Source organism: Leisingera sp. ANG49 (genome assembly GCF_059694505.1).
This window is the reverse complement of the sequence record NZ_JCATZN010000002.1, coordinates 110,267-167,937: the sequence shown is the minus strand read 5'-3', so window position 1 is coordinate 167,937 and position 57,671 is coordinate 110,267. Positions and strand designations below refer to the sequence as shown.

Annotated in this window: 45 protein-coding genes and 1 tRNA gene (2 of these 46 running past the window's edge); 25 read left to right on the top strand and 21 right to left on the bottom strand. The window is 63.9% G+C overall.

Going from position 1 to position 57,671, the window contains the following annotated elements; genetic code table 11:
* Nucleotides 1-549: the 3' portion of a LysE family translocator gene (locus AC58NV_RS07180; protein WP_497226517.1), read on the top strand. 48 nt of this gene lie to the left of the window's left edge; only the last 549 of its 597 coding nucleotides appear in the window; its start codon lies off the left edge, out of view; it ends in the stop codon at nucleotides 547-549.
* A 30-nt stretch (nucleotides 550-579) separates the two neighbouring features.
* On the opposite strand, the gene AC58NV_RS07175 is transcribed toward AC58NV_RS07180, so the two are convergent.
* Nucleotides 580-1,413 carry an AraC family transcriptional regulator gene (locus AC58NV_RS07175; protein ID WP_497226516.1) on the bottom strand — a complete coding sequence of 278 codons (834 nt, stop codon included), beginning with the start codon at nucleotides 1,411-1,413 and terminating at the stop codon, nucleotides 580-582.
* Between the two features lie 126 nt (nucleotides 1,414-1,539).
* Here AC58NV_RS07175 and AC58NV_RS07170 point away from each other — a divergent pair, with 126 nt between their 5' ends.
* Entirely contained in the window at nucleotides 1,540-2,502 is a 963-nt protein-coding gene (locus AC58NV_RS07170) for an acetyl-CoA carboxylase carboxyltransferase subunit alpha (protein WP_497226515.1), read from the top strand.
* Nucleotides 2,503-2,611: 109 nt separating this feature from the next.
* Here the strand turns inward: AC58NV_RS07170 and AC58NV_RS07165 are convergent, their stop codons facing one another.
* Together AC58NV_RS07165 and AC58NV_RS07160 are read right to left on the bottom strand one after the other, a co-directional pair.
* On the bottom strand, nucleotides 2,612-3,817 hold the full coding sequence (locus tag AC58NV_RS07165) for an MFS transporter (RefSeq protein WP_497226514.1): 1,206 nt from the start codon (nucleotides 3,815-3,817) through the stop codon (nucleotides 2,612-2,614).
* A 94-nt stretch (nucleotides 3,818-3,911) separates the two neighbouring features.
* A complete protein-coding gene (locus AC58NV_RS07160; protein ID WP_497226513.1) occupies nucleotides 3,912-4,325 on the bottom strand; it encodes a winged helix-turn-helix transcriptional regulator in 414 nt (137 codons plus the stop codon).
* 89 nt (nucleotides 4,326-4,414) lie between these two features.
* On the opposite strand from AC58NV_RS07160, the gene AC58NV_RS07155 reads away from it, so the two are divergent.
* Complete coding sequence (locus tag AC58NV_RS07155; protein WP_497226512.1) at nucleotides 4,415-5,176, top strand: YdhR family protein; 762 nt, start codon at nucleotides 4,415-4,417, stop codon at nucleotides 5,174-5,176.
* Between the two features lie 71 nt (nucleotides 5,177-5,247).
* Here AC58NV_RS07155 and AC58NV_RS07150 read toward each other — a convergent pair whose 3' ends face one another.
* The 4 genes from AC58NV_RS07150 to AC58NV_RS07135 form a co-directional block, all read right to left on the bottom strand.
* Complete coding sequence (locus tag AC58NV_RS07150; protein WP_497226511.1) at nucleotides 5,248-7,485, bottom strand: HEAT repeat domain-containing protein; 2,238 nt, start codon at nucleotides 7,483-7,485, stop codon at nucleotides 5,248-5,250.
* 54 nt (nucleotides 7,486-7,539) lie between these two features.
* Nucleotides 7,540-8,196 (bottom strand): GntR family transcriptional regulator, encoded by a 657-nt coding sequence (locus AC58NV_RS07145; RefSeq protein WP_366661216.1) that lies wholly within the window; start codon nucleotides 8,194-8,196, stop codon nucleotides 7,540-7,542.
* 54 nt (nucleotides 8,197-8,250) lie between these two features.
* Nucleotides 8,251-10,110: an adenylate/guanylate cyclase domain-containing protein gene (locus AC58NV_RS07140; protein ID WP_497226510.1), complete on the bottom strand. Its 1,860-nt coding sequence runs from the start codon at nucleotides 10,108-10,110 to the stop codon at nucleotides 8,251-8,253.
* Nucleotides 10,111-10,192: 82 nt separating this feature from the next.
* Complete coding sequence (locus AC58NV_RS07135; RefSeq protein ID WP_497226509.1) at nucleotides 10,193-10,879, bottom strand: M48 family metallopeptidase; 687 nt, start codon at nucleotides 10,877-10,879, stop codon at nucleotides 10,193-10,195.
* A 101-nt stretch (nucleotides 10,880-10,980) separates the two neighbouring features.
* Between AC58NV_RS07135 and AC58NV_RS07130 the strand changes: the two genes are divergently transcribed.
* Nucleotides 10,981-11,307 carry a TIGR02300 family protein gene (locus AC58NV_RS07130; protein WP_174145900.1) on the top strand — a complete coding sequence of 109 codons (327 nt, stop codon included), beginning with the start codon at nucleotides 10,981-10,983 and terminating at the stop codon, nucleotides 11,305-11,307.
* A gap of 185 nt (nucleotides 11,308-11,492) precedes the next feature.
* Nucleotides 11,493-11,568 (top strand) — tRNA-Ala (locus AC58NV_RS07125).
* 139 nt (nucleotides 11,569-11,707) lie between these two features.
* On the opposite strand, the gene AC58NV_RS07120 is transcribed toward AC58NV_RS07125, so the two are convergent.
* The 3 genes from AC58NV_RS07120 to pcaQ form a co-directional block, all read right to left on the bottom strand.
* Entirely contained in the window at nucleotides 11,708-14,362 is a 2,655-nt protein-coding gene (locus AC58NV_RS07120) for a methyl-accepting chemotaxis protein (protein ID WP_497226508.1), read from the bottom strand.
* 298 nt (nucleotides 14,363-14,660) lie between these two features.
* A complete protein-coding gene (locus tag AC58NV_RS07115; protein WP_497226507.1) occupies nucleotides 14,661-16,319 on the bottom strand; it encodes a transcriptional regulator in 1,659 nt (552 codons plus the stop codon).
* 365 nt (nucleotides 16,320-16,684) lie between these two features.
* Entirely contained in the window at nucleotides 16,685-17,611 is a 927-nt protein-coding gene (gene pcaQ, locus AC58NV_RS07110; RefSeq protein ID WP_497226506.1) for a pca operon transcription factor PcaQ, read from the bottom strand.
* Between the two features lie 87 nt (nucleotides 17,612-17,698).
* On the opposite strand from pcaQ, the gene pcaC reads away from it, so the two are divergent.
* From pcaC to AC58NV_RS07090, 4 genes are read left to right on the top strand one after another with little or no spacing between them, the layout of a single operon-like run.
* Nucleotides 17,699-18,094, top strand: a complete 396-nt coding sequence (gene pcaC / locus AC58NV_RS07105; protein ID WP_497226505.1) for a 4-carboxymuconolactone decarboxylase — start codon at nucleotides 17,699-17,701, stop codon at nucleotides 18,092-18,094.
* The gene (pcaH, locus tag AC58NV_RS07100; protein ID WP_497226504.1) at nucleotides 18,091-18,828 is read left to right on the top strand and encodes a protocatechuate 3,4-dioxygenase subunit beta; all 738 of its coding nucleotides are present in this window, start codon (nucleotides 18,091-18,093) and stop codon (nucleotides 18,826-18,828) included. The genes pcaC and pcaH overlap by 4 nt, the downstream gene beginning before the upstream one ends.
* Nucleotides 18,828-19,448, top strand: coding sequence for a protocatechuate 3,4-dioxygenase subunit alpha (pcaG, locus tag AC58NV_RS07095; protein WP_497226503.1), 621 nt, complete (start codon nucleotides 18,828-18,830; stop codon nucleotides 19,446-19,448). The genes pcaH and pcaG overlap by 1 nt, the downstream gene beginning before the upstream one ends.
* A gap of 11 nt (nucleotides 19,449-19,459) precedes the next feature.
* Nucleotides 19,460-20,290 carry a 3-oxoadipate:acetyl-CoA acetyltransferase gene (locus AC58NV_RS07090; RefSeq protein WP_497226502.1) on the top strand — a complete coding sequence of 277 codons (831 nt, stop codon included), beginning with the start codon at nucleotides 19,460-19,462 and terminating at the stop codon, nucleotides 20,288-20,290.
* Between the two features lie 105 nt (nucleotides 20,291-20,395).
* Here the strand turns inward: AC58NV_RS07090 and cueR are convergent, their stop codons facing one another.
* On the bottom strand, nucleotides 20,396-20,785 hold the full coding sequence (cueR, locus tag AC58NV_RS07085; protein WP_222480011.1) for a Cu(I)-responsive transcriptional regulator: 390 nt from the start codon (nucleotides 20,783-20,785) through the stop codon (nucleotides 20,396-20,398).
* Nucleotides 20,782-23,289: a heavy metal translocating P-type ATPase gene (locus AC58NV_RS07080; protein ID WP_497226501.1), complete on the bottom strand. Its 2,508-nt coding sequence runs from the start codon at nucleotides 23,287-23,289 to the stop codon at nucleotides 20,782-20,784. The genes cueR and AC58NV_RS07080 overlap by 4 nt, the downstream gene beginning before the upstream one ends.
* A gap of 350 nt (nucleotides 23,290-23,639) precedes the next feature.
* Between AC58NV_RS07080 and AC58NV_RS07075 the strand changes: the two genes are divergently transcribed.
* Entirely contained in the window at nucleotides 23,640-24,755 is a 1,116-nt protein-coding gene (locus AC58NV_RS07075; protein ID WP_497226500.1) for an S-(hydroxymethyl)glutathione dehydrogenase/class III alcohol dehydrogenase, read from the top strand.
* A gap of 84 nt (nucleotides 24,756-24,839) precedes the next feature.
* Here AC58NV_RS07075 and AC58NV_RS07070 read toward each other — a convergent pair whose 3' ends face one another.
* The 4 genes from AC58NV_RS07070 to AC58NV_RS07055 are packed head-to-tail and all read right to left on the bottom strand — an operon-like array spanning nucleotide 24,840 to nucleotide 29,999.
* Nucleotides 24,840-26,354 (bottom strand): SpoVR family protein, encoded by a 1,515-nt coding sequence (locus AC58NV_RS07070; RefSeq protein ID WP_497226499.1) that lies wholly within the window; start codon nucleotides 26,352-26,354, stop codon nucleotides 24,840-24,842.
* Nucleotides 26,341-27,678, bottom strand: coding sequence for a YeaH/YhbH family protein (locus tag AC58NV_RS07065; RefSeq protein WP_497226498.1), 1,338 nt, complete (start codon nucleotides 27,676-27,678; stop codon nucleotides 26,341-26,343). The genes AC58NV_RS07070 and AC58NV_RS07065 overlap by 14 nt, the downstream gene beginning before the upstream one ends.
* Before the next feature lie 18 nt (nucleotides 27,679-27,696).
* Nucleotides 27,697-29,631: a PrkA family serine protein kinase gene (locus tag AC58NV_RS07060; protein WP_366660705.1), complete on the bottom strand. Its 1,935-nt coding sequence runs from the start codon at nucleotides 29,629-29,631 to the stop codon at nucleotides 27,697-27,699.
* Nucleotides 29,628-29,999: a hypothetical protein gene (locus AC58NV_RS07055; RefSeq protein ID WP_497226497.1), complete on the bottom strand. Its 372-nt coding sequence runs from the start codon at nucleotides 29,997-29,999 to the stop codon at nucleotides 29,628-29,630. Before AC58NV_RS07055 ends, AC58NV_RS07060 begins: the two co-directional genes overlap by 4 nt.
* Nucleotides 30,000-30,361: 362 nt before the next feature.
* On the opposite strand from AC58NV_RS07055, the gene AC58NV_RS07050 reads away from it, so the two are divergent.
* The 4 genes from AC58NV_RS07050 to AC58NV_RS07035 all read left to right on the top strand — a co-directional run bounded on the left by AC58NV_RS07050 (nucleotide 30,362) and on the right by AC58NV_RS07035 (nucleotide 37,766).
* The gene (locus AC58NV_RS07050; RefSeq protein ID WP_497226496.1) at nucleotides 30,362-32,911 is read left to right on the top strand and encodes an Ig-like domain-containing protein; all 2,550 of its coding nucleotides are present in this window, start codon (nucleotides 30,362-30,364) and stop codon (nucleotides 32,909-32,911) included.
* A gap of 72 nt (nucleotides 32,912-32,983) precedes the next feature.
* The gene (locus tag AC58NV_RS07045; protein ID WP_497226495.1) at nucleotides 32,984-34,264 is read left to right on the top strand and encodes a TolC family protein; all 1,281 of its coding nucleotides are present in this window, start codon (nucleotides 32,984-32,986) and stop codon (nucleotides 34,262-34,264) included.
* 29 nt (nucleotides 34,265-34,293) lie between these two features.
* Nucleotides 34,294-36,591: an ATP-binding cassette domain-containing protein gene (locus AC58NV_RS07040; RefSeq protein WP_497227035.1), complete on the top strand. Its 2,298-nt coding sequence runs from the start codon at nucleotides 34,294-34,296 to the stop codon at nucleotides 36,589-36,591.
* A complete protein-coding gene (locus AC58NV_RS07035; protein WP_497226494.1) occupies nucleotides 36,588-37,766 on the top strand; it encodes an HlyD family type I secretion periplasmic adaptor subunit in 1,179 nt (392 codons plus the stop codon). The genes AC58NV_RS07040 and AC58NV_RS07035 overlap by 4 nt, the downstream gene beginning before the upstream one ends.
* Before the next feature lie 62 nt (nucleotides 37,767-37,828).
* Here the strand turns inward: AC58NV_RS07035 and AC58NV_RS07030 are convergent, their stop codons facing one another.
* Nucleotides 37,829-38,542, bottom strand: a complete 714-nt coding sequence (locus tag AC58NV_RS07030; RefSeq protein ID WP_497226493.1) for a trypsin-like serine peptidase — start codon at nucleotides 38,540-38,542, stop codon at nucleotides 37,829-37,831.
* 616 nt (nucleotides 38,543-39,158) lie between these two features.
* Between AC58NV_RS07030 and AC58NV_RS07025 the strand changes: the two genes are divergently transcribed.
* The 4 genes from AC58NV_RS07025 (at nucleotide 39,159) to AC58NV_RS07010 (ending at nucleotide 44,322) form a co-directional block, all read left to right on the top strand.
* On the top strand, nucleotides 39,159-41,474 hold the full coding sequence (locus AC58NV_RS07025; RefSeq protein WP_497226492.1) for a methyl-accepting chemotaxis protein: 2,316 nt from the start codon (nucleotides 39,159-39,161) through the stop codon (nucleotides 41,472-41,474).
* Nucleotides 41,475-41,937: 463 nt separating this feature from the next.
* Nucleotides 41,938-42,669 (top strand): response regulator, encoded by a 732-nt coding sequence (locus AC58NV_RS07020; RefSeq protein WP_497226491.1) that lies wholly within the window; start codon nucleotides 41,938-41,940, stop codon nucleotides 42,667-42,669.
* A gap of 98 nt (nucleotides 42,670-42,767) precedes the next feature.
* The gene (locus AC58NV_RS07015; RefSeq protein ID WP_497226490.1) at nucleotides 42,768-43,259 is read left to right on the top strand and encodes a response regulator; all 492 of its coding nucleotides are present in this window, start codon (nucleotides 42,768-42,770) and stop codon (nucleotides 43,257-43,259) included.
* Nucleotides 43,231-44,322 (top strand): sensor histidine kinase, encoded by a 1,092-nt coding sequence (locus AC58NV_RS07010; RefSeq protein WP_497226489.1) that lies wholly within the window; start codon nucleotides 43,231-43,233, stop codon nucleotides 44,320-44,322. The genes AC58NV_RS07015 and AC58NV_RS07010 overlap by 29 nt, the downstream gene beginning before the upstream one ends.
* 225 nt (nucleotides 44,323-44,547) lie before the next feature.
* Here AC58NV_RS07010 and AC58NV_RS07005 read toward each other — a convergent pair whose 3' ends face one another.
* Entirely contained in the window at nucleotides 44,548-45,162 is a 615-nt protein-coding gene (locus tag AC58NV_RS07005) for a helix-turn-helix domain-containing protein (RefSeq protein ID WP_497226488.1), read from the bottom strand.
* 173 nt (nucleotides 45,163-45,335) lie between these two features.
* On the opposite strand from AC58NV_RS07005, the gene lpdA reads away from it, so the two are divergent.
* The 7 genes from lpdA (at nucleotide 45,336) to AC58NV_RS06970 (ending at nucleotide 54,655) form a co-directional block, all read left to right on the top strand.
* Complete coding sequence (lpdA, locus tag AC58NV_RS07000; protein ID WP_497226487.1) at nucleotides 45,336-46,718, top strand: dihydrolipoyl dehydrogenase; 1,383 nt, start codon at nucleotides 45,336-45,338, stop codon at nucleotides 46,716-46,718.
* Nucleotides 46,719-46,734: 16 nt separating this feature from the next.
* On the top strand, nucleotides 46,735-47,679 hold the full coding sequence (gene lipA / locus AC58NV_RS06995; protein ID WP_497226486.1) for a lipoyl synthase: 945 nt from the start codon (nucleotides 46,735-46,737) through the stop codon (nucleotides 47,677-47,679).
* Nucleotides 47,680-47,704: 25 nt separating this feature from the next.
* Nucleotides 47,705-49,075: an alanine/glycine:cation symporter family protein gene (locus AC58NV_RS06990; protein ID WP_497226485.1), complete on the top strand. Its 1,371-nt coding sequence runs from the start codon at nucleotides 47,705-47,707 to the stop codon at nucleotides 49,073-49,075.
* A gap of 69 nt (nucleotides 49,076-49,144) precedes the next feature.
* Nucleotides 49,145-50,242 carry a glycine cleavage system aminomethyltransferase GcvT gene (gene gcvT / locus AC58NV_RS06985; RefSeq protein ID WP_497226484.1) on the top strand — a complete coding sequence of 366 codons (1,098 nt, stop codon included), beginning with the start codon at nucleotides 49,145-49,147 and terminating at the stop codon, nucleotides 50,240-50,242.
* Nucleotides 50,243-50,263: 21 nt separating this feature from the next.
* Nucleotides 50,264-50,629: a glycine cleavage system protein GcvH gene (gcvH, locus tag AC58NV_RS06980; protein WP_497226483.1), complete on the top strand. Its 366-nt coding sequence runs from the start codon at nucleotides 50,264-50,266 to the stop codon at nucleotides 50,627-50,629.
* A 61-nt stretch (nucleotides 50,630-50,690) separates the two neighbouring features.
* Nucleotides 50,691-53,543, top strand: a complete 2,853-nt coding sequence (gene gcvP, locus AC58NV_RS06975) for an aminomethyl-transferring glycine dehydrogenase (RefSeq protein ID WP_497226482.1) — start codon at nucleotides 50,691-50,693, stop codon at nucleotides 53,541-53,543.
* 107 nt (nucleotides 53,544-53,650) lie between these two features.
* Entirely contained in the window at nucleotides 53,651-54,655 is a 1,005-nt protein-coding gene (locus tag AC58NV_RS06970; RefSeq protein WP_497226481.1) for a helix-turn-helix domain-containing protein, read from the top strand.
* Nucleotides 54,656-54,725: 70 nt separating this feature from the next.
* Here AC58NV_RS06970 and AC58NV_RS06965 read toward each other — a convergent pair whose 3' ends face one another.
* The 3 genes in view from AC58NV_RS06965 to AC58NV_RS06955 are tightly spaced (at most 13 nt apart) and all read right to left on the bottom strand, a layout consistent with a single transcriptional unit that may run on beyond the window.
* Nucleotides 54,726-56,021 carry an ABC transporter permease gene (locus tag AC58NV_RS06965; RefSeq protein ID WP_497226480.1) on the bottom strand — a complete coding sequence of 432 codons (1,296 nt, stop codon included), beginning with the start codon at nucleotides 56,019-56,021 and terminating at the stop codon, nucleotides 54,726-54,728.
* The gene (locus tag AC58NV_RS06960; RefSeq protein ID WP_497226479.1) at nucleotides 56,018-56,938 is read right to left on the bottom strand and encodes an ABC transporter permease; all 921 of its coding nucleotides are present in this window, start codon (nucleotides 56,936-56,938) and stop codon (nucleotides 56,018-56,020) included. The genes AC58NV_RS06965 and AC58NV_RS06960 overlap by 4 nt, the downstream gene beginning before the upstream one ends.
* A gap of 13 nt (nucleotides 56,939-56,951) precedes the next feature.
* Nucleotides 56,952-57,671: the 3' portion of an ABC transporter ATP-binding protein gene (locus AC58NV_RS06955; protein ID WP_497226478.1), read on the bottom strand. 393 nt of this gene lie beyond the right edge of the window; 720 of the gene's 1,113 nt are visible here — the last part of the coding sequence; its start codon lies off the right edge, out of view — the gene reads right to left on this strand; its stop codon occupies nucleotides 56,952-56,954.

Here is a 57,671-nt window from a genome sequence, read left to right as displayed (position 1 = left end):
TCGATCACCCCGGGGCCGAACAACCTGATGCTGATGGCCTCAGGCGCCAATTTCGGCTTCCGCCGCACCATTCCGCATATGCTGGGGGTGGCGCTGGGGTTCGTGTTCATGGTGCTGCTGGTCGGCGCCGGTCTGGTGCAGGTGTTTGATGCCTTCCCGGTCAGCTACACGGTGCTGAAGGCGGTGTCGGTTCTCTACCTGCTGTGGCTGGCGTGGAAGATCGCCAATGCGGCGCCGGTGCAGGCCAAAGGCGCGGAAGGCCGCCCGATGACATTTTTGCAGGCGGCGGCGTTTCAATGGGTGAACCCCAAGGCCTGGGCGATGGCCCTCACGGCGATCAGCGCCTACACGCCGGATCAGACCCTGACGGCAATCCTGCTGGTGGGGGTGATTTTCGGCGCCATCAACCTGCCCTCGGTCGGCTCCTGGACGGTGCTGGGCCAGCAGATGGCGCGGCTGCTGACCAGCCCGCGCCGCCTGGTGCTGTTCAACTGGACCATGGCGGTGCTGCTGGTGGCCTCGCTCTATCCGGTGATCTGGCCGCAGTGATGCTGGGCATTCCCGTGGTCCGGAGGGGTGCTATTTCAGCGGCAAGCAGATCTCTGTCAGCAGGTCCTCCGGTGCCGTTTCGCGCGGGTTGTTGAGGTAAATCTCGTAGCAAGGCTGGTCGGCGGGCTCTTCGCCCGATTGCGGCAGCCAGTTGCCGAACAGGCTGTGGTAGGCGGCGTGGATGCCGGAATACGGCCCCTTGTAAGTGAGCACCGCGGCGCGGCCGCCGGGCAGGCTCACCCCCTCCATGCCCTCCGGCAGCGCTTCGCCCGCGAACTCCGCCCCGGCAAAGCTGCGCAGTTCGGCCTCGGCCACCTCGTCAGGGCTGTCGAAATAGACCCCCAGCACCGCGCCCAGATGCGGCCACAGCTGGCGGGTTTCGCAGAGGGCGCCGAAGGCCTCAAAGCTTTTGCCGATTTCATGGTAGGCGCCCTTGTGCGGCAGGCCGGCCAGGCGGCGGGCAGGGTCGGTGCGGGTGATCACGTCATACATGGGATAGCTTCCTGTTCTGAGGGCGGGGTTCGGCAGCCGCACCTGGCCGTCGCGGCGGAAGGCCGCCGGGCTGCTGCCGTAAGCATCCGAGAACGCGCGGGAGAAGCTGTTCTGGTTCGGGTAGCCTGCGCGGGCGGCCACCTGGGCGATGGGCATCTCCTCCATCACCAGCCAGACCGCCGCCCGGTGCAGCCGGATGCGGCGCACCGCCTGGGCACAGGTCTCGCCGGTCAGCGCCCGGAACACCCGGTGCCAGTGGAACCGCGACATCGCCGCCACATCCGCGAGCCGGTCCAGCGACAGGTCGCCGCCGGGGTTGTCGTGGATATAGGCCAGCACCCGCAGGATCCGGTCTTCGTAGCTGGCGGCCATTTGCGGCGTCTCCTTCGTGTCTCTCTGCCCTCAGGTGATCGCATGAGCATAGATCACAAATCTTGCTGAGTTGCATCTTGGCGCCGCTAAGGCCATATAGCTGCAAACCTGCAGAGCAGAGGCAACATGACCCAGTATCTGGAATTCGAAAAACCGCTGGCCGAAATCGAAGGCAAGGCGGAAGAGCTGCGGGCGCTGGCGCGCGCGAATGAGGAAATGGATGTGGCGGATGAGGCCAAGGCGCTGGACGCCAAGGCGGCCCAGCTGCTGCAGGACCTCTACAAGAATCTGACGCCCTGGCGCAAATGCCAGGTGGCGCGCCATCCGGAGCGCCCGCATTGCAAGGATTACATCGAGGCGCTGTTCACCGAATACACGCCGCTGGCCGGCGACCGGAACTTTGCCGATGACCTGGCGGTGATGGGCGGCCTCGCGCGCTTCAACGACCAGCCGGTGGTGGTGATCGGCCATGAGAAGGGCAGCGACACCAAATCCCGGATCGAGCGCAATTTCGGCATGGCGCGCCCCGAGGGCTACCGCAAGGCGATCCGGCTGATGGAGATGGCCAGCCGCTTCAATCTGCCGGTCATCACCCTGGTGGACACCGCAGGCGCCTACCCCGGCAAGGGTGCCGAGGAGCGCGGCCAGTCCGAGGCGATTGCGCGCTCGACCGAGATGTGCCTGAAGATCGGCGTGCCGCTGATCTCTGTCATCATCGGCGAAGGCGGATCCGGCGGCGCGGTGGCCTTTGCCACGGCGAACCGCGTGGCGATGCTGGAGCATTCGATCTATTCGGTGATTTCGCCTGAGGGCTGCGCCTCGATCCTGTGGAAGGATGCCGAGAAGATGCGCGAGGCGGCGGAAGCGCTGCGGCTGACCGCGCAGGATCTGAACAAGCTGGGCGTCAACGACCGGATCATCCCGGAACCGCTGGGCGGCGCCCACCGCGACCCGAAGGCGGCGATCAAATCTGTCAGCGGCGCCATCCAGGAGATGCTGGACGAGCTGAAGGGCATGGACGGCGCCGAACTGATCAAGGACCGGCGCCAGAAGTTCCTGGCCATTGGCTCCAAGGGTCTGGCGGCGTAAGCATCCGCCTCGGCAAACAACAGGAAAACCCGGCTGCGAGGCCGGGTTTTTTCTTTTGCCTGGGGCGTCTGTGTGCTGGCTGAAGCAAACAGTTCCGGCACGGGGCCGGTCAGACGGAAGCATGCCCCTTCAAGCGCACCGCCATAGGCATCATCGCAACCACCAGGACGGCCGCAAACAGGAAGGGCGCGCCCGGCAGGTAGACACCGTCAGCGTCGACCGCGGCCTGAAACAGGGCGGTCATGGCCAGGGGCGACAGGATGGCCGCCATGGATGACAGCGACGCGATCACCCCCTGCACCACGCCTTGCCGGTCTTCATCCGCCTGGTTAGACGCCATGGCCGTCATCAGGGCCGGCACGAGATCAGACAATGCCGCCAGAACCAGGAAGACCGCCAAACCCGCGAGCGACCCTGTGAAGCCGAATCCGATCATGCCGATCAGCGCCGAAACCATCCCCAGCATCAGCGTCCGGAAATCCCCGAACCATCTGATAAGGCTTGGCATCAACCCGCCCTGGACCAATGCAAGCAGCACGCCGTATGCCGCCAGTGAAAGGCCGATGTAGAGGGTCGGCCAGCCGAACACTTCGCGGGTCCAGAAGGCCCAGATCGTCGGATAAACCATATTGGCAAATTCGAAGATGAAGATGCAGAGCAGCGGCACCGCAAGGCCCGGCAGGCGGAAGGCATCGAAGATCGACTTGAAGGGATTGAGGTCGCGCTTGCCGAAGGGGCGGCGCTTGTTCGGTGCCAGGCTTTCGGGCAGCACGAAAATCCCGAACAGGGCGTTGGCCGCCGACAGGCCCGCCGCGATCCAGAACGGCGCCGCGATGCTGATTTCCGTGGCGATCCCGCCGATTGCCGGGCCCAGCACAAAGCCGATGCCGAAGGCCGCACCGATAAGGCCGAAATTCGCCGCCTTTTCCTGCGGCGTGGAAATGTCCGCTATATAGGCGGTCGCGGTGATATAGGTCGCCCCGGCAAGCCCCGCGAGCGTGCGCCCGATGAGCAGCAGCCAGAAGCTGCCGGCAAGGGCCATGATCACATAATCCAGGGCCAGCATGACGAGCGCCGCGATCAGCACCGGCCGGCGACCGGCCGCGTCGGAAATGCTGCCCACGACGGGGCCGCACAGAAACAGCGCGCCGGAATATGCGGCCATCAGCAACCCGCCCCAAAAGGCGCCCTGCCCGGTACCGCCCGCCCCGACCCGGTCCATCAGGTCCGGCATAATCGGGAACACGATGCCTATGCCGATGGCGTCGATCATCAGCGTTATCAGAATGAAGGTAATGGCGCGGCTTTTGAACATACTGCCCTATCGGACGGGGGCCGGGCAAAAGCAAGTCTCATGAGGGCCGCGGCGGGCGGCACTGATGCCAAGTGCCGGAACCAGGAGACCAGCCTTAGGGCAGCTCCCCTGCCCGCATCCGGGCCTCGGTGCCCGCCCGGTCGGCTTCGATCTTGTCCAGGAACCCCGTCATGGCATGGGCGGCGGGGTTGTGGCGGCCGCTCCACAGGGCAATCTCGATCAGCACCGGCGCCAGGTCGCGGCCCTTTTCCGTCAGCCCATAGACATAGCTGCGGCCGTTGTCCGGGTCCTTGGCCTTGGTGACGATGCCGGCTTCCTCCAGCTGCTTCAGCCGCTGCGCCAGGATGTTGGTGGAGATCCCCTCCCATCCTGCCAGCAGCTCGCCATAGGTGCGGGCGCCCTTCACCGCCATGTCGCGGATCACCAGAAGGCTCCAGCGGTCGCCGAAAATATCCAGCGCGTAGGCGACGGGACAGCCGGAGTCGTATTTGCTGCGCGATTGGGTCATGCAGCCTGCCTAAAGTTTTCACTTGCAAAATGCAAGCACTCATGCGAGCCATTGAATCACTTGCAAAATGCAAGCAACCAGGAGTGACCATGAAAAAGACATTAAAGAACGCGGAATTCCGCGAACGATCGCGGCTGTCCCGCCGCCAGCTGCTGGCCGCCTCTGCAGGCGCACTGCTGCTGCCCTCCCTTCCCAAAGCACAGGAAACAGCTATGACCCCCAAAGCCTTTGTCTATACCGAAGTTGCCATCTCCGTGCCGTTCGATCAGGCACCCTGGCAGGAGATCAACGAGCAGATCCGGCAGCAGCCGGGATTCCTGAACAAGACCTGGCTGTCGGGCCACGGCACCAATTCGCTGGGCGGCTTCTATGGCTTTGACAGCATTGAGAACGCGCGCAAATTCGTGACCGGCTATTTCCCGTCGGAACCCCGGGCCTTTGGCGTGGCGCATAACACGCGGGTGTTTGATGCCGAGGCGACCGAGGCCGCCAGCCGCGACATGGGTGCGGTTCATTACGGCGGCGCCTCGGCGACCCCCGGCGCCTTTGTCTATACCGAGCTGCAATTGTCGGTGCCCTTTGAAGACGCGCCCTGGCAGGCCCGCAACACGGCGCTGAAGATGCTGCCGGGGCTTCAGAACAAGGTCTGGCTGAGCGGGTTGCAGACCCGGACGCTGGGCGGGTTCGATGCCTTTGCCACCCTGGACCAGGCGCTGGATTTTGCGGTGAACCTGTTCCCGGAAACCGCCGCCGAGCTGGGCTGCGCCTTTTACACGCGGGTGTTTGACGCCGCGGTGACGGAGACCGCCAGCCGGGCGATGAACTCGCCCTATTACAGCCCGGCCGCCTGACGCCCGGCAAGGCCGCAGGGGGGCTGCCCCGGCTCCCTGCGGTGTGCTGGAATCCGGGGATCTCCGCTCTGTCAGAGCTCCTCCCCGGCCAGGCTGCTGCGGATCCGTTCCGCCGCCAGCGCTGCGCGCTTGCCGGCAAGGCCCAAGCCGGCGAGGGCGTCCAGCGCGGGCAGCGCCGGTTCTGCGGCGGCACCGATGCTGCCCAGGGCGTTGGCGGCCTCCTTGCGCACAAAGGCGGAGGGGCTGTCCAGCAGGGCGGTCAGCTCCGGCACCGCGGGCGCGGCGGCCGGGCCGAACAGGCCCAGCGCCCGGACCGCCTGGCGCTGGGTGCCGGCATCGGCCAGCGACAGCTCGGCCCTCAGGCTTGCCACCGTTGTGCCCGGCGGCAGCGCTGCAAGCCGCAGCCCGTCCGACAGCCGCCGGTTCAGGTGCTGGCTGGCGCCGGTCCAGCGCAGGATGAAGAAATAGTCCTGCACCGCTGCCGGCAGCGACGCGGTGCTGCTGCCGCTGTGCCAGCGCTCGACCATGGCGCGGGCGGCCCGCAGCTCCCCCTGCAGCGCCAGGACCGAGGCCGCAACCGGCATCAGCTCGCTGGCCTGCGGGTTGCGGTCCAGCTCTGCCTGCAGCACGGCGGCTGCCTGCGGCAGATCATCCCTTGCAAAAAGAGCTGCCGCCTCGAACAGCGCGTAGTGGCTGGGATGCCTGGGATCGAGCCGCATCGCGGCGCGGACAAAGGCCAGCCCCTGTTCCAGCTCGCCCGCGGCAATCAGCGCCCAGCCCATCGTCAGATGCGCCTCCGGGTCGCTGGGCTGCAGGGCAATGGCCTTGGCAGCTTCCTGCCGGGCCTCGATGGTGCCGCGGCTGCCGCCGTAGACCCCCTCCCAGTCCGGCAGGTTCAGGAGCACCATCGCCCGGATCACGTGCCGGAGCGGCGTGTCGTGCCGGACGGCTTCGCGCAGGTATTTGTAGAACTGGCCGATATGCGTCTGGCCGGTGGCCGGGGTGTAGCCCCGCCAGTGGTGCAGGATATGCGGGCGCAGATGCGCCATTGCCAGGACAGCCCAGGCGCGGCCGTAATCCGGATCCAGCGCCACCGCCTGTTCGAAATGCGGGATTGCGGCCAGATTGTCCTGCTCGTTGAACCGCGCGTACAGCTCCCAGCCCTGCTGGAAGGCTTCGCGCGCGGCGATGGTGGCGGTGTCCTGCTGTTCGATGCCGCTGCGCTCTTCGGCGTCCAAGGACAGGCCAAGCGCCTGGGCGATGGCCAGCGCGATGCGGTCCTGGAGCGCGAAGACATCCTCCAGCGGGCCGTCGAACCGCTCTGCCCAGACCAGCTGGCCGCTGGCCGTGTCGGTCAGCCGCACAGTGGCCCGGAACGCCGCGCCGGTGCGGCGCAGGCTGCCATCGACCACATAGCGCACGCCCAGCTCCTCGGCGAACTGGGCGGGACTGATCTGCTGATCCTGATAGGCAAAAGAGCTGTTGCCGGAGATCACGAACAGGCCGGAAATCCGCGACAGGTCGGTGATCAGGTCCTCGGAAAAACCATCCGCCAGCATCGCGTTGCCGCTGTCACCGGTGGTGTCGGAAAGCGGCAGCACTGCAATGGAGGGCAGGTCCGGCAGCGGGAAGGCCATCCGCGCCGCCACGGCCTGGTCCGGGTTGGGCTGCCAGGGAGCGATCCACAAAACCGCGCCCGCGGCAGCGGCCGCGAGCAGGCCCAACCCGGCAGCCAGCCGGGTGCGCGGCGCCTTGATGCCGGTCTTCCGCACCGGTGCCTGTCCGCTGTTGCGAACCCGGTAGGCCTCCACCGGCTCGGGGATGTTCTTGACTGTCTGCGGCCCCATCGGGATGAACTGCGCGGCAATGCTCTTGCGGGCATAGCCGACGGCGGCGTCGGAGGCGGTGATGCCGCCCGGCTCTGCCAGCGCCTCCAGCCGGGCGGCGACGTTGACGCCGTCGCCCAGGATGTCATCGCCGTTGGAGATGACGTCGCCCACGTTGAGGCCGATGCGCAGCAGGATGGCGCGGTCCGCTGCCACCCCGGCATTGCGGGCCTGCAGCCGGTCCTGAATGCTGAGGGCGGCGCGCATTGCATCGACGGCGCTGCGGAATTCGATCAGGAAACTATCGCCCGCGGTATTGGCGATCCGGCCGCCGTGCTGTTCCGTGATCGGCCCGACCACTTCGCTGCGGATAGCGCGGAGCGCCGCCACCGTGCCTTCCTCATCCGCGGCGGTCAGCCGGGAATAGCCCGCCACATCCGCGGCCAGGATCGCTGCCAGGCGGCGATTTGAAGGGCTTTTCATAGGCTTGGAGTGTACCAGTTCGGGCCCTGCCTGGGAACCGGGTCGCAAACCGCCCTAGCCTGCCAGCAAACGCAGGCCCTGGGTCACATCGGAGCGCACCGCCAGGCGCAGGCCGGGCTCGTCCCCGGCCTTGAGCGCGGCGATGATCAGGCGGTGGTTCTGCGGCGGGTCGGTGCGGCGCAACCGGCCGTAGAGCGCCCGCATGGTCGGGCCAAGCTGCAGCCAGACGGTTTCCGCCATCGCCAGCATCGCCGGCGCCTGGGCCCGCAGGTAAAGGGTGCGGTGGAACTCCAGATTGGTGCGGATGTAGCCGACCGCATCGCGTTTGGAGACCATCTCCGCCACGTTGGTGTTGATCGTCTGCAGCCGGTCGATCAGCGCCATATGGGCGCGCGGCAGGGCGCGGCTAGCCAGCTCCACCTCCAGCAGCGCGCGCAGGGCGGCCAGTTCCTCGATCCGCTCGTTTGTCAGTTCCGGCGTGGTCACCCGGCCCGAAGAGGACAGGAACAGCGCGCCCTCGGCGGCCAGGCGGCGCACCGCCTCGCGCGCAGGCGTCATCGAGACGCCGAATTCGCCGCCGATGCCGCGCAGGGTCAGGGCGGCGCCGGGGGTGATCTCGCCGTGCATGATGCGGGTGCGCAGCGCCCGGTAGACGCGGTCATGGGCCGGGGCAGAGGCGGTTTCCTGGGCGGGGCGGACAGGCTGGTTCATCCGGTCATGTGATCACAAATCCCGCCGCGGTCAACCGCGCAATTGCGCGCGCCCTCAGGGGCGGCCCGCCAGACCGGCCAGGCTGAGGCCGGTGCGCAAGGCCCGCCGCGGCGCTGCGGCGGAATAGGGAAAGGCCGCCGCCGCCTGATCCAGCGTCAGCGGCGCGCCCTTGAGCCGGGCGCAGGCGGTGGCGGCCTCGTCAAAGCTGCCAAGCGCAGCCAGGCTGGCGCAGTGCAGCACCCAGGCCAGCTGCGCCGCGGGCTCCAGCGCCAGCGCTTCAGCCGCGGCAGCTGCGGCCTCCGCATCATGCCCCGCCGCGAGGTGGATGGCGGACTGCACCGTCAGCACCATAGGCTGCGGCAGCGGGTCGAGCTGGCTGACATGATCCAGCACGTTTTGTGCACCGCCCGCCTGCCCTGCCAGATGCAGCAGCCAGGCACGCAGAAGCTGCCCCTGGGCATCGTTGGGATAGGCCTCTGCCAATTGTTCGGCCAGTTGCAGCGCCGCATCGGACCGGCCCGCAAACTGCGCCGCCAGCGCCCGCAACTGCAGGGCGGCAGACTGCGGCGGCAGACCGGCCGCGATCTCCGCCGCCTCTGCCGCGCGCTGCGGCAGGTCAGCCACCGGGCCGGTCAGCAGGTCCAGATGCCAAAGCGCCGCCAGCGCCTGCGCGTCCGGCCAGTCCGGCGCCATCCGCAGCGCCCGGCGCAGGGCCAGCTCCGCACCGCCGCGGTTGCCGTGCTGTCTCAGGCTGCGGGCGGTGAACAGCTGCAGCAAAGCGCCATCGGGCACGTCAGGAACATCCAGCTCCGGCAGCGGCCTGCCGAAATAGCGGATGATGTTTGCGGCAAGTTGCTGAGCAAGGGGCGCAGCGGCTTCCTGAGGCTGCGGCGGCAGGATGCTGAGCGGCTTTGCCCCGGCCTCGCCGCCGCTGCCCGCAGCCGCCTGGAGGATTTCCAGGCGCACCCCGTCGAGCAGGGTGCCGGGCAGATGGCCCGCGACCACGAAATCCGCCCCCAGGAGCGCCGCGGCCTCGCCCGGCAGCAGGCCGGCGGCGGCGCGGCTGCTGCTGGGCGCAATGATGCGGACATCGCTGGCGGCGGCAAGGCTGCGGGTCACGTCCTGCGACAGCATCCGCGCGGTTTCCGGCTGCAGCGCGTCTGCGGTGAACGGCAGCACCGCGATCACCGGGCTGCCCTCAAATGCCGTGGCGGCGGGACGGCCTGCCGCCGGGACTGCGGCGCTGTTCTGCCGGGCCGCCTGCTGCCAGCCCCAGATCCCGGCAACGGCGGCGGCCGCACCCAGGCAACCCGCCAGCAGCAGCATCGCAGGCCGCATTCCCCGGCGCGGTGCCGGGTCCGGCGGTTTCGGCGGCTGGGTGCTGCGGCGCAGGGAGGGCAGCGAGGTCAGCTCCTCGCCCAGAAAATAAACCTGCACCGGGTCGGGGAGGTTCTTGACCTCATGCCGGCCGAAATCCTCGAAATCATAGGGAATGCGGTTGCGGACCTGGTCATAAGCCGCCGCCGACAGCGCCACGCCGCCGGGGCGCGCCAGGCTCTCCAGCCGGGCGGCGATGTTCACCTCGTCGCCGAAGACATCGCCCTGGGCAATCAGCACCTCGCCCAGATTGATGCCGATGCGCAGCGGCAGGTGGCGGGTCCGCGCCGCATCCGCCTGGATATGCGCCGCCGCCTCCACCGCCGAGATCACGCTGGGAAACAGCGCCAGCACCCCGTCGCCCATCAGCTTGACGATGCGGCCGCCATGGCTGCGGATGGCCGGCGCGATCAGGGTCTGCTGCTGGGCCAGCACCTGGTTCAGGGTGCCGGCCTCGTCCTCGGCCATCATCCGGCTGAAGCCGGAGACATCCAGCATGAAGATGGCGGCAAGGCGTCTTTGCGGCTTGTCTGACACGGGGCGGCCTCTGAACCGGGGAACTGGCAACTGCAACTGGGGCCAGCTTAGCCCGCGCGCCCGCCGGCTCAAAGTCCTGATTTCATTCGCCGAAACGGTAGCGGTGCAGGCTGGCGCCGTTTTCGCGCAGCCAGGCGCGCTGGTCCTGCCAGCGGCCGTGGATGTGCTCCACCGTGTCCCAGAACGCCTGCGAGTGGTTCATTTCCTGCAGATGCGCCACCTCATGGGCGGCGACATAGCGCAGCACCGCGGGCGGCGCCAGGATCAGCCGCCAGGAGTACATCAGCCCGCCGTCCGCGGTGCAGGAGCCCCAGCGCGAGCGGGTGTCGCGCAGGGTCAGGCGGCTGTAGCCTTTGCCCAGCCGGGCGGCGTAGAAATCAGAGGCCTCCGCCAGCCGGTTGCGCGCCAGCTCCCGCAGATACCGCTGCAGCGGCCGTCCCGGTGCAGGCCCCGGCACCGCAACGCGGCCGGCCTCCAGCTGGATGCGCCGCCCCGGGGCCGGCGCGATCACCCGGTCCTGGCCGTCAATCGGCAGCACCGCGCCAAAGACGGCCTCGACGGCATCCGGGTGCTTTTCCAGATTGGCCCGGATCCAGTCCGCCTTTTCCTCGGCAAAGGCCAGCGCGGTGCGCTCCGGCAGCCCCTTGGGCAGGGTCAGCGTCACCCGCCCGTCCAGCGAGGAAATCCGCAGGCTGATCCGCCGCGCCCGCGCCGAGCGGCGCAGCGTCAGCGGCACCGGCGGGTTCCCGGGCAGGAGATGTTCGGCCATGCATGCGCCCCTTTCCAGGCTTTGGCTTTGACAGTGCCCCCCTCATATGGCAAGGCACCGGAATCGTCGATACGACTCACCAGTAAATCAAGGGGATCCACATGCCCAAGGAAGAATGGGGTGTAAAGCGCGTCTGCCCCACCACTGGCAAGCGCTTTTATGACCTGAACAAGGACCCGATCGTCAGCCCCTACACGGGCGAGGTCGTCGAGCTGGATACCGGCAAGACCCGGATGATCGAAGCAGATGCCGAAGACGCGGCCACCCTGAAGGCCAAAGAGAACCTGGACGCGGATGACGTGGTCCTGGAAGATGACGAGGACGTCGATGTCGATCTGGGCGATGATGTCCTGGACGATGACGATGATGATGACAACGTCTCGCTGGACGACATCGCCGACATGTCGTCGCCGGACGACGATTCCTGAGGCCGTTCAAGCGGTTCGGGGGCGCGTTCCGCCGTCCCCGGACCGTCCGCCCTGGCCGGCGGCAAAAAATTTCGGACCCGGCGCATTTTTCCGCTTGCAGCCCGCGCCGCCGTCCCGTAAACGACGCTCACACCGCAAGACGGACCGCACCGGAGACGGAACGGACACTGACAGCGGACAGGTTTGGGGCCTTAGCTCAGCTGGGAGAGCGCCTGCATGGCATGCAGGAGGTCAGCGGTTCGATCCCGCTAGGCTCCACCAAATCTTTTCTTTTGAACACCTGCGAAGACCGGCCATTTCACCTGTGCCGCTCTGCAGTCCGCAGCTCCGGAGGCTTGGCAACAGCCCCTTTGCCCCCCCTGTGCCGGCCGCCCCGCGAGGCGGCCGAACCATATTTCCATCAAGCTTGCAGCCGCCAGCCGTCTTCCTCTGACAGCGCACCCTCATCCCAGGCCGGTTCCGCCGCAGCCGTATAGGTGCGGAAGGTGCCAAGGGCGCCAGCCATGGCCTGGGCCTCTTTCGAGAGCCCCTGGCTGGAGGATGTGACTTCCTCAAACAGCCCTGCATTGCGCGTGGTGGCATCGTCGAGATTGGCCATCGCCGAGTTGATCTCCTGCAGACTGCCGGACTGTTCCGAGGAGGCCTGGGAGATTGTTTTCATAAGGTCGGCAGCACTGGCGACAGATTCCGAGATTTCACCGATGGCGGCGCGGGTCTGCTCGACCAGGTCGGCACCCAGCTCGACATTCTGGCTGGCCTCATCGACCAGGGCGGCAATTTCCGTCGCCGCTTCCTTGGAACGGTGCGCCAGGGTGCGGACCTCGGAAGCAACAACCGCGAAACCCTTGCCGACGGTGCCTGCGCGCGCGGCCTCGACGCCGGCGTTCAGCGCCAGCAGGTTGGTCTGCTGGGCAATCGCCTCAATCATGCCGATAATGCGGGAGATCTTCTCGGAGCTTTCCTTGATCGCCTCCATGGCGCCATAGGTCCGCTTCACCACCTCGATGCTGCCGGTTGCGTTGCGGCGGGCAGCTTCGACAGAAGCCGAGGCTTCTCCCGAGGCTTGGGCGGTGCCAGCGATCGACACCGAGAGCTGGTTCACCGCAGCGGCGGTGCCGGCCAGGGTTTGCGCAGTGCGTTCAGAGCGTTCCGACAGATCGTGGGAGGCGGTGGAAATTTCGGCGCTTACTCCGGCAATGGACTGGCCATTGGCGCTGAGGCTGCGGACCGAGGCTTCGAGCTTTTCCAGCGCCGCGTTGAAATCGTCGCGCAGTTTGGCATAGCCCTCGCCCATCTCCTCGTGGATGCGGATGGTTAGGTCGCCCTGGGACAGCCGCTCCAACCCGTCGCCGATGGCGGTCACAGCGGCAGTCTGTTCGGCCAGCCGGGCATTGCGCTCCTCTGCCGAGGCCGCCTCCACCTCCGCCTTTTCCACCAGCCCGTCGCGGAACACCGCCAGAGCCGTTGCTATCCGGCGGATTTCGTCGCTGGAGCGGTCGTAGCCTTCGACCGGGCGCAGGTTGCCTGCCGCCAGCCGCTCCGTTGTGCCGCTGATATCCGCCAGCGGGCGCAGGATCAGGATCCGGGTCAGGATCAGAGCCGCCACGAATACCCCGGCAGAGACTGCAGCCAAAATCTGCAGCTGCCGCTGGGCCGCGGTCACATCAGCCGCCAGCCCGTTTGCAATAGAGGCGATTTCCAGCTGGCTTTCGTTGCCAAGCGCTGTTGCGCGGCGGGCAAATTGCAGAACCGCTTCCACCGTGGCCTCGGATGCGGACGCGGCTTCGGCCGCCGCCTCCAGCGATGCAACCTTGAACACCGGCAGACCCTGGGTGGGGTCAGCCAGCGCAATCATGCCCTCCAGCTCCTGCGCAAAAACACCGCCGCCGAACCCGGTGTAGCCCTGAAGTGCAGCCGCCGCTTCCTGCAGCGGCGCTGCAGCGGCCTTGGCGGCCTCAATGCTATGGGCTGCAGCCACGTCCAGCGCGGCAACCTGGAAGGCGCTGATCCAACCGTTGATCTCCAGCAGCCGAAGCAGCACGCCAACCTGATTATCGAGAAGCCCTTGAATCGCAGTGCGGTTGTCCGCGCTGGCCTGGGTCGCAGCCACCGACAGGGTGAACACCATCCGCTCCATTGCCTGGGTCAGCGGGCGGACGCTGGCATTGCGGGCGCTCAGCACTTCTTTACGGCTGTCCTTCAGCTCTTTGCGGCTGGCCGTCAGGGTATAACGGAACAGCTCAACCCCTTCGGTCACCTTCTTGGCGCGGAACGCGTCTAGACCCAGTTCCTCAAGCCGGCCCATCACTGGCTCCAGCCGTTTCAAGGCGTCCTTGGCCATCTTCTTGAGCGCCCGCTTGGTCGGCACATCGCGCACATGACCCAAGGCCAGCGCGGCGCCGGACAGGATGCTGATGTCGGCACGCGCCTCCAGCAGGGTCTGCAGGCTGCCGAACTGCTGGTCCACCAGATTGTTCAGAACCTCATCGACCTGGTTGATTGTCTCCTCACCACCGCCCATCAGGCTGTCGCGCGCCTCAGCTGCCACCTGCACGAGCTTCTCCTGCACCGCCTGGCTGAGGGTCTGCAGGTCGGCTGTCTGGGTGTCGATCCAGGCTTGGTTGCGGAACGCGGCCTGGCGCGCGGCTATCAGATTGCTGAGCCGGTCAGAGGCTGCCTCAGCCTCAGGCGCGAACTGGGCCTGTTCCGCGGCCGGAAGTTCCGACACGCTTCCTTCGAGCCTCGCAACCGCTGCTTCGGCGGTTTGCTCCGCCGCGGCCAGCTCCTCAACCGAACTGGCCTGCAGAACGCCGATCATCGCGTTCTTGGCCTGGCTTGCGGCGTTGACCATATGGCTGCTGAGCTCGAGCTGCGGGACCTTTTCGCCGGTCAGAACCTCCATCTGGCGACCGGCCTGGGCGAATACCAAGGTGACAAGAGTGCCGCCAATTGCCGCCGTCGCACCCATCGCCATCAGGATCAGGGTGATCTTGGCACCGATACTGGAGAACAGCCGGAACCTGCGTTTCGCCGGAAGGTCTTTCTTCGAACTCATTCTTTCACCCAAGTCTTCTGCCCTGTTTCCGCGCCCGGCCCGGGCGCAATGCCGGCCCGGCTGCCGGCGCGAACAACCCAAGCAATTCAAGTGGTGCAGCCTCCGCTCGTGCGCAAGAAAGGCCGCTTCTCACTTACAGAAGGGCCGCAACACGTAAAAAAAGGATGAGAGCGCCGCAGAATTTGCTGCGGATTTTAGCGAACCGCTTGCGCAAGAAATAGGAGCCGCAGGCCGGGCCTGCGGCTCCTGTCCGGCGGTCGCCCGCTTGCCACCGAACTGCGGGCAGGTCCGTCGGGGATTACTCCGGGACACCGGCCTGCCGCAGGGCGCTGGCCCATTCCTGGCCTGCCGGGCTCATCGCCGCCGGGTTGTCGCGCTGGAACTGCGACAAGCAGAATTCCGGCGCCGCCTCCAGCAGCTTCCGAACGGTACTGCGCGCCTCTGCGTCCTGGCCCGACATCTGCAGCGCAATCGCTTTGGAACGCAGCGGGACCGGAAACGCGCCCTTGGCCTGCAGCGAACGGTCGGCCAGCTCTATGGCGCGGCCATAGTTGCGCGCCGACAGGTTCGCCAGCGCCGACAGCGCGTCGAAGTAATAGCACTGCGGCCCCAGCGGGGTCAGCCGCCGGGCGGCATCGGTCATCTGCACCGCCTCGTCAGCCATGTCCTGATAGGCCAGCGTCGCGCCCTTCAGCAGCAGCGCCAGTGCCTCGTTCGGATTGTCGCGCAGCGCCAGATCATACGCGTCCAGGGCCTGGTCGAAACGGAAAGTCAGATGACTGGAAATCAGCCCCTTCAGCGTATGTGCCAGGGAAAATCCTGGCGCGGCCTCGATCGCGGCCTCGGCCATCTGGCAGGCGAGGCGGCAGTCATCCTCGCGGTTGCGGGACAGGCCACGCTCGACCCGCATCACATGCCAGAAACCCATCCAGGTCAGCGGCAGCGCGTGGCCCGGCTCACGCTCCAGCAGATGCGTCAGGATGCTGTAAGCCTGCTGAAATTTCTGCACGTCCATTTCCTGCATCAGGGATATTGACGCCATCAGAAGGGTGTGGCTCTCCAAATCCCGCAAAGGTTTGAAATCCGCCAGCCGCACGGCCTCCCCTGCGGCGGTCTGGCCGATTTGCAGAGTGGCGTTGCGCAAGACGGAGCTGCGGCCCTCCATCAGATTGTCCAGGGAGCCTTCGAAGCTGCGCGACCAGATCACCTTTTCCCGCACTGCATCATGCAGGTCTATCTCGGCATGGAAACGGCCGCCGCCGCAGGTGACGGTCCCCGACACCAGATAGTCTGCACCGGCTACCGAGGAGACCTCAGCCGGACGCACGGTTTCGGCTTTGAACTGGCGGGAAGCCATGTAGGAGGTGACGGAGAACGCCCAGCTGCGCGACAGATAGCGGGACAGTTCCTCTGATATCAGCGAACCCAGCGGCGCCGTTGCCTCCCCAGGGGAGCGGTGCGCGAAGGGCAGCACCGCAATGGAGGGCAGCAGCCCGTCCAGGATCACCCGGCCCGGCGGCGTGCCTGCCCGGGGGGCCGGGGCTGCAGGCCTGCGCGAGAGGTCAGCCCGCGCCTCCTCCAGCCAGGCGTTGAACACGGCTTCATGCGGCAGCTCAAACCCTTCCATGAAAACCGCGGAGCCGGTGCCGCTGTCCAGGTCGACCCGGGTCAGGTCAAGGATGACCCGCTCCCGGTTGGCATAGAGAAGGCTGGCGGCGTCCGGGCCCAAGTGCCGCCGCAGTGTCGACAGGGCGGTGCGCAGGCTGGCCTTGGCCTGCTCCGGCTGCGCCAGGCACCACAGTGTTTTTTCCAGAAAGGCCCGCGTCCGGATGCCGCCCTCGGCTGTGGACAGCAGCGCCATCAGCGCCTGGTGCTTGGCCCCAAGCTGCACGCCCTTTCCGTCCGCTTGAAACACGCCAAAGGCACCAAACCGGCGGATCTTAAGAAAAACTGTCATCTGCAACCCCACTTTACGCTTGTTATATTCGTTATTAAACCATCGTTATTATGCACACCTATAGGTTGTTATGCAATTACAGATTGATTCAATTCACAATTACAACCGAGAGAACACGGCGCAGAGCGGGTATCATGCAAGAAATTTTGACATAAATAACAATGCACTGAAGGATCGAACGCGGTATTCGTCAACGCCCTCCGCGGCCGTAAAGCCATTTCCCAAGTCACAAGAAGATAATAAATTACACGCAAAAAGAGCAATAAATTCACGTCAAGCCTGCCTGTCGCCTGGTAGCAAAACCCGAAGCTTTCAGGCGACCCGCAAATGGCGGCCGGGCCTGATGGTCCGGAACGGGCGCCGGGCTATGCCAGCCCTTGCTCCATGCAAGCAGCGCGCAAAGCGGCGCAGAACCGCGCCGCGGCAGCCGATTGCTGGTGCTCCAGCCGAACACACAGACCGACGGGACCAAGGGTGCTGCCGGTGTCCAGTGGAAGCACAGCCATCGAGCCCGCATCGAGGTCCGGCCGCACCACGCCCTGGCTGATGAACCAGATGGCCCTATGCGCCAGCACAAAGCGCCGCCCGAAACTGGAAGACACGGTTTCGACCGGGAACCGGGGCAGTGCCAGCCCCTGTTCCAGGAACATCCGCTCCACCAGAGGCCGGATGACAGAGCCCTCGGATGGCATCAGAACCGGGTAGTCCTCAAAGGCCGCGGGCGGCATCCGGACGGCGCCGGCCAGCGGGTGATCCCGTGCGGCGACGGCAACCACCCGCTCCCGGTAGAGCGGGTCGAACCCGATCCCGGCCATGGTTTCCGGCGCAGGCATCCGCCCCACCACCACATCCAGCCTGCCCCGGCGCAGCTGGTCGACCAGGTACTGGTTGTCACCGGACATCACCATGAACCGGCCTGGCGCGCCGCTTCTGCGCAACTCTGCCAGCGTGTCCGGAACCAGATCTGCCGCCGCCGTGGGCAGGGCGCCGATTGCAACCAGCGGCCCATCGGCCTCATCCAGGCCGCGCAGCAGCGCCACCCCATCGCGAGCCAGCGCCAGGCTGCGTCCGGCATGGTCGCGGAACAGCTCCCCATAGCTGCTGAGCCGGATGCCGCGGCCGTGCTTTTCCACCAGCGGCTTACCGCAGACCGCCTCCAGCTCGCGCAGCGCCCGGGTGACCGCAGGCTGGGTCATGCCCAGCGCTTCTGCGGCCTGGGTGACACTCATCTTGCGGGCCACTTCGACGAAGACCTCCAGATGGCGCAGCTTCAAAGATGACGAAAGTCGCATATCGCATTGGGTATTAGTTCATGCCTGACTGAGGATTATACAGACCACTTGCGGTATGCGATACTCCTTCGGAACAGGGAGGCTGGAATGACGCAAGACCGTTACGACCGCGGCATGCAGGTGCGCCGCCAGGTGCTGGGCGATACCCATGTGGACCGGGCGGAGGCTGCCAAGACCGCGCTGGACCAGCCGTTTCAGGATCTGATCACCGAAGGCGCCTGGGGCACGGTCTGGGCCTCGGACCGGATCTCGTTGCGGGAACGCTCGATGCTGACGCTGGCGCTGCTGGCGGCCACCGGCAATTTCGACGAGATCCCGATGCACATCCGCGCCACCGCCCGAACCGGCGCCAGCCGGGAAGACGTGCTGGAGGCCTTCCAGCATGTAGCCATCTACGCCGGGGTGCCGCGGGCCAACCGCGCGCTGAAACTGGCCAAGCAGACCTATGCCGAAATGGAAAGCGAGGGAGGGGAAACCCCATGACCAAGCCACCGCAGCCAGGGGAGTTCTATCAGAGGGACCGGCGCTGGCATCCGCCCGCGCTGTCGCGGGATTACAAGACCTCGGTCGCCCGCTCGCCGCAGTTTCCGCTGATCAGCCTGGAAAACACCGCCAGCGAGATCACCGGGCCGGTGTTCGGCCACACCGACATCGACCCCGGCGACAACGACCTGCTGCGCAATTTTGCCCAGCCCGGAGAAAGCCCGATTGGCGAGCGGATCATCGTGCATGGCCGGGTGCTGGACGAAAACGCGCGGCCTGTCCCTAACACGCTAGTGGAGATCTGGCAGGCCAATGCCTCCGGCCGCTACCGGCACAAGAAGGACACCTACCTCGGCGCGCTGGACCCGAATTTCGGCGGATGCGGCCGGACCCTGACGGATAAGAGCGGCTATTACTATTTCCGCACCGTGAAGCCCGGTGCCTACCCCTGGCGCAACTGGGTGAACGACTGGCGGCCCGCGCATATCCATGTCTCGGTCTTTGGCACCGGTTTTGCGCAGCGGCTGATTACCCAGCTGTATTTCGAAGGTGACCCGCTGATTTCGCGCTGCCCGATCGTAAACACCATCCCGGACCCGGAGGCGGTGGAAATGCTGATTGCCCGGCTCGACATGAACGCCACCATCCCGCTCGACACCATCGCCTACAAATTTGACATCGTGCTGCGCGGGCGGCGGTCCACCCTGTTTGAAAACCGGCTGGAGGGGAACTGATGCGCCAGAAGCTGGACTACCTGAAGGAGACCCCCTCGCAGACCGCCGGGCCGTATGTCCATATCGGCCTGGCCCCCGGCGCGGCGGGGTTTGAGATCTACGATCAGGAGCTCGGCTGGGAAATTGCCGGGCCCAACGCCAGGGGCGAACGCATCCGTGTGGAGGGCGTGGTGACCGACGGCACCGGCTCGCCAGTCAAGGACGTGCTGCTGGAGGCCTGGCAGGCCAATGCGAACGGCTTCTATGCCCATCCGGAGCATCCAGGCGAGGTGGAGGACGGTTTTCGCGGCTGGGGCCGGGTGATCACCGATTTCGAAACCGGCGAATGGGGATTTGACACGGTGAAGCCCGGGCCGGTGATGGGCCGCAACGGGCAGATGATGGCCCCCCATATCAACCTGTGGATCGTGGCGCGCGGCATCAACGTGGGGCTGAGCACGCGGATCTACTTTGAGGATGAAGCCGCGGCCAATGCTGCTGACCCGGTGCTGAATGTGATAGAGTGGGAGCGCCGCCGCGCCACCCTGATCGCCAGGCGTGAGCTGCGGGACGGTCTGGCCGTTTACCGGTTCGACATCCGCCTGCAAGGCGAAGATGAAACCGTGTTTTTCGACATCTGAAGGGGAATTCCATGAGCAAACCCTGCATCATCTGCGTTGCCATCACCGGCTCGGTCCCGACCAAGGAGAACAACCCGGCGGTGCCCGTCACCATTGCGGAACAGATTGAAAGCACCCAGGAGGCGTTCGAGGCCGGCGCCTCGATTGCTCATTGCCACGTGCGGAACGACGACCAGACGCCGACCTCGGACCCGGAAAAATTCGCGCGGCTGATGGAAGGTTTGCAGAAACATTGCCCCGGCATGATCATCCAGCTGTCGACCGGCGGCCGCTCCGGCGCGGGCCGCGAGCGCGGCGGCATGCTGCCGCTCAAGCCCGACATGGCGTCGCTGTCGGTTGGGTCAAACAATTTCCCCACTAGGGTCTATGAGAACTCCCCGGACCTGGTGGACTGGCTGGCCTCGGAGATGCGCACCTATGAGGTCAAGCCGGAGATCGAGGCCTTTGACCTGTCGCACATCCACCAGGCGGTGAAAATGAACCGCGAGGGGCGCATCCCCGGCACGCTTTATGTGCAGTTCGTGATGGGGGTGAAAAACGCGATGCCGGTCGACAAGGATGTGTTCGACTACTACGTCAAGACCATGCAGCGGCTGGCGCCAGAGGCCCAGTGGTGCGGCGCCGGTGTCGGGCCGGGGCAGATCCTGGTCAACGAATGGTCGATCGCCGCGGGCGGCCATACCCGCACCGGGCTGGAGGACAACATGCGGCTGGATCGCGAAACGCTGGCGCCCTCAAACGCGGCGCTGGTGAAACGGGCGGCAGAACTGTGTGAAAAATACGAGCGCCCTGTCGCAACCTGGCAGCAGGCCCGCAGGATCCTGGAGCTGCGCCCCGGCTGAGGCTGCCCGCTTCGGGCCAGCGACCCGAAGCCATGCCCAAAGCCGCCAGGCGGACCGGCAGGGCAGCCGCGGGCACGGGTGTCCCTGCTCCGCACGCCAGACAGGTCAGCTTTCTCCGGACAGATCCTTCAAAATCGGGCAGTCCGGACGGCTGTCGCCGGCGCAGCATTTGACCAGCTCGCCCAGCGTGTCATGCATCGCCTGAAGATCCGCGATCTTCTCCTCGATCTTGGCCAGATGCTCCAGCGCCAGCTGTTTCACATCGGCGCTGGCGCGGCTTTCGTCCTCGTAAAGCGCCATCAGGGTGCGGCAGTCCTCGATGGTGAAGCCCAGCGCCCGGGCGCGGCCCAGAAACGCCAGCTTGTGCAGATCGGTCTCGGCAAAACAGCGGTAGCCGTTGGCGCTGCGATGCGGCTTGATCAGGCCGATGTCCTCGTAATAGCGGATCGTCTTGGCCGGAAGCCCTGAGCGGCTGGAAACGTCCCCGATGTTCATGCGCGCGCCTCCTGCTTGGTGTCCGCCTTGGGTGCCGATGCTGCCTGATCCTCATCTATGGCCGGTTTCAGGCGGCGCAAGCGCAGCGCGTTCGAAAGCACAAAGACGCTCGACATCGCCATGGCGCCTGCCGCCAGCGCAGGCGACAGGAGCGGGCCGCCAAAGGGGTAGAGCAGGCCTGCCGCCACCGGGATCAGCAGCACGTTATAGCCAAAGGCCCAGCCCAGGTTCTGGCGGATGTTGCGCATGGTGGCGCGGCTGACGGTCAGCGCGTTGACCACCCCGCGCAGGTCACCGGAGACCAGCACAACATCCGCGGCCTCGATCGCCACATCGGTGCCGGTGCCGATGGCGATGCCCGCATCCGCCGATGCCAGCGCCGGGGCGTCATTGATGCCATCGCCGACGAAGGCCAGCGTGCCATGTTCCGCCTGCAGCTCCTGCAGCGCCTTTACCTTGTCCGCAGGCAGGCATTCGGCCTTCACCGCGTCTATGCCCAGCCGCCTGGCAATCGCCTGCGCCGTCGCGGCTGCATCGCCGGTGATCATCGCCACCTTCAGCCCCTGCTCATGAAACGCCTTGATCGCCGCCGGGGTGCCCGGCTTGATCGGGTCCGCCACCGCAATCACTGCCGCAATCCGGCCGTCGACGGCAGCATAGAGCGGGGTTTCGCCGCGTTCGGCCAGCCGCGCGCTTTCCGCCTCCAGTGTGCCAAGCGCAATGCCTTCGCGCGCCATCAAGCGGGCGGCGCCGACCAGCATCACGCGCCCCTCGACCTCTGCCCGGAGGCCGTAGCCCGGGATCGCCTCAAAGCCTGAAGCCTTGGGCAGCCCCTTGCCTGCCGCCGCCGTGATGGCACGGGCGATGGGGTGTTCGGACTGCGCCTCGGCGGCGCCGGCTAGGCACAGCACTTCCTCTCGGGTGAAGCCCTCGGCGCAGATCACTTCGGTCAGCGCCGGGCGGCCCTCGGTCAGGGTTCCGGTCTTGTCCAGCGCCACCACCTGAACTTCCTGCAGCCGCTGCAGCGCGTCACCCTTGCGGAACAGTACGCCCATCTGCGCGGCGCGGCCGATGCCGACCATGATCGATGTCGGCGTCGCCAGCCCCATGGCACAGGGGCAGGCGATGATCAGCACAGAGACTCCGGCCACCAGCGCCAGCGGCAGTGACGGCGCCGGGCCGAACAGCGACCAAGCCAGTACCGTCAGCGCCGCAATCGCGATTACGGCGGGCACAAACCACAGGGTTATGCGGTCGACCAGCCCCTGCACCGGCAGCTTGGCACCCTGGGCCTGCTCAACCATGCGGATGATCTGCGCCAGCACCGTGTCGCGGCCAACGCGCGTGGCGCGGAATTCTAGCGCAGAATTGCCGTTGATGGTGCCCGCCGTTACCTCATCGCCGCGGGACTTGGCGACCGGTACCGGCTCGCCGGAAATCATGCTTTCGTCGATATAGGAAGTACCGGAGGTGATCTCGCCATCCACCGCAATCCGCTCACCCGGGCGGACGCGGATCAGGTCGCCGGTGCCGATCTCCTCAACTGGGGTTTCGATGGCATCGCCTCCGGAGACGACCATGGCGGTCTTTGGCTGCATTCCCGCCATCTTGCGGATTGCGGCACCGGTGCGCCCCTTGGCGCGCGCCTCCAGGAACCGGCCGGTCAGGATCAGCACCACGATCACCACCGCGGCCTCGTAGTAGACATTGGCAGTGCCCTCGGGCAGCAGCCTCGGCGCGAAGGTGGAGATCACAGAAAAACCATAGGCAGCGGAAGTCCCCAGGGCCACCAGTGCGTTCATATCGGGCGCACCACGGAACAGCGCCGGGAAGCCCCTAGTATAGAACTGCCGCCCTGGTCCCGCCAGTACAGCGGTGGTCAGGGCGAACTGCAGCAAGTAGCTGTTCTGCATGCCAATATTTTCCGCCACCCAGTGGTGCAGCGCCGGGATCACATGGCCGCCCATCTCGATCAGGAACACCGGCAGCGTCAGCAACGCGGCGATCAGCACTTGGAGGCCCAATGCGGAGATCTCATCCGCCTTGCGCCGGCTGGCCTTTTCCACCTCATCCTCCGCCGCGCCGCTGAGGCGGGCAGGGTAGCCGGTCTCTGTCACTGTGCGGGCCAAATCCGCGGCCCGGGCCATGCCTGTCAGGTAGCGGATCTGCACGCTTTCATTGGCCAGGTTCACGCTGGCCGACAGCACCCCCTGCACCGCCAGCAGCGCCCGTTCCACCCGGCCTACGCATGAGGCGCAGCTCATGCCGCTGATCACCAGCGAGGCCTGAGATTCCGCGGCCGGATAACCGGCAGCGGCCAGGGTGCCGGTCAGATCCGTCAGTAGCACCCCCGCCGCGGCTTCCACCTGACCAGTGGCATTTGCCAGATTGACAGAAGCCGCTTGAACGCCTTCGACCCCCGCCAGGGCGCGCTCAGCCCGGCCGGCGCAGCCTGCGCATCTGAGGCCGGTGATCTGCAAGGAAAATTGAGTCGTATCTGACATTGGAATTCCGCCGGAATCTGTTCCTTTGACAGTGGATATGAGGGTTCCAGCGAGGGGAAGGTCAAGGGGTGGCAGCGAAATTCCTTCCCGAAGCTGGAAGCCTGAAGGCAAGCTGCTGGAAATCGGAGGATTTTCATTGTGCCGGGATGGCGCGGACCGCCGTTCAGCTGTCGCATTCGGGGCAAAGCCCGGTAGCCCACCCCTGATAGGGTGCCGAGGCAAAGCTTGCGCGTGCCAGTCCCCAAATGTAACGCTGGGTCCGTCAGACCCGCGGCTCGCCGCAGGCACAGAATTCACCCGGGCGCGCCAAACAGTGCCCGAACCCGCAGATAGAACGAAGGACCAGTCGCATGATCAAGACCCGCGCTGCCGTTGCGGTTGCCCCCGGCAAACCGCTGGAAATCATGGAAGTGAACCTGGAAGGCCCGAAAGCGGGCGAGGTTCTGGTGGAAATCAAGGCAACCGGCCTGTGCCACACCGACGAATTCACTCGCTCCGGGGACGACCCGGAAGGCATCTTCCCGGCGATCCTGGGCCATGAGGGCGCGGGCGTCGTGGTCGAGGTGGGCGAAGGCGTCACCGGCCTGAAGCCGGGCGACCACGTGATCCCGCTCTACACGCCTGAGTGCCGCGAGTGCGACTACTGCCTCAACCCCAAGACCAACCTGTGCCAGGCGATCCGTTCGACCCAAGGCCAAGGCCTGCTGCCCGACGGCACCACCCGCTTCTCGATGCTGGACGGTACCCCGATCCACCACTACATGGGCTGTTCGACATTTGCCAACCACACCGTGGTGCCGGAAATCGCGCTGGCGAAGATCCGTGAGGACGCGCCCTTCGACAAGGTCTGCTACATCGGCTGCGGCGTCACCACCGGCATCGGCGCGGTGATCAACACCGCCAAGGTGGAAATCGGCTCCCGCGCGGTGGTGTTCGGTCTCGGCGGCATCGGCCTGAACGTGATCCAGGGCCTGCGGCTGGCCGGTGCCGACCAGATCGTCGGCGTCGACCTGAACCCGGGCAAAGTGGAGATGGCGAAACACTTCGGCATGACCGATTTCGTCAACCCGGCGGAGGTCGAGGGCGACCTGGTGGCGCATCTGGTGGAGTTGACCGGCGGTGGCGCGGACTATACCTTTGACGCCACCGGCAACGTGCAGGTGATGCGCACGGCGCTGGAAGCGGCGCACAAGGGCTGGGGTGAATCGATCATCATCGGCGTGGCGCCGGCGGGGGCCGAGATTTCCACCCGCCCGTTCCAGCTGGTCACCGGCCGCAGCTGGCGCGGCACCGCCTTCGGCGGCGCGAGCGGCAGAACCGACGTGCCGAAGATCGTCGACTGGTACATGGACGGCAAGATCGAGATCGACCCGATGATCACCCACAAGCTGACGCTGGATCAGATCAACGAAGGCTTTGACCTGATGCACGAAGGCAAATCGATCCGCGCCGTGGTGGAATTCTGATCCCGGGATTCATGTGAAACACGGGAGACGCAGGCCTTAAGGCCTGCGTTTTCTTTTGAACGATGGACAGGTTCGGCTTTGCCGTCAGCTTTCGGTGGTGGCCTCGACCGCGTCGAGCCGGACGTCATAACCCCAGAGCCTGCGCAGATGCTTCAGCACCTCCTCCTGGTCATCCTCGTCCAGATGGATGCCGTCGCGCACGGTGTGGGTCAGCTTCAACTCCCGGTCGCCGCGCAGGTCGGCATCGGTGACCTGAATGTCCGGCTCCAGATAGGCAAGGTCGTACTGTTTCGCCAGGTCGCGGCGGATCGCCTTGTAACCGGCCCGGTTGTGGATCTGGCTGACCACCAGATTGGGCAGCTCCGCGTCATTGGTCAGTGTGAACAGCTTGAACTTGCGGATCAGGTTCGGCGACAGGAACTGCTGGATGAAGCTCTCATCGCGGTAGTTCGCCCAAGCATCCCGCAGCACCCCGCGCCAGTCCGGATTGCCGGCGAAATCCGGGAACCACTCGCGGTCCTCATCGGTCGGATCCTGGCAGATGCGTCGGATGTCCTGCATCATCGCAAAGCCCAGCGCATAGGGGTTGATGCCAGAATAGCGCGGATCGTCATATTCAGGCTGCATCACCACATTGGTGTGGCTGTGCAGCATTTCCATATAGGCGCCTTGCGTGATCTGGCCCTGCTCGTAGAGCTTGTTGATGATGTAGTAGTGCACAAAGGTCGCGCAGCCTTCGTTCATCACCTTGGTCTGTTTCTGCGGGTACAGATACTGCGCCAGCATCCGCACGATGCGCAGGATCTCGCATTGCCAGGGCTCCAGCACCGGGCTGTGCTTCTCCAGGAAGTACAGGATGTTTTCCTGCGGCAGGTTCATCATCTTGCGCCGCGCACTGTAGTCGGCGTCCTCCACCAGCTCCAGCTTGTCCCGGCCCAGCGTCGAGTCGGTCCAGATATCCAGCACGCTATGGCCGCTTTCGTAGCCCTCCCGCACCTTCTGCATAGCCACCAGTTCCTCATTGGTGGGCTTGGGCGGGCGGCCGTAGCGGAACACCCCCTGGGATTGCAGCGCATGGGCGGCATCCAGCACCTCTTCCACGGCCATCGGGCCATAGCGCTCCTCGCAGGCGGCAATGTAGTTTTTTGCAAAGGCCAGATAGTCATGGATGCCTGCGGCATCTGTCCATTGCTGGAAAAGGTAATTGTTCTTGAAGAAATGATTATGACCAAAGGCCGCATGCGCCATTACCAGCGTCTGCATCGCCATGGTGTTTTCTTCCATGTTGTAGCTGATGCAGGGGTTGGAGTTGATGACAATTTCATAGGCCAGCCCCTGGCGCCCGGTGCGGTAGAGCGCCTCGTCGCGGGCGAAATGCTTGCCGAAAGACCAGTGCTGATACATCAGCGGCAGGCCGACGCAGGAATAGGCGTCCAGCATCTGCTCGGCCGAGATGATCTCGATCTGATTGGGATAGACGTCCAGTCCAAGATCTTCGAGCGCGATCTCCTCGATCGCGTCGCGCGCCTTTTCCATCAGTTCAAAAGTCCACTCAGGCCCGTCAAACAGCGGCTCGCGCGCCTTTTCAGCTGCCTGCATACTGCGCCCCTTTCACCTTGGGGAGGAAGAACTCCCGGAAAATCGGATAGATATGGCCCGGCTGCGAGACCCGCTGCATTTCGAAATGCTGCGCCTGCGCTTTTACCTCGCGGTAGTTCTGCCACAGGTCTTCGCCTGCTTCAGGATTGTTCAACAGCATCTCCGCCGCCTCATCGACGATTTCCACATAAGCGTAGAATTGGCTGACCGGCAGCAGGTCGTTCAAAAGCAGGTTTTTGCAGCGCACCGAGTCATTGCCGAAGTTTTCGCCGTCCGAGGCCTGGGCGCCGTAGATGTTCCACTCATCCGGCGGATAACGCTCCTCGATGATCTCCTTCATCTTCTCCAGCGCAGTGGAGACGATGGTGCCGCCGGTTTCGCGGGCATAGAAGAAAGTTTCCTCATCCACTTCCTGGGCGTGGTGGGTATGGCGCACGAACACCAGCTCGGTGTGCTCATAGCAGCGTTCCAGGAACAGATGCAGTAGCAGGAAGAACCGTTTGGCCAGATCCTTCTCGCGCTCCTGCATGGAGCCGGAGACGTCCATCAGGCAGAACACCACCGCGCGGGAGTTGCGGATCTTTTCCGGCACGAAAGTGTCATAGCGCAGATCCAGCGGATCGATGTAGCCAACCACCTTGCGCTTGCGGATGATGCCCTCCAGCCGCTTCTTTAGCGACTCCAGGAATTCCTCCTGCGGCGGCGTGCGCTCATCCAGCGCTTCCAGCTCCGCGATCTGCTCTTCCAGCTCGCGCTGGGATTTGGTGGTCGGGCGCTGCAGGGCGATGCGGCGGCCCAGCGAGTTGCGCATGGTGCGCACGAGGTTCAGGTTGTTGGGCGTGCCCGCGGTGGTCAGGCCAGCGCGGCGGGTGCCAATGGTTTCGGTTTCTACCGTGGCCTTTTCCACCAGGTCCGGCAGCTCCAATCCCTCAAACAGGATTTCCAGGTATTCCTCCTGGGTCAGGGTGAATGAAAATTCGTCCTCGCCATCGCCGTCCTCGGAGGCCTTGCGGCCGCCCTGCCCGGCGCCGCCCTGCGGCCGTTTGATGGTGTCGCCGACAACAAATTCCTTGTTGCCGGGCAGCACATGGCGGCGCAGCCCCCCCTTGGAGGAATGAAAGAACCGCGGTTCCTTCAGCCCCCGTGACGGGATCGTGACCTTTTCGCCTTCATCCGGGACACCGCTTCCGCCTTGGATCGACTTCCCCCGGACCGACTGATCGACGCGCTCCTTAATATTCTCCCGGGCCCGCCGCAGGAACCGCTGGCGGTTCCCGAGGCTCTTGCCCTTCGGATTGGCGCGCCTGTCGATGAAATGATGCATATTCCACAGCGCTCCTCTTTAGCCCGCCTTGTTGACGCGCATGTACCATTCGACCAGGCGCCGCACCTGGCGGTCGGTATAGCCGTGGCCGCGCATCCGCTCGACGAACTCCTGGTGCTTGCTTTCGGTCTTGCTGTCCTTCTTGGATCCGAAGGAGATCACCGGCAGCAGTTCCTCCACCTGGCTGAACATGTGCTTCTCAATCACATCGCGCAGCTTCTCGTAGGAATTCCAGGCCGGGTTTGAGCCGGTGTTGGCACGGTGGCGCAGGGCGAATTTGACCACCTCATTGCGGAAGTCCTTGGGATTTGCGATGCCGACCGGCTTTTCGATTTTCGACAGCTCCGCATCCAGAACCTCGCGGTTGTAGAGCTGGCCGGTATCCGGATCCTTGTAGTCCTGCTCCTCGATCCAGGCATCGGCGTAGGAGATATAACGGTCGAATACATTCTGGCCGTATTCGGTATAACTTTCGAGGTACGCCTTCTGGATCTCGTTACCGATGAACTCCTCATAGCGCGGCGCCAACTCGGTCTTGATGAACTCCAGATACTTCTGTTCCGTCTCCTGCGGGAACTGCTCGCGCTTGATCATCTGCTCCAGCACATACATCAGATGCACCGGGTCCGCCGCCACCTCGTTGGTGTCGAAGTTGAAGGTAGTGGACAGAACCTTGAAGGCGAAGCGGGTGGAGATGCCGTTCATGCCCTCGTCCACGCCGGCGCGGTCCTGGTATTCCTGCACCGTCTTGGCCTTGGGATCGGTGTCCTTCAGGCTCTCGCCGTCGTAGACCCGCATCTTGGAATAGAGGTTGGAGTTTTCATGCGGCTTCAGGCGGGTCAGCACCGAGAAGCGGCTGAGAATCTTCAGCGTTTCCGGCGCGCAGGGCGCATTGCGCAGCTCGCTGTTCTCGATCAACTTCTCATAAATTGAAGTTTCATCGGAGACCCGCAGACAGTAGGGCACCTTGATGATCGACACCCGGTCAATGAACGCCTCGTTGTTCTTGTTGTTCTTGAAAGACTGCCACTCGGACTCATTCGAGTGCGCCAGGATCAGGCCGCTGAAGGGGATGGCGCCGAAGCTTTCGGTACCCATGTAGTTGCCTTCCTGGGTCGCCGTCAGCAGCGGGTGCAGCATCTTGATCGGCGCCTTGAACATCTCGACGAATTCCAAAATGCCCTGGGTCGACCGGTTCAGGCCGCCGGAGAAGCTGTAGGCATCCGGGTTGTCCTGGCTGAAATGCTCCAGCTGGCGGATGTCGACCTTGCCCACAAGGGTGGAGATGTCCTGGTTGTTCTCATCGCCCGGCTCGACCTTGGCCACACAGATGCGGCGCAGGCGCGACGGGTACAGGCGGACAACCGTGAACTTGTTGATATCGCCATCGAATTCATCCAGCCGCTGAACCGCCCAAGGCGACATCAGACCTGGCAGCCGGTGCTGGGCAATGCCGTATTCCTCTTCCAGCACCTTGCCCATGCGGACCGGGTCAAAGAGGCCCAGCGGGCTTTCGAAGATCGGCGAGATCTGATTGCCGGCTTTCAGCACATAGATCGGCTGATCCTCGACCAGACGCTTCAGGCGTTCCGCCAGGGAAGACTTGCCGCCGCCGACCGGGCCAAGCAGGTACAGGATCTGCTTGCGCTCCTCCAACCCTTGCGCCGCGTGGCGGAAGTAGCCAACGATCCGTTCGATCGTGTCTTCCATGCCGTAGAAATCGTGGAAGGCGCTGTAGCGTTTGATCGTGCGGTTCTGAAAGATCGGTCCGAGCCGGGAGTCCTTGGAGGTGTCAACCAGCTCTTCCTGGCCAATTGCCTTCAGCATCCTCTCGGCGACGTTTGCATACAGGCTTGGATCGTCACGGCAGGCGTTCAAATAGTCCTGCAGCGGCATCTCCTGCTCGCGCGTTTCGCCGTACTGCTCTGCAAAAAGTTCGGCAATGTCTTTCATCTTGGATCAAGCCTCCTGGTTAACTCGCGCCGTTCCTCCTGGCGTTTAAGATCGCGCGCAGACAGAGAGCCCAGCACGTGGGCATGGATGTCCGCGTCAGTGTTGAGTTCTGATTTCTGCTCGGCGCCGCTACTGGCGTCATACGTCCGGCTGGCCGCTCTTGGCGGCGGCCTGCGCCCGGAAACCAGGGCTATCGGCGTCGTGTTACTTACTCTCGAGCTTACACCAATTACGAACTTCTTACTATCTGAAAGTGGTGTACTTTTAATTAATTGCCAGAAACTTTTGCGGGAAATTTTCTTCACATCGCGGCGATCACCACAGCCGCACCTCCCTTCTGCATCGCGGCATTTCAAGGGCTTCAGCATCAAACTGCCCGCAAAACCAAAACTTCACAGGCAGCTTTCTTCTATCCCCGCCGCTCCCGCGCGGACGCTTTGCTGAGCGGGCTCTCCCGCGCGCGCGCCACAGGGCCGCCGGGTGAGGTTGCAGCAGACGCAGCATCACAGCCCCATAAAAAGCCATAGAAAATCTGCGGCAACCAGGACACGGTTGGTAACAAAATTACCTCAAATGCGGCGTTCACATACTGGACAGGACAGCAAAATTTGTCACATTGTGGCCTCAAAATGGCCGCAAAAGACGGCCGCTGGGCAAAAAACAGGCAACGAAACCATACGCCGATGGCCGAATTCCGGGCCGCGGCATATAATAGATGGGCGGTAAATCTATGAGCACGGTCGCATATATCACCCGCGATATGGCGGGCACTACACAGCATGGAAATTTTTCCGAAGGCACCCCGGCACGTATTGATGCAAGCCAGTCCAAGGACATTTCACTCAATCTCAGCCCAGCAGACGTCGAGAGCTATTCACGGCAAGGCAGCAACCTGCACATCACCCTGGCAAACGGCCAGGAGCTGGTGCTGGAAAATTACTATTCCTTCGGCGCAACGGGCGGCAAGAACCTGTTCCTGAGCCAGGAAGGCCAGTTCATCGAAGTGGTGCTGGAGGACAAGTCCGGCGGTATGCTGTTTGCCACTTACGAGCCGCTCGACCTGGCCGGCAAGTGGAGCGCCTATGACGAGATGGTGTTTCTGGACGTCGACCGGATCGAACCGGTTGTAGCACCGCTGGCTGCGCCCCTGTTCGGCGGCCTGGGCGCGGCTGGAGCCGCAGCGGGCGTCGTCGGCGCGGCCGCAATTGCCAGCGGCGGCAGCGGGGATGGCGGCGGTGGCGGCGGCAGCGGCGGCAACAACGGCAATACCTTTGTGACCATCGACAGCGGGCTGGCAGGCGGAGACGACACGATCAGTGCAGCCGAAGCAGCGGCCGGAGTGACCCTGACCGGCACCGCTGAGGCAGGTTCCACAGTGGAAGTCACTTTTCAGGGTGTGACCCGCACCGTGACAGCCACCGATGAAGGAACCTGGAGCGCGGACTTCGCCTCTTCGGAAGTAACCGGCGGCGAGTACGACGCGCCGATCAGCGTCACATCGACGAACGCTTCTGGCGACACGGCAACAGCCGCCTCCACCATCCGCATCGACACCGAAACCGCAGTTGCGATTGATGACGGTCAGGCCGGCGGCGATGACATGATCAATGGCGCAGAGGCCGCCAACGGGGTGACCCTGACCGGCACCGCCGAAGCCGGGGCAACCGTGGAAGTGACTTTCCAGGGGGTGACCCGCACGGTGACCGCCACCGACGGCGGAACCTGGAGCGCCGATTTTGCCGCCTCGGAAGTCCTGTCTGGCGAATACGATGCAGAAGTGACGGCCACGGCAACCGACGCCTTTGGCAACACCGAAACGGCCACCGGCACGATCCGGGTGGACACCACCACCACCGTAGACATCGATTCCGGCCAGTCGGGCGGCGACGACATCGTCAACAACGCCGAAGCCGCAGCAGGCCTGACCCTTACCGGCACCGGAGAGGCCGGCGCGACAGTCAGCGTCACGGTTGAAGGCGTCACCCGGACTGCCACGGTGGATTCCGATGGCAATTGGGCGGCAGAGTTCGAAGCGGGCTCCCTGCCCGCCGGTGAATATGACACAACGATCAGCGTCACCTCGACCGACGAAGCGGGCAATACCGCAACCGCCACGGCGGATCTGCATGTGGACACGGTGGTCGATCCGCTCACTGTGGAAACCGCAAGCGTCGAGGGCGATGGCATCGTCAACGCAAGCGAGCGCAGCGACGGGGTCACCCTGACCGGCACCGTGGAGCCGGGCTCAACCGTGGTGGTTCAGCTGGGCGATGCCACCGAAACTGCGACCGTGGACGCTGACGGCAACTGGAGCGTGGACTTTGCCGCCTCTGGCATTGCCGAGGGCAGCTATGAAGCGGACATCACCGTCACTGCCACCGACGCTGTCGGCAACACCTCGGAAATCACCGACACATTGACTATCGACACTGAAGTTGTGCCGTTCGAAGCGGACAGCATTGCCGATGATGACATCGTCAACATCGCCGAGCGCGCTGCTGGGCTGACCCTGACCGGCACAGTGGAGGCCGGCTCAACGATCGACATCACCATCGAAGGCGTGACCCGGGCCGCAACCGTCGATGCCGACGGCAATTGGAGCGTGGAGTTCGACGCGGACGACCTGCCGGAGGGCACCTACAGCAGCCAGGCAGAGATCACCGCGACCGACCCGGCTGGCAATACCGCGACCCTGACTGAGACTTTTGAGGTCGACACCGAATACGATGCACCGAATGTTGGCAGCGTCATCAGCACCGGTTCCGGCGTCACTGGTTTCTTCAGCGACGACTACGAGGACAGCGACACCACCCATGAGCTGACCAGCGGCGGCGCGGTGGAGGATGTCACCGGCACTGAAACAGACCTCGGCGGCGGCAGCACTTTCTTCAGTTTCGACGAAACGGTACCGGACGGATCGCACCTGGTGGTCAACCGCGTTGATGATGCAGGCAACAGCTCTGGCACCATGATTGTGTTCGAAGATGGCGCCGATGCCACGGTGCTGGATCACGCAGGCCTGTCGCAGTTCAACATCGACGAGCTGAACCTGGTGCACGCGGACAATGTCGATCTGACTCTGACCGAAGCCGATATCAACGCGCTGTCCGGTAACGCTGACACACTGACGGTGCATGGCGGCTCGGACGACACCCTGACCATCACCGGCGCAACGGCCAGCGGCACCCAGACGATCGACGGCGAGACCTACGACGTTTACACCTTGGGCGACGACGGCACCACGATCCTGGTCGATGAAGACGTCAACACCGTGATCTGATCTACCGGCCCGGCGGCTTCTGCTGCCGGGCCCAAAATATCAAAAGCCTGGAACAAAAGGGCAAAGGGCAGGATGCAACCGGGACGCTTTCTTTGCGCCATCGCAACGATGTGCAGCCTTTCGGCCTGCGCACCGGCACCCTTTGGCGATGCGGAAGCCAGCGGCCCGCACAGCAATTTCACACAAACGGGCGAGACCACCTCCGAAGTGATCAGCGCCCTGATGGAGCGCCGCTCGCTGCTGGCGGAGGACAGCGCCTACGGACAGGTGGCCGCAGCCGCCATTGCCGCCTCCTCCCGCGCAGCCGAGGCAGAACTGATCAGCGCCAAGCTGCGGGCGGAGGCGGCGTCCAAGAATTGGTTTCCGACGCTGGGGCCTTCTGTCAGCCTGACTGACCTGGGCGATCTGGTGGCCGGGCTGCTGATCGAGCAGGTGCTGTTCGACAACGGCCGCCGCAAGGCAGAGCGCGAGTTTGCCGCCGCCGATGTGGAGGTCGCCGCCGTAAGCCTGTCACAGGACATGAACAGCCGGGTGGAAACCGCCGTCGGGCTTTATGCCGCTGCCCTGCGCGGTGATGAGAAGGCTGCCTATGGCGACCGCGCACTGCGCCGGATGCAAGAGTTCCGCCGCATCGTGCAGGGCCGGGTCGATGGCGGCGTCTCCGACCGCGCCGACCTCAATGTGGTGGACAGCAAGATCAGCGGCATCCGCACCGCTACCGCCACTGCCCGGGACGCCGCCGCCACCGCACGCGCTGAGTTGCAGGCGATGACAGGGCAGACTTTCGGCCAGAAGCCTTCGCATCTGTCTATCAGCACACCGCCCGAACAGGGGCAATTCCTGTCCGTGCTCAAGGCTGAAGCCGAAGCGGAGCGCACCATTGCCCAGGCCAAGTCCGGCCGCGCCGGGCTGCTGCCGCAGATCTCCGCCGCAGGCAATGTGACCACTGACGGCTCTGGCGCCGGGATCACCCTGGGGGTCGGCCAGCCGCTGGGGCTGGGCACGCCAGCCGCCATCCAGGCGCTTGAGGCCTCCAAAGAGGCCGCGACGCGCCAAGTCGGCGAAGCCGAAGAGGCCGCCCGCCGCGCCTACAGCCGCCAGGTGCAACAGATTGCGTCGTACCAGCGGCAGGAGGGCGAGACCGCCGTGCTGGTGCGCCGCAGCCGCGAGACCTACGAGCTGTTCCTGAAGCAGTTCGAGGCAGGCCAGCGCCCGGTGATGGAGGTGATCCAGGTCTATGAGGAACTGGTGCGCCGCGAGCAGGCCCATATCGACGCTAAATACGAGGTGGTGCTGATCCAGCTGGCACTGGCACGCGACCTTGGGCTTCTGGCTGATGGGGACAAGATTTGACTGACACCACGCAAAAGCCGCCCCGCCCGATGCCCGCCGCCGGCAAGAAGCCGGTGCTGCGGGCCGTGCCTGTTTCCGGCCCGCAGGCCGCACCGCAAGGCAGGATGCAGCCAGCCAACACCCCTGCCCCGGCGCCCGGCCCTAGTGCCAAGCTGAAACCAAAGACAAGCAACCGGCCCAAGCCCCAGGATCCACAGCCCGAAGTCGGCTCGCTGCTGGAAGGGGCGGCAGCCCGCATCCAGCACCGGGCCAGCCTGATTGCGACCCTTGCTGCGCTGAAGGGCAGCGAGGTGGCAGTCAGCGACGTCGCAGCCTTCCTGTGGAAGGAAACGCCGGGGGACCTGTCCCTCCACACGCTGACCAAGGCGCTGCAATCCACCGGGCTGCAGCCCAAGGTGCTGGAAAAACAAAGCCTTGCCCCTGCTCTGTGGCCTGCGCTGGCGATCATGTCCGGCGGACAGTGCGTGCTGGTGCTGGGCCAGGCCGATGATGCGCTGACGATCTATGACACTTCCTGCCCGGATAACCGCACCGAGGTGCCGCTGACGGAATTCAGCCCCTACTTCACCGGCACTGTGCTGTCGGTCCGCCCCTCGCTCAGCCAAATGGCAGCCAAGCACACACCGCAGATCGACCCCGGGCACTGGTTCTGGAGCGAGTTCCCGAAGTACCGCCGCCAGGTGGGCGAGATCATGCTGGGCTCGCTGGTGGCCAATATCCTGGCCGTCTCCGTCGCGCTGTTCTCCTTGCAGGTCTATGACCGGGTGGTGCCGCATCAGTCGCACGCAACCCTGTGGGTGCTGGCGGTGGGCGCCTTCCTGGCAATTGCGCTGGAGGCGATGCTGAAACTGGCCCGCGCCCGGCTGACCGATGCGGCCGGCCGCCAGATTGAGCTGTCAGTGCAGCACAACCTGATGCGCCGCCTGATTGGGATGCGCTCCGACAAGAAACCGCTGCCGCCCTCCGGCCTGTTTGCAGCGATGCGCGATTTCGGCTCGGTGCGGGAATTCTTCACCTCCTCCACCATCTCGACGCTGGCGGACATTCCGTTCATCGCAGTCTTCCTGCTGCTGGTCGCCTCCATCGCCGGGCCGGTGGTCTGGGTGATCATCGGAGGCGGCATCCTGATGCTGCTGCCCGCCTATTTCATGCAGAAGAAGATGATCACCTATACCCGCCAAACCCAAGGCGCCAATGCCAAGGCCGGGCGGCTGCTGCATGAGGTGGTGACCGAGCTGGACACCGTGAAGACCCAGCGCGGCGAGGAGCGCGTGCTGCGGTTGTGGGATGAGCTGAACACGCTGTCGTCGCACTCCGCGACCGAGCAGCGCAAGCTTTCCAGCGCCCTTACCTACTGGTCGCAGGGGGTCCAGCAGGCGACCTATATCACCGCAGTGGTGCTGGGCACGCTCCTGGTATTCGCCGGTGAATTCACCGTCGGCACCATCATCGCAACCGGCATCCTGACCAGCCGGACACTGGCGCCGCTGACTCAGTTTGCCGCCACGCTGGCACGCTGGAGCAATGTGAAGGCGGCGCTGGAAGGGCTGGATGCCATTGCCCAAGCGCCGCAGGAGAAAGAGAAAGAACGCTCCTACCTGCGCCGCCAGAAGATCGAGGGCCGGTTCGAGCTGCGCGAGATCCTGTTCCGTTATGAGGATGACGCGGCCCCGACGCTGGATGTTCAGGCGGTGGCAGTCACACCGGGCCAGCGGGTTGCAGTGCTGGGCGTCAACGGCTCCGGCAAATCCACCCTTCTCAAGCTCCTGTCCGGCCTCTATGCCCCCGACCGGGGCCGCATCCTGCTGGACGGCACCGACATGGCGCAGATCGACCCGCGTGACCTGCGGGCAAACATCGGCTACCTCAGCCAGGACGTTCGGCTGTTTGCCGGCTCGCTGCGCGACAACCTGAACCTCAACCAGCTGGAGCGTGACGACGACCGGCTGATGGAGGCGCTGGAATTTGCCGGCCTCGGCGCCCATGTGCGCAATCACCACAAGGGTCTGGACCTGGAGATCAGCGACGGCGGCCATGGCCTATCGATCGGGCAGCGCCAGTCGATCGGCTGGGCGCGGCTGTGGCTGCAAAATCCCTCTGTCGTGCTGCTGGATGAACCCACCGCGGCTCTGGACCAGACGCTGGAACGCACTCTGGTCAGCCGCCTGGAAAACTGGCTGGAGGGCCGCACGGCGGTGATCGCCACCCACCGGATGCCGATCCTGTCGCTGACCAACCGCACCCTGATCCTGCAATCCGGCCGTATGGTGGTGGATGGCCCGCGCGATCAGGTGCTGGCCCATCTGGCCGCAGGAGAAGGCAAATGACCATGGCGCTGCACGACCCCTATGGAAATGCCGAGACGCCGCGAAGCGCCAGCCGTATCATCTATCTGGCGTTGGCCGCTGTGGCCACGTTCCTTATATGGGCCGCCTTTGCCTCCATCGACGAGATCGTGCGCGGCGAGGGACAGGTGGTCTCCTCCTCACGCGCTCAGATCGTTCAGAACCTGGAGGGCGGCATCCTTGCGGAGCTGCATGTGCGCCAGGGCGATATCGTGACCGCCGGCCAGGTGCTGGCCAAGCTGCAGGACACCAAGTTTCGCACCGCCGCGGATGAGCTGCAGAACCAGATCGACGCGCTGGAGATCAGGCGCCACCGGCTGGAGGCGCAGATGAAGGGCGCCTTTGAATTCACTGTGCCGGATATGCTGGCACAGCGTTCCCCCGGTATTCTGGCCTCTGAACGCGGCCTGCTGACCGCGCGGCAGACAGACTTTGCCAGCCGCCGCGACAGCGCCCGGCAGATCATGGATCAGCTGAACGCCGAACTGGCGAATATGGAGACGCTCTACAAGCAAAAGATCGTGGCCCTGATCGAGGTAAACAAGGCCCGCAAGACGGCCACCGATGCGCGCGCCAAATACACCGAAATCGGCACCCAGGCGGAGCTGGAACAAGCCGAAGAATACGCCCAGACCCTGCGGGAGATCACCACCCTGCGGCAGGAGCAGCGGCTGGCGGTGGACCAGTTGAACCGCACCATCATCACCTCCCCCATGGCGGGGATCGTGAACAGCCTGGCCGTGACCACCATCGGCGGCGTGATCCGCCCCGGCGAGGAGATCCTGGAGATTATCCCGCTGGGTGAAGAGTTGTTTGTCGAGGCGCGGGTGAAGCCGGAAGACATCGCAAGCGTGCAACCTGGCCAGGACGCCACAATCAAGCTCTCGGCCTATGACTATACCATCTACGGCTCACTGCGCGGCAAGGTGGATTTCGTCTCGGCCGATACGTTCGAGGATGAGCGCAACCCGCGCGCCGAGTCCTACTACCGGGTAACGGTGCGGGTCGACAAATCCGGTTTCACCGAACGCCAGCAATCGATCGAGATCCGCCCCGGCATGCGGGCCGCGGCTGAACTTCAGACCGGTGCCAAGACTGTGCTGCAGTACTTGCTGAAACCGCTCTACAAATCCCGCGAGGCGCTGCGCGAGCCCTAAAGAAGCAAGAGGCCGCTCCTGTCCGGAACGGCCCCTCCGCTTTGACATGCGGGAAACGAGGATCAGCCGGCCCGGCGGATCAGATCGTTAAGCGTCGCATCCAGAGCGGTGCCGATCGACACCCGGCGGCTGCCCATGGCAGCCTTGGCTGAAATCACCGAAACAAGCCGCGGCGCCTGGCCTGGGCGCAGTTCCAGCACCGGCGATCCCGAGGCCCCGAAGTCCACCAGGCAGGACATCACCAGGGTGCGGCTTTTGCGGGCGAGAACGCTGCAAGAGCGTTTCAGCCTAGGCCGTGTCGCGTGATGCCGCGTATAGGACAGCACGTCCAGGGTATCGCCCCTCTCGGCCCCCCAATCCATCGCCAGTGGCGCTATCTGGCGGCTGCTGATCGGCCGGTCCAACCGCAGTACCGCCAGATCGCTGCCGACCTGATGGGTTCCGGACGGGCGGTACTGATATTGCGGATGCAAAACAGCCTTCGCCACTTGCCGCAGCGCTACAGCCCGGCGCCCGGACAATCCGGCCTCAAACCAGATGCTCTGCGGATCAACCCTGGCTCCTGTCCTGGGATCGAACAGGCAATGCGCGGCAGTCAGCACCAGATTGGGTGCCACCAGCGCCCCGGTGCACATGTTTTTGTTGGCAATGTTCAGCCGTCCGACGGCTTCCAGCCCCTGTATCGTTTCGGCGCGTGCCTGCGGCTCATCCGCAGCCGCGCCTATGGGCATGCCCAGGGACAGGCATGCCGCAATTGCAGCAATAGTTAGTCTCATAACCCACTCCAGCTTCCCACATGGGCATCGTCATTCAGGCGTGCGGCTGGAATGAGACCCAAAGTTGCCGGGCTGAGACCAAAAGGTGGACAGAATACGGCAGCGTTAACAATTCCCTAACCCCCCGGTTATTGATGCTTAACCATGGCAAAAAAGCCTGCCGCTTGGCCAGAAAAAGTAAACAAACCGTAAATATTTTTTTCAACCCGCGAACAACAAAAGAGAACTTTGGTGTCAATTTCAGGCAGAATCCCGATTTGGAGGGTCCGGTCTGTCGCGATTCGAAGCCATCCGGGCCGCAAAAGGTTAACGAATCCAACCCGTCCTGCCGGAGCGCTTGCCTGCAGCCGTTAACCCGCCCTGCCCGCGCAACTCCGCCCGAAACCTTAACGCCAGTTATTCGGTCACGCAGCCAAATGCGCAGAGCGGCCGCAGGGAAAACAATCAGTATGGAATTACTTCTGGATTTTTTGGAGCATTAACGGATTCAAAATCAATCTGACGTTGTATGTGACCCAGTCTCAGTCCCCCATCCCCGGCGCCAAGCCGGCGGATATCTGCCGGAGGTGTTACGTTGAAAATGTTGCAGAATTTTAAACTTTCCCAAAAGCTTCCCATGCTGGTCGTCGGCACCGCTCTGACGGTAACTATCGTCCTGATTGCCTTCAGCAGCAGTTACTTCCGGCGCAGCGTCGTCCATGATGCGGAGGTTGTCTTGCAATCTCTGGTCCGCGACCGCGAGGCTGCGCTGCATTCCTACCTGAAATCCATTGAAGCGGCGATCCTGACAGTCTCTGCGGTTCCCTCCACCGCCAAGGCGATGAAAGATCTGGGCGTGACCTGGACCACCCGCGGCGGTAGCGGACAGCAAGAGGTTGGGAACCTGTCGATGTTTGCCTCGGCCTCGTCGCCATATGATATTCACTTCGAACGCAACCACCCGGCATTCGCAGGGATGATGGAACGGCTCGGCTACTACGACATTTTCCTGATCAGCCCCGAGGGTGATGTGATCTTCTCGGTCACGAAGGAAGCCGACTACGCCACCAACTTGAATACCGGCGCCTACAAAGAAACCGGTCTGGCGCAGGCCTTCCAGCTTGCTGCAGAGGGACAGAAGGAACAGGTCTATTTCTCCGATATTGCGCCTTATGCTCCCAGTGGGGATGCTCCAGCGGCCTTTGCAGCGGCCCGCATCCAGGACAGCGGCGGGCGATACATCGGTGTCTTTGCCATTCAGGTCGCGATCGACGAGATTTCCGGTATTACAACCACCTTTGGGGGTGACCTGCAAACTCTTGACGTTTACCTTGTCGGTAAGGATTACAAGGCCCGCACTGCGTCCCGCCAGGACGGCGGCCACAACCTGCTCGATGAGGTCGGCCGGCTGACGCATATTCAAAATGCCTTTGCCTCCATTGCCGAACATTCGACGGAAGGCGGCACAGGACATGCGGAGACTTTTTATCCGGCGGTTGAAAAACCCAGCGGCCGCATCGTCGCCGCAGTTGCGGAGCCAGTCGCATTCCGCAACTTGCAATGGGCGCTGATTGCCGAACTGGACCGGGCGGAAATTCTGGCGCCTGCATCAGCACAGCGCCAGATCATGATCCTGATTTCCCTCGCCTGTGCCGCGGCAGTGTCCTTCTTCGGCTGGCTTTTTGCACGGTCGATCACCAGGCCGATCGACCGGATCTGCACCGACATGGAGGCGGTGTCCTCCGGCGATCTCGACACCGAGGTGGAAGCGGCAAGCCGCACCGACGAGATCGGCAAGATCGGCAGGACCCTGGTCTCCATGCAGGACGACCTGAAGCTGGCCCGCGCCGCCGAGGAGGAGCGCGCCGAGATGCAGCGCCAGCAGCAGCAGGTGGTCGAAAGCCTGAGCGCCGGCCTGGTGCAGCTCGCCGACGGCGATTTCTCGCAGCCGATCACCTCTGCCTTCCCGGAGGAATACGAGCAGCTGCGGCAGAACTTCAACAGCACCGTCAGCAATCTCAGCGGCACCGTGCAGCAGGTGATCGAGGCCTCCGGCAGCATCCGCAACGGCGCCGCCGAGATCAGCCAGGCCTCCGACGACCTGTCGCACCGCACCGAAAGCCAGGCGGCGACGCTGGAGCAGACAGCTGCGGCGCTGGATGAGCTGACCGCCAGCGTCAAATCCGCCGCCGACGGCGCCCGCAGCGTCGAGGCGACCATGGCCGCGGCCCGCACCGAGGCGGAAAACAACCGCGAAGTGGTGCAGAGCGCGGTCTCGGCGATGACCGAGATCGAGCAGAGCTCGAACCACATCAGCCAGATCATCTCGGTGATCGACGACATCGCCTTCCAGACCAACCTGCTGGCGCTCAATGCAGGCGTCGAGGCGGCGCGGGCGGGCGAGGCCGGCAAGGGCTTTGCGGTGGTCGCCAGCGAGGTGCGGGCGCTGGCGCAGCGCTCCTCGGACGCGGCGATGGAGATCAAGACGCTGATCTCCGACAGCTCCAAACAGGTGGAGCGCGGCGTCGACCTGGTCGGCAAGGCGGGCGAGGCGCTGCAGAGCATCGTCGAGCAGGTCACCCATATCTCGCAGCTGGTCTCCGGCATTGCCGAAGGCGCGGCGGAGCAGTCCACCGGCCTCAACGAGATCAACACCGGCGTCACCCAGCTGGACCAGGTGACCCAGCAGAACGCGGCGATGGTGGAAGAGGCCACCGCGGCGGGCCACATGCTGAACACCGACGCGGGCAAGCTGGCCGAGCTGGTGGCGCATTTCCGGGTCTCCGGCGGCACCCTGTCCGCCCGCCCGGCCCCGGCTGCAGCCCCCGCCCCGGCCGCCAAGCCGGCGCCCTCGGCGCATGGCGGGGGCAACTGGGAGATCGAGGCCAGCCCGGCGCCTGCGCCTGCGGCCAGCAGCGGCAATGCCGCCCGCGATCTCTGGCAGGACTTCTGAACACCCACCGGAGGCGCCGCCGAAAACGGTGGCGCCTTCAGACCGTGCCCCGCGGCAGCAGGAATGCCGCCGCAAAGGAATGGCGCCAGGCTCCCGCATATATCGCAGCACACCGCCCGCTTGCTGCCCGGTTCCGCGGCAGCTGCCTTGGTCGCGCTCCCTATGGAAGCTGCATCGCGCGGCACCAAAATGCTGCAATCAGCCTCGAATTTTCAGCAAACTTGGAACACCTTAGACACCGGTCCAAGCGGCGGCCGGCACCGTGAAGCTTCCGGGAAATTGCAGAGGCTTGCGTGTCAGCAGCGCAAAATCCTCCGCCCCCTTCGCGCAACTCAGTTTTCATTAATGAAATCCCCTCAGATAATAAACCAGTGCGCGTATCGGCTTTGAATATTCTGCCCTTGCGTGTTTTGTTTCGGATGCCTCCATTCCAGGAGCCGTGCCAATTCAAAGGGGTAACAGGATGAGTAACAATCGTTTTCCAGAAGCAGCTGCAACGCCCTTTTTGCAGCCCGTGATCCTCAACATCCTTTCAGTGGATGATGATGAGATAGACAGGCTGCGCCTGAAGAAGCTGTGCCGCAAGGCTGGAATGGAGGCCGAGTTTTTTGAGGCCGCCAATCTGGAAGAAATGCGCAGGCTTCTGGACAAGGAACGGTTCGACCTGGTGTTTCTGGACCACAACCTGGGCATGGACACTGGCCTGGATGCCCTGAAGCTGCTTATGACCCACGAAGATCAAGTGCAGGCGGTTCCGATCATGCTGACAAGCGTCACCAGCTATCAGACCGCCGTCAATGCCATGCGCCGCGGCTGCGCCGACTATATCGTCAAGGAGGAGCTGTCCGTGGACGCGCTGATCAAGTCGATTGCCTCTGCGATCGAACGGCGGGCGCTTTACGGCCAGCTGTCCAGCGCGCGGGCGTCGGAGAAGGAGCTGAAACGGATCTTCCAGCGCTTCATCGTCGGCTGCGGGCCCGACCTGCGGCTGCTGCTGAGCCGCACACTGGCAGGTGTCCGGGTCGTAAAATCGCAGGCACGGCAGGATGAGGGCGTATCACCTTCCGTGCTGTCGGATGTGACGATGCTCGAACGCAGCTGTAAGGATCTGGTGGCGTTCATGGATGATCTGGATAGCGTGATCGAAGACACCCGCGAGGTGACCGCCCGGGTTTCCCCGAACCTGCTGCAGTAGCGGCCCGGCCGGGCTCTGCCCATGACCGCCGGAACCGGCAGACCGAGCATCCGTGCCATGCAGCACCGGTCCAGTCGGCAGAATGGAGTTTGAAGATTATGCAGAATACCCGAACCGCCAGCCGGCCGGCCTTGAACATCATTCTTGTGGAAGACGATGACGGCGACGCCAAAGCCCTGAACCGAGCCTTTGAGCGGGCCAGAATTGCCAATCCGGTTACCCGGTTCGTGGACGGTGTTGAGGCGCTGGCTTACCTGCGGGGCGAAATGAGCCAGGTGCCTCCGCCTCATTTCGTGGTGCTGAGCGACATTAACATGCCGCGCAAAAACGGAATTGAGCTGCTGCGCGAAATCCGCGCCGATCCGGTACTGCACAACATACTGTTCATTGTGCTGACTACATCGGACGACGAGCGGGACATCTCCGAAGCTTATGCCAACAATGTTGCGGGCTACATTCTGAAATCCAAGGCAGGCGAGATGTTTGCCGACCTCATGTCAACGCTCGACAACTACTGGCGCATTGTCGAGCTGCCCGAAATTCACATCAAACAGGTGACTGATGGCAGCACTCAACATCCTGCTCATTGACGATGACGGCGGCGACCGGAAGCTGATGCTCCGGCTGCTGAAGCAGCACCATCCGGACGCCAGGATCAGTGAGGCCGACAGCGGTGAAAATGCACTTGGCTTTGCCGGGTCTCCTGCGGAAATCATCTTTCTGGATTACTTGCTGCCCGATGGCACCGGGCTCGACCTGATCACCCGGCTCAAGGAATCCTGGCCGCAGGCCGTGCTGTTCATGACAACTGGCCACGGGGACGAGGAGATTGCCAAAAGCGTCATCCTGGCCGGGGCCAGCGATTACATCCCCAAGTCGGCTCTGAGCGCGGAGGCGCTGAAGCGGATGATTGCAAACGGTCTGAAAGTCGCAGACATGCGCTGGCGAATTCAGGAGCAGCAAAACGAGCTCCGGCTGTTTTCGGACGTGCTGGTCCACGACATCCGGGCTCCGCTGCGGGCCATCAAGTTTCTGAGCGACCAGATCCAGGAAGAATATGAGGAGGGCGACCTGGAGGAGGTTTCCCGGCAATTCGATCTGATGAAAAAATCGGTGAACAAAACGTCCGAGCTGATTGAACGGCTGGCAAGCCATATCAACCCGCACAGCGACGGCCGGGCGGAGCGTGTCACTGTCGACAGCCTGTTCGACAGCTTGCGCGCGGTTCTGGCGCAGGATCTGGCGGAATCCGGTGCCCGGATCGACTGGCAATCCGGCGGGCTGAGTGTGCTGTGCTTCCCGCCCGATATCGTCCAGCTGCTGCAGAATTTGATCAGTAATGCCATCAAGTACAGCGGCGGCGAGATCCCAGAAATCTCTGTGACCGCCGAACCTGCCCAGCCTGGGGTGGTGATTTCCGTTGCCGACAATGGCATTGGCGTGCCGCCGGAGTACCGGGAGAAGATCTTCGAACCCTTCAAGCGGCTGCAGCGTGGCAGCGAGCAGCCCGGCACCGGTCTGGGCTTGGCGACCTGCGCCAAAATCGCCAAGCGCCACAAAGGCCTGATCTGGTGCGATCCGCAAACGAAAACCGGCACCACAATCCGGTTCACGATCAGCCTGGACCCCGTGCCTGCCCGCGAGACAGCCTGAAGGCGTGTGTTGTCATGGGCGGAGTGCTTTCGTCATTCCAGCTTTGCGGAATATCACCGAAGCGACCTATCCGCTGGAGGTGTTGCCGGCCTCATCTGCCGCCGGGACGGAATTGATCTATGAATCCGGTGCACCTGGGCTATTGGGGGATTTGCGCGGCTGCACACTTCGACATGGGTGCGGCCACCGTCGCGGCCCTTCACGCTGACAGACCTCGCGCACGCGCTACCCTTCCAACGAGACCCAAAGCACACGGGCGTCGTCCGCACTGACGGAAACGCAACCATGGCCCATTCCGCTGTCGTAATAGACGGAATCCCCAGCCCCCATGCGCAGCGGCCGGTAATGCTCGGTGTAGAGGATCAGTTCACCGCTCAGCACGAACATGAACTCCTCCCCTTGGTGGCGCACCCAATTGTCGAACTCGGTCACATCGCGCGCCTTGATGGTGCTGATATAAGGCACCATGCGCTTGCTGGTCAGTTCGCTGCACAACAGCTCGTGATCATAGGTCGAGGTTTCCTTATGCTCGCCTGCCCCCGTGCGGGTGAAATCCCTGCGCCCGGTCACGCCGCTTTGGCTGGACTGCACAAACAGCTGCGGCGTTTCCAGTTCCAGGGTCTGCATCAGGCGGCGGATGATCTCGAAACTGGGCCGGGTCTGGTTGTTCTCGATCTTGGACAAAGTGGACCTGCCAATGGCTGCTGCCTTGGCGGCTTCCTCCAGCGTCAGCCCCTTTTCCTTGCGGGCATCCCGAATCATTTTACCCAGCACTTCCCCGTCCGGGGCTTCTACCACATCGGGGCCGAGCCCTGTTTCTTCTGAGGGAATTGGTTCCATTTCTGCGAATTCTCCTGATCCGCAAACAGCTTAGCTTTGGTGTATCTGCAGGTCAAAATTTCCGAGACCGCACTTTTTGTTTGCAATAGGGAAAAAGTTTCCTATAGGAGACGCAACGTCGTATACGACTGAATACGTGCCGGTCCTGAACCGCTTTTCAGAGGAGAAACCACATGAGCGCATATGATCTGATCGTGATCGGAGCTGGCCCGGGCGGTTATGTCGCAGCAATCCGCGCCGCGCAGCTGGGCATGAAGGTGGCCTGCGTCGAAGGCCGCGGCTCCCTTGGCGGCACCTGCCTCAACGTCGGCTGCATTCCCTCAAAGGCGCTGCTGACCTCCTCAGGTAAATACGCCGAACTATCGCACCTCGCTGCACATGGCATTTCGGCAGGCAATACCAGCCTGGACCTGGGCGCGATGATGGCGCGCAAAGACAAGGTCGTGGGCGACCTGACAAAGGGCATCGGTTTCCTGTTCAAGAAGAACGGCATCGAACTAATCGAAGGCTGGGCCAGCATTCCCGCGGCAGGCCAAGTGCAGGTGGGCGAAGACACCTACACCGCGAAGAACATTCTGATTGCCACCGGATCGGAACCCGCCACCCTCCCAGGCGTGGAGATCGACGAGGTGGACGTGCTGAGCAGCACCGGCGCGCTGGCCCTCAAAGCCGCGCCAGAGCATCTGGTGGTGATCGGCGCTGGCGTGATCGGGCTTGAACTCGGTCAGGTGTGGTCACGCCTCGGATCCAAGGTGACGGTAGTGGAATACCTCGACCGTATCCTGCCCGGCATCGACGGCGAGATCGCCAAACTGTCCCAGCGGGCGCTGAGCAAGCGCGGGCTGAAGTTCCAGTTGGGCCGCGCGCTGAAGGCCATTGAAACGGGCGAAAACGGCCTGACCCTGACGCTGGACCGCGTGGGCAAGGACAAGGAAGAGCAGATCGAGGCCGACAAGGTGCTGGTCGCCATCGGCCGCCGCCCGGTCACCCGGGGCCTAGGGTTGGAAGACCTGGGCGTCTCCATCAACACCCGCGGCTTCATCGAGGTGGATGAAACCTTCCAGACCTCCGTCCCCGGTATCTTTGCAATCGGCGACTGCGTGCCTGGCCCGATGCTGGCCCACAAAGCCGAGGAAGACGGTGTTGCCTGCGTCGAGATCATGGCAGGCGAGCATGGCCATGTGGATTACAACACCGTCCCCGGCGTGGTTTACACCGACCCGGAGGTTGCGTCTGTCGGCCAGACCGAGGAAGCATTGAAAGAGGCCGGCGCCGAGTACATCACCGGCAAATTTGCCTTCATGGCGAACTCCCGTGCCCGCTCCACCGGTGAAACCGACGGTGCGGTGAAGGTGCTGGCTACGCCGGAGGGCAAGATCCTCGGCGCCCATATCTGCGGCGCCCATGGCGGTGACCTGATTGCCGAGCTGGTGCTGGCGATGACCAAAGGCGCCACCGTAGAAGAGGTTTCCCGCACCTGCCACGCGCACCCTGCAATGGGCGAGGCCGTGAAGGAAGCCTGTCTCGACGCGCTTGGCCGCGCCATCCATGCCTGATCCGGAGATCCGCCAGATGACGATCCAGCTGCGCCCCCGCCACCCGGAAAAGGCCCACAAGGCCGACAGCGCCATCCCTCGCAAGCCGCAGTGGATCCGCAAGAAGAAGATCGAAAGCGCGGAGTACTATGAAACCCGCAAGCTAATGCGGGAACATGATCTGGCGACCGTCTGCGAGGAGGCCGCCTGCCCCAACATAGGCGAATGCTGGTCTAAGCGCCACGCCACCATGATGATCATGGGCGAGGTCTGTACCCGCGGCTGCTCCTTCTGCAACGTGACCACCGGCAAGCCGGACACGCTGGATGCGTTTGAGCCGGGCCGGGTTGCGGCTGCGGTCAAGAAGCTGGGCCTGCGCCATGTGGTGATCACCTCTGTTGACCGGGATGATCTGGAGGACGGCGGTGCAGAGCATATCGCGCAGACCATCCGTGCCACCCGCCACCAAAACCCCGGCACCACCATCGAGGTGCTGACCCCGGACTTTCTGGGCAAAGGCGCGGCCGCTGACGCGGTTTTCGAGGCTGCCCCCGACGTTTTCAACCACAACCTGGAAACCGTGCCGCGGCTCTACCCGCGTGTGCGCCCCGGCGCGCGCTACTACACCTCGCTGCGGCTGCTGGACGACGCCAAGTGCGCCAACCCGCAATTGTTCACCAAATCCGGCATCATGGTCGGCCTGGGCGAGACTTTGGACGACGTGCGCCAGGTGATGGACGACCTGCGCGCAGCCCAGGTCGATTTCCTGACCGTGGGCCAGTACCTGCAGCCCACCCCCAAACACCACCCGATCAACCGTTTCTGGTCGCCGGAGGAGTTTGCGCAGCTGGAACAGATCGCGCGCTCCAAGGGCTTTTTGCATGTGTCAGCGACACCGCTGACCCGCTCTTCGTTCCACGCGGATGAAGATTTTGCCGCCCTGAAAAAGGCCCGTCAGATGGCTTTGGCAAAGGGCATTTAACCTTAACGCAAGCGGGAGGAGACCCATGGAAGCGTTAAATTCAATCGTAGGAGCCGTAAACGGCGTGGTTTGGGGGCCGATGATGCTGGTCCTCATTCTCGGCGTCGGCTTCTTCCTTCAGGTCGGTCTGAAATTCATGCCGATCCGGAAACTGGGCATGGGCTTTGGCCTGATGTTCAAAGGCCGTGAAGGCACCGGCGAAGGCCAAATCACTCCGTTCAACGCACTGATGACCGCACTGTCGGCCACCATCGGCACCGGCAACATCGCAGGTGTTGCCACCGCTGTGTTCCTTGGCGGCCCCGGCGCGCTGTTCTGGATGTGGATGACCGCGCTGGTCGGTATGGCCACCAAGTATTCCGAGGCCGTCTGCGCTGTGAAATACCGTGAGCGCGACGAAGAAGGCAACTATGTCGGCGGCCCGATGTATTACATAAAGAACGGCCTCGGCGCGAAATGGGCCTGGCTGGGCGTTGCCTTTGCCGTGTTTGGCTCCATCGCTGCCTTCGGCATCGGCAACGGTGTGCAGGCCAACGGCGTGGCGCAGGTGCTGGAAACCAACTTCGGCTTCAACACCTCCATCACCGGCGTTGTTCTGATGGTGCTGACCGGCGCCGTGATCCTGGGCGGCATCACCCGCATTGGCGCGGTGGCTGGTAAACTGGTTCCGTTCATGGCGGTCAGCTACATCATTGCGGGCCTGATCGTGCTGGTCATCAACGCAGACGCCATCGGCGCCGCGTTCGGCCTGGTCTTCACCCACGCCTTCACCCCGTCCGCAGCCGAAGGCGGCTTTGCCGGCGCAGCGGTTTGGGCAGCCATCCGCTTTGGTGTGGCCCGCGGTGTCTTCTCGAACGAAGCAGGCCTGGGTTCGGCCCCGATCGCTCACGCAGCGGCTGAGACCAAAGGCCCGGTCAACCAGGGCCTGATCGCGATGCTGGGCACCTTCATCGACACCATTATCGTGTGCTCGATCACCGGTCTGGCGATCATCGCCTCCGGTGCCTGGACCTCGGGTGAATCCGGTGCGGCGCTGACCTCGCTGGCGTTCGAGACCTCGCTGCCCGGCTTCGGCGGCTACCTGATCGCGATCGCGCTGTCGATCTTTGCCTTCACCACCATCCTGGGTTGGTCCTATTATGGCGAGAAGTGCATGGAGTTCCTGTTCGGTGTGAAGGTCATGCTGCCCTACCGCATCCTGTGGATCATCGCGATCTATTTCGGGGCCACCGCCGACCTGGGCTTCATCTGGCTGCTGGCTGACACACTGAACGCTATGATGGCCATCCCGAACCTGATCGCCCTGGCACTGCTGAGCCCGATCGTCTTCAAGGTGACGAAAGAGTTCTTTGCCACTGGCGGCAAATCGGAAGAAGCCGGCCAGGCTGCCGAATAAGCTCTCCGGGAGGGCGCACCCCGCGCCCTCCCCCACCCCGAAACCATAATAATTCAAAGGCTGCACAGGATGACCGACGCACCCAAACGCACCCCGCTTTATGACCTGCACGTCGAACTAGGCGGTAAGATGGTCGATTTCGCCGACTGGGAAATGCCGGTCCAGTACCCCATGGGCATCATGGGCGAGCACAAGCAGTGCCGTGAAAAGGCTGCACTGTTTGACGTCTCCCACATGGGCCAGGTGATCCTGCGCGGCGACAATGTGGGCGAGAAGCTGGAAACGCTCTGCCCACAGGCCTATGCCACCCTGAAAGAAGGTAAAGCGCGCTACGGCTTCTTCACCAACGAAGACGGCGGCATCATGGATGACCTGATCGTCTCCAATGCAGGCGACCACTACTTCGTGGTGGTGAACGCAGCCCTGCGCCATCAAGACATCCCCCACATGCAGGCCAACCTGGACGGCGTCGAAGTGACTGAGATTTTCGACCGCGCGCTGGTTGCCGTGCAGGGCCCCAAGGCCGAGGACGTTGTGGGCGAGCTGTGCCCTGCCGCCCGTGAGCTGAAGTTCATGGAAACCACCATTGCCGAGATCGGCGGTGTCGAATGCCGCATCTCGCGCCTGGGCTACACCGGCGAGGACGGCTACGAGATCTCGATCCCGGAAACCGACGCGATCCGCGTGTCGAAGCTGTTCCTGGCCCATGACGACTGCGAGCCCGCAGGCCTAGGCGCCCGCGACAGCCTGCGCCTAGAGGCAGGCCTCTGCCTCTATGGCAACGACATCGACCAGTCGACCTCGCCGATCGAGGCGTCACTGTCCTGGGCTATCCAGAAGCGCCGCAAGGAAGAAGGCGGCTTCCCCGGTGCCGCCCGTATCCAGAAAGAGCTGGCCGAAGGCGCAGCAAAGAAACTGGTCGGCATCAAGCCCGAAGGCCGCGCCCCCGCCCGTCAAGGCGTTGAAATTCAAAGCGAAAGCGGCGATACTCTGGGTGCCATCACCTCTGGAAGCTTCGGCCCCACCGTCGGCGGCCCGGTCGCCATGGGCTATGTTGCGGCAGATCAAGGCGCCATCGGCACCAAGGTGAACCTCATCATCCGCGGCAAGGCGCAGCCGGCTGAAATCGTCGCCCTGCCCTTCGTTACTCAGAACTACAAACGCTAAGACATCATCAGGAGAGTCAACATGGCCACCTATTACTCTGAAGAGCATGAATGGATCACCGTAGAAGGTGACGTGGCAACCTTGGGCATCACCCAGCACGCCGCCGACCAGCTGGGCGAAGTTGTCTTCGTCGAGCAGCACGAAGCGGGTGAAGAGTTCGAAAAGGGCGGCGAGATCGGCGTCATCGAGTCGGTGAAGGCCGCCTCCGAAATCTACGCGCCGCTGGACGGTGAAGTGGTCGAGGTGAACGAAACCCTGGCCGACAACCCCGGCGCCCTGAACGAAAGCCCGGAAGGCGACGCCTGGATCTACAAGATCAAGATCTCCGACGCCTCCCAGCTGGAAGATCTGATGGATCTGGACGGCTACAAAGCCCTGATCGGCTAAGCACCCCTTCCCCGCCGGAACAGCCCGGCGGGGTCTATTGCCCCAGACAAGGACCCATGTAATGGCCTTCAAACTTACCGATTACGAAGCCTATGACTTCGCCAACCGGCGCCATATCGGCCCTTCTCCGACCGAGATGCGGGATATGCTGCAGGTGATCGGCTTCAAGACCCTGGACGAGCTGATCGACGCCACCGTGCCACCCGCCATCCGCCAGAAAGAGGCGCTGGACTGGGGCCCGGCGATGACCGAGCGCGACGCCCTCTTCCACATGAAGCAGGTGGCCTCCAGGAATAAGGTGCTGACCTCGCTGATCGGCCAGGGCTACTATGGCACCACCACCCCGGCGCCGATCCTGCGTAACATCCTGGAAAACCCGGCCTGGTACACCGCCTATACCCCCTATCAGCCCGAAATCTCCCAGGGCCGTCTTGAGGCGCTCTTGAACTTCCAGACGATGGTCAGCGACCTGACCGGCCTGGACATTGCCAACGCTTCGCTGCTCGATGAAGCCACCGCCGCCGCCGAAGCCATGGCGATGGCGCACCGCGGCTCGCGCTCCAAGGCGAACAACGCGGCCTTCTTCGTCGACAAGAACTGCCACCCGCAGACCGTTGCCGTGATCCAGACCCGCGCCGAGCCCTTGGGCATCGACGTGGTGGTTGCAGATCCCGACGATCTGGATCCGGGCACAGTCTTCGGCGCGATCTTCCAGTACCCCGGCACCTACGGCCATGTGCGCGATTTCACCAATGAAATCGAAGCCATCCACGAGCACAAGGGCATCGCCGTTGTCGCCGCCGACATCCTGGCGCTGGCGCTGCTGAAGTCGCCCGGCGAGATGGGCGCGGACATTGCCATCGGCTCCACCCAGCGCTTTGGCGTGCCGATGGGCTATGGCGGCCCGCATGCGGCTTATATGGCGACCACCGACAAGCTGAAGCGCGCCATGCCCGGCCGTATCATCGGTGTCTCCGTCGACGCCCGCGGCAACAAGGCCTACCGCCTGGCGCTGCAGACCCGCGAACAGCACATCCGCCGCGAGAAAGCCAACTCCAACGTCTGTACCGCACAGGCGCTGCTGGCTGTCATCGCGTCGATGTACGCGGTCTACCACGGCCCTGACGGCATCAAGGCAATTGCCCAGTCGGTGCACCGCAAGACCTCGCGCCTCGCTGCTGGCCTGGAAGAGCACGGCTTCAAGGTGCAGCCGGAAGTCTTCTTCGACACCATCACCGTCGAGGTCGGCCCGCTGCAGAAAACCGTCATGGAAGCAGCGGTTGCCCGCGGCGTGAACCTGCGCAAGATAGGCGACAGCCACATCGGCATCTCGCTGGATGAGCAGACCCGCCCGGAAACCATCGAAGCGGTCTGGGGTGCCTTTGGCATCGAGAAGAAAGACGACAGCGTCAAGAACCGCGCCTACCGCCTGCCCGACTATGCGCTGCGTGAAAGCGAGTATCTGACCCACCCGATCTTCCACAAGAACCGGGCCGAGGCAGAAATCACCCGTTACATGCGCCGCCTGGCCGACCGCGACCTGGCGCTGGACCGTGCAATGATCCCGCTGGGGTCCTGCACTATGAAGCTGAACGCGACCATCGAGATGATCCCGGTCACTTGGCCGGAATTCGGCAACCTGCACCCCTTCTGCCCGGAAGACCAGGCGCAAGGCTACCACCAGATGATCGCCGATCTGAACGACAAGCTCTGCCAGATCACCGGCTATGACGCGATCTCCCAGCAGCCGAACTCCGGTGCGCAGGGCGAATACGCGGGCCTTCTGACCATCCGCAACTACCACGCGGCCCGGGGCGAAGCGCACCGCAACATCTGCCTTATCCCAACCTCCGCGCACGGCACCAACCCGGCGTCGGCACAAATGGTGGGCTACAAGGTGGTTCCGGTGAAATCGGACGACAGCGGCAATATCGACGTCGCCGACTTCCGCGCCAAAGCCGAGGAGCATTCTGCGAACCTGGCGGCCTGCATGATCACCTACCCGTCGACCCACGGCGTGTTTGAAGAAACCGTGCAGGAAGTCTGCCAGGTCACGCATGATCACGGCGGCCAGGTCTATATCGACGGCGCCAACATGAACGCCATGGTGGGCCTGGCCCAGCCGGGCAAGATCGGCGGCGACGTTTCGCACCTGAACCTGCACAAGACCTTCTGCATTCCGCATGGCGGCGGCGGCCCCGGCATGGGTCCGATCGGCGTCAAGGCGCACCTGGAAGAGCACCTGCCGGGCCACCCGGAATACGGCACCGCAGTGGGTCCTGTTTCGGCAGCTCCGTTCGGCTCGCCCTCGATCCTGCCGGTCAGCTGGGCCTACTGCCTGCTGATGGGCGGCGCGGGCCTGACACAGGCAACCAAGGTTGCGATCCTGAACGCGAACTACATCGCAGCCCGCCTCAAGGATGCCTACAAGATCCTCTACACCTCGGAAACGGGCCGTGTGGCGCATGAATGTATCCTGGACACCCGCCCGCTGGACGAAGAAGGCCACGTCACCGTGGATGACATCGCCAAGCGCCTGGTCGACTCGGGCTTCCATGCCCCGACTATGTCCTGGCCGGTGGCCGGCACGCTGATGGTCGAGCCGACCGAGTCCGAACCCAAGGATGAGCTGGACCGCTTCTGCGATGCCATGCTGTCGATCCGTCAGGAGGCTCAGGACATCATCGAGGGCAAGATCGATGCGCAGAACAACCCGCTCAAGCACGCGCCGCACACGGTGCGTGACCTGGTCGGTGAATGGGACCGTCCCTACAGCCGCGAGCAGGCCTGCTTCCCGCCGGGCAACCTCGGCGTCGACAAATACTGGCCGGTGGTGAACCGGGTGGACAACGCCTATGGCGACCGTCACCTGGTCTGCACCTGCCCACCGATGTCGGACTACGAAGAAGAGTAAGCCCAGGACTTCCTGGCTTACTGCCCCGCCGGTGCGTCCGGCGGGGCATCCCCGCAGCCCCTCCTGTACCGCTGCATCCCTGCATGTCCCGCTCAGAGGAGAGAATGATGTCCCGTCTCGAACCGCTGACCGTGCCAGCTTCCCGGCAAACTGCTTACGGCGCGGCCCTGGCCCGCTTCCACGATGTCGAAATCATTCTGCCGCAGCCGGACTCGCCCGCCGCGGCCCAGATGATCTGCGAAGTCTTCCGCGCCGCCAACGATCTGTTCCCCGACAGCGGCTACCGCACCGCCGTGCGCAACCTGGCATCGCAGATGCGCACTGTGCCGGAAGGCTGGAACCCTAAAACCGTGATCTTCCTCGGCGGCATTTCCAGCCGCTGGCCGCTGAACTCCGGTGAGAAAGCCAGCCTGCAGCGGATCTGCCGCCAGGCGCAGCGCTGCCTGTTCGCCGGCAGCGCCATTTTCCTCCTGCCGGAAACCGGCCTGAACGCCGCGGTCGAGACCGCCGTTCACACGAACTTCGCTGCTGCTGCGGAAGAGGAACAGATGATCTGCGCCCCGGCTGGCACCCTGACCACCTCCTCGGGCCGCATCAGCACCGCTGTCAGCAGTTTCGCTGCTCTGCGCGTCCTGGCCGCTTTCCTCCGCACCGACCGCGGTGCCTTTATTGCAGATGCGGTCTGCGATTATCTGGGCCTCGCCTTTGGCCCGGCCTCGGAGCAGTCGAAGGTCTCCTTGCAGCTGCGCCAGACCGCCGGCGGCGACGCGCTGGTGGTCAAGATCCTCGACCTGATGCAACAGAACCTGGAAGAGCCGCTTCTGATCCGCGACATCGCCCAGCAGGCCGGAGTGTCGCCGCGCAAACTGGAGCGCCGGTTCCAGCAGAAGGCGCAGACCAGCCCGCTGGCGGCTTACCGTAAGCTGCGGATTGAGAAGGCGCGCCAGCTTTTGCTGCACACCACTCTGCCGCTGGCCGAGATCGTCGCCGCCACCGGCTTCGGCTCCCGCAGCAGCCTGACGGAATGGTTCAAGCGCGAGTACAAGACCAGTCCGCAGGCCTTCCGCAAACAGTATTACGCGGACCGCCATCCGGCTGGCTCCCTGGCCTGACAGCGGCCGGTTCAGGCAACGCAAAAGGCGGCCCCTTCGGGCCGCCTTTGTTGTTTCAGGGCGGTGCGGTTTAGTTTCCGGAACCGCTGTCCTCACCGTCGCCCGACAGGGCGTTCGGGTTAAAGACATTGCCGAAGCCTGAGTTGTTGCCCTGCGGCTCCTGCTCTGCTTCAGACTCTGCCTCACCCTCGCCCGACAGGCTGCCCGGGGCAAAAACACCGCCGAAGCCGGAGTTGTTGCCGGAGCCTGTTGTTGGAGCGGTCTGGGCCGGGGCGGCCTCACCCTGTTCTTCCAGTTGCTGCTGGCGGCGCAGTTCGCGCTGGCGGCGCAGTTCCTTGATCCGCTCTTCGGTCTCCAGGCGCTTTTGCTCCTGCACGTTGGCGATACACTGCTGCGGGCTGTAGACCGTCGCGGTACCCACAACTGCCACAGTCGCACAGGCCACAACTACCAGCGCCACCGCCGCCACATTGGAGCTGAGGAAGCCCGGCAGCCGCAGCTTGCCGCTTTCCAGCTCTTCCACGGTTGCTTTCTTGCGCGCCTCGGCAACCAGCTGCTTGCGGCGGATGCTGGCCTCGTTGAACAACGCCGCGAACACCGTCAGCACCACAATGATGAAGGCCAGGGCCGAAATCGCCGGGGTGATGCCATAGCGGACCTTCTGCGCCAGTTCGATGGTCAGCGTCGGATACTCGCCGAAGGTGAAAGTGGTGGTGTTGTAGTTCTCGAAGCTCGCGAGGAACGCCAGCACCGCGGCGGACGCGATCGCAGGCCGCATGAACGGCAGCAGCACCTTGCGGAAGGCCTGGGCATGGGTCGCGCCAAGGTCCAGCGCAGCCTCTGTCAGCGCGATGTCATAACGCTGGAGACGCGCCACCAGCACCAGCATGCAGTAGCTGGCGATGAAGGTGGACTGGCCGATGATGGTCAGGAACAGCCCATTGGACAGGAAGCTGTCGGCACCAAGGCCCAGCATCCGGTTAATCCGGTCCCAGAACACCAGGGTCGAGATCCCCAGCACCACACCGGGGATGAGGATCGGCGCGATGATGATGGTATAATAGGTCGCGCGCAGCTTGGGCCAGATCTGGGTGAGCATCAGCGCCCCTGCCAGGCCCATCGCTACCGACAGCACGACCGTGCCCGCCCCGACCAGGATCGAGTTCCAGATACCGTTCAAAATCCGCTCGTCCTGGAACAGGGCCGAGAACCATTCAAACGTCAGGCACTCCCAGGGAGTCATCCGCGGGAAAGAGGGTGAGTTGAAGGCGGTTGCCGACATGATCACCAAGGGGCCCAGCAGATAGGCAAAGAAGATCGCCAAATAAACCCAGAGGCTCAGGCGCATAAAGGTGAAGTTCTTCATTTGCCGATATCCCCCATGTTCACCTTGAACAGGCGCATGACGGCCAGCACCAAGAGAATGCAGGTGACCAGCAGCACCACCGCATAGGCTGCGCCCTGCGGCCAGTCTGAGTTGTCATTGAACTGCTGGTAGATCAGCTGCGTGAACCACAGGGACGAAGGCCCGCCGAGGATCTGCGGCGCTGCCAGGGCACCGGCCGACAGCATGAACACCATGGTGCAGCCCGAGGAGATCCCAGGCTTGGCATAGGGTATGACCACCCGCCGGTGGATCATCGGCCAGCTCGCGCCCATGTCCCGCGCGGCCTCGATCTGGTTGCGGTCCAGGCTCTCGATCACATTGTAGATCGGGAAGATCATCAGCAGGATGTAGGCATACCCAAGGCCCGCATAGAGCGCGATGTCGTTGCGGATGAAGTCGAAGGGCGTATCGAATATCCCCAGCCCCACCAGCATATTGTTCAGCACCCCGGTCTCGCCAAAGATGATGCGCAGCGCAAAGGCCCGCAGAATCTCGTTGATCCAGTAGGGGATGATCAGCATCAGCGCGAAGATGCGGATGTGATTGCCCTTGGTCTGGGCAAGGTAATAGGCGATGGGATAGCACAGGATCAGGTTGAAGATGGTGACGCAGACCGCCGCCACCAGGGTGCGGAAGAACACCTTGAGGTCGACCGCGTTATAGTCCTGGCTGCCGCCCTCGGGGCCGTAGATCAGGTATTTATAATTCTCCAGCGTGTAGACGTCCTTGGGCCCGCCGATCTCCGGCGGCGGCAGGTTGGGCCGGAATGAGAAGTCGAGCATCGACAGCTGCGGCAGGATGATGAGGCCGATGGTCCAGAACAGGACCAGCCCCAGCATCAGGCTGCCCATGCCGGTGCCGTTTCGTTTGAAAAACTCCTTCAGGAAGCTTGGCATGGCTTGGGCCTCCTCATTCCGCGGCCAGCTCGCCCGCGGGCACGATGACGGCGTTGTTCGCCTCGTATTCCAGGGTGATGTTCTGGCCTGTGTGGTCCTCAAACGACTGGCCCAGGTTCGGGATAGAAACCTTCAGCTCCTTGCCGCCCTCGCCTTCCATGAAGATGTTGAAGACATTGCCTTCGAACTCTTCGTGGTTGACCTTGGCCGTCACGAAATGGTCGCCGGACGCGCCTTGCGGCGCCAGCGCAAAGGCCTCCGGGCGGATGAACATCATCGCCTCGTCGCCTTCCTTCATTTTGCCCTGGTTGGCGGTGGAAATCCGCGCCACCAACTCGCCCGAACGGTTGGTCGCGATCAGCGCCTCATTGCCCATGACACGCTTGACGCGGCCGCGGAAGACATTGTTTTCGCCAACAAAAGAGGCGGCAAAGGCAGTGGAGGGATCGTTGTAGATGGTCTTGCCATCCGCGATCTGGTCGATCACACCCGCCTTCATCACCGCGATGCTGTCGGACATGGTCAGCGCCTCGCCCTGGTCATGGGTGATGTAGATGAAGGTGATGCCGACCCGCTGCTGGATCTCGCGCAGCTCAGTCCGCATGTGCTGGCGCAGCTTGAGGTCCAGCGCCGACAGCGGCTCATCGAGCAGCAGCACGTCCGGCTCCGCGCAAAGGGCGCGCGCAATCGCCACCCGCTGGCGCTGGCCGCCGGACAGTTCGGAGGGCAGCTT

Coding starts and splice junctions, on each gene's coding strand:
- AC58NV_RS07025 (WP_497226492.1), top strand. CDS start 39,159: ATGCTGGTCGTCGGCACCGCTCTGACGGTAACTATCGTCCTGATTGCC.
- AC58NV_RS07115 (WP_497226507.1), bottom strand. CDS start 16,319: ATGACAGTTTTTCTTAAGATCCGCCGGTTTGGTGCCTTTGGCGTGTTT.
- AC58NV_RS07155 (WP_497226512.1), top strand. CDS start 4,415: ATGAAAAAGACATTAAAGAACGCGGAATTCCGCGAACGATCGCGGCTG.
- AC58NV_RS07145 (WP_366661216.1), bottom strand. CDS start 8,196: ATGAACCAGCCTGTCCGCCCCGCCCAGGAAACCGCCTCTGCCCCGGCC.
- lpdA (WP_497226487.1), top strand. CDS start 45,336: ATGAGCGCATATGATCTGATCGTGATCGGAGCTGGCCCGGGCGGTTAT.
- AC58NV_RS07150 (WP_497226511.1), bottom strand. CDS start 7,485: ATGAAAAGCCCTTCAAATCGCCGCCTGGCAGCGATCCTGGCCGCGGAT.
- AC58NV_RS07075 (WP_497226500.1), top strand. CDS start 23,640: ATGATCAAGACCCGCGCTGCCGTTGCGGTTGCCCCCGGCAAACCGCTG.
- AC58NV_RS07170 (WP_497226515.1), top strand. CDS start 1,540: ATGACCCAGTATCTGGAATTCGAAAAACCGCTGGCCGAAATCGAAGGC.
- pcaH (WP_497226504.1), top strand. CDS start 18,091: ATGACCAAGCCACCGCAGCCAGGGGAGTTCTATCAGAGGGACCGGCGC.
- AC58NV_RS07040 (WP_497227035.1), top strand. CDS start 34,294: ATGCCCGCCGCCGGCAAGAAGCCGGTGCTGCGGGCCGTGCCTGTTTCC.
- pcaG (WP_497226503.1), top strand. CDS start 18,828: ATGCGCCAGAAGCTGGACTACCTGAAGGAGACCCCCTCGCAGACCGCC.
- AC58NV_RS06960 (WP_497226479.1), bottom strand. CDS start 56,938: ATGCCAAGCTTCCTGAAGGAGTTTTTCAAACGAAACGGCACCGGCATG.
- AC58NV_RS07120 (WP_497226508.1), bottom strand. CDS start 14,362: ATGAGTTCGAAGAAAGACCTTCCGGCGAAACGCAGGTTCCGGCTGTTC.
- pcaQ (WP_497226506.1), bottom strand. CDS start 17,611: ATGCGACTTTCGTCATCTTTGAAGCTGCGCCATCTGGAGGTCTTCGTC.
- AC58NV_RS07050 (WP_497226496.1), top strand. CDS start 30,362: ATGAGCACGGTCGCATATATCACCCGCGATATGGCGGGCACTACACAG.
- AC58NV_RS07005 (WP_497226488.1), bottom strand. CDS start 45,162: ATGGAACCAATTCCCTCAGAAGAAACAGGGCTCGGCCCCGATGTGGTA.
- AC58NV_RS07060 (WP_366660705.1), bottom strand. CDS start 29,631: ATGAAAGACATTGCCGAACTTTTTGCAGAGCAGTACGGCGAAACGCGC.
- AC58NV_RS07090 (WP_497226502.1), top strand. CDS start 19,460: ATGAGCAAACCCTGCATCATCTGCGTTGCCATCACCGGCTCGGTCCCG.
- pcaC (WP_497226505.1), top strand. CDS start 17,699: ATGACGCAAGACCGTTACGACCGCGGCATGCAGGTGCGCCGCCAGGTG.
- AC58NV_RS06970 (WP_497226481.1), top strand. CDS start 53,651: ATGTCCCGTCTCGAACCGCTGACCGTGCCAGCTTCCCGGCAAACTGCT.
- AC58NV_RS07015 (WP_497226490.1), top strand. CDS start 42,768: ATGCAGAATACCCGAACCGCCAGCCGGCCGGCCTTGAACATCATTCTT.
- cueR (WP_222480011.1), bottom strand. CDS start 20,785: ATGAACATCGGGGACGTTTCCAGCCGCTCAGGGCTTCCGGCCAAGACG.
- AC58NV_RS07080 (WP_497226501.1), bottom strand. CDS start 23,289: ATGTCAGATACGACTCAATTTTCCTTGCAGATCACCGGCCTCAGATGC.
- AC58NV_RS07070 (WP_497226499.1), bottom strand. CDS start 26,354: ATGCAGGCAGCTGAAAAGGCGCGCGAGCCGCTGTTTGACGGGCCTGAG.
- AC58NV_RS07135 (WP_497226509.1), bottom strand. CDS start 10,879: ATGGCCGAACATCTCCTGCCCGGGAACCCGCCGGTGCCGCTGACGCTG.
- gcvT (WP_497226484.1), top strand. CDS start 49,145: ATGACCGACGCACCCAAACGCACCCCGCTTTATGACCTGCACGTCGAA.
- AC58NV_RS07010 (WP_497226489.1), top strand. CDS start 43,231: ATGGCAGCACTCAACATCCTGCTCATTGACGATGACGGCGGCGACCGG.
- AC58NV_RS07130 (WP_174145900.1), top strand. CDS start 10,981: ATGCCCAAGGAAGAATGGGGTGTAAAGCGCGTCTGCCCCACCACTGGC.
- AC58NV_RS07030 (WP_497226493.1), bottom strand. CDS start 38,542: ATGAGACTAACTATTGCTGCAATTGCGGCATGCCTGTCCCTGGGCATG.
- AC58NV_RS07065 (WP_497226498.1), bottom strand. CDS start 27,678: ATGCATCATTTCATCGACAGGCGCGCCAATCCGAAGGGCAAGAGCCTC.
- gcvH (WP_497226483.1), top strand. CDS start 50,264: ATGGCCACCTATTACTCTGAAGAGCATGAATGGATCACCGTAGAAGGT.
- AC58NV_RS06990 (WP_497226485.1), top strand. CDS start 47,705: ATGGAAGCGTTAAATTCAATCGTAGGAGCCGTAAACGGCGTGGTTTGG.
- lipA (WP_497226486.1), top strand. CDS start 46,735: ATGACGATCCAGCTGCGCCCCCGCCACCCGGAAAAGGCCCACAAGGCC.
- AC58NV_RS07045 (WP_497226495.1), top strand. CDS start 32,984: ATGCAACCGGGACGCTTTCTTTGCGCCATCGCAACGATGTGCAGCCTT.
- gcvP (WP_497226482.1), top strand. CDS start 50,691: ATGGCCTTCAAACTTACCGATTACGAAGCCTATGACTTCGCCAACCGG.
- AC58NV_RS06965 (WP_497226480.1), bottom strand. CDS start 56,021: ATGAAGAACTTCACCTTTATGCGCCTGAGCCTCTGGGTTTATTTGGCG.
- AC58NV_RS07160 (WP_497226513.1), bottom strand. CDS start 4,325: ATGACCCAATCGCGCAGCAAATACGACTCCGGCTGTCCCGTCGCCTAC.
- AC58NV_RS07035 (WP_497226494.1), top strand. CDS start 36,588: ATGACCATGGCGCTGCACGACCCCTATGGAAATGCCGAGACGCCGCGA.
- AC58NV_RS07055 (WP_497226497.1), bottom strand. CDS start 29,999: ATGCTGAAGCCCTTGAAATGCCGCGATGCAGAAGGGAGGTGCGGCTGT.
- AC58NV_RS07020 (WP_497226491.1), top strand. CDS start 41,938: ATGAGTAACAATCGTTTTCCAGAAGCAGCTGCAACGCCCTTTTTGCAG.
- AC58NV_RS07175 (WP_497226516.1), bottom strand. CDS start 1,413: ATGGCCGCCAGCTACGAAGACCGGATCCTGCGGGTGCTGGCCTATATC.
- AC58NV_RS07165 (WP_497226514.1), bottom strand. CDS start 3,817: ATGTTCAAAAGCCGCGCCATTACCTTCATTCTGATAACGCTGATGATC.